Annotated in this window: 62 protein-coding genes and 2 tRNA genes (1 of these 64 only partly in view); 48 read left to right on the top strand and 16 right to left on the bottom strand. The window is 62.4% G+C overall.

The window, feature by feature from the left end; genetic code table 11:
* The 9 genes from ABH15_RS00305 to ABH15_RS00265 form a co-directional block, all read left to right on the top strand.
* Window positions 1-40, top strand: partial view of a phosphopentomutase/phosphoglucosamine mutase gene (locus ABH15_RS00305; RefSeq protein WP_128692379.1) — the 3' portion only. The gene continues 1211 nt to the left of window position 1, outside the view; the window shows 40 of its 1251 coding nt (coding positions 1212-1251); its start codon lies off the left edge, out of view; the stop codon is at window positions 38-40.
* A 22-nt stretch (window positions 41-62) separates the two neighbouring features.
* Window positions 63-1262 (top strand): bifunctional sugar-1-phosphate nucleotidylyltransferase/acetyltransferase, encoded by a 1200-nt coding sequence (gene glmU / locus ABH15_RS00300; protein WP_128692378.1) that lies wholly within the window; start codon window positions 63-65, stop codon window positions 1260-1262.
* 4 nt (window positions 1263-1266) lie between these two features.
* Window positions 1267-2418: a bifunctional sugar-1-phosphate nucleotidylyltransferase/acetyltransferase gene (glmU, locus tag ABH15_RS00295; RefSeq protein ID WP_128692377.1), complete on the top strand. Its 1152-nt coding sequence runs from the start codon at window positions 1267-1269 to the stop codon at window positions 2416-2418.
* Between the two features lie 2 nt (window positions 2419-2420).
* The gene (glmS, locus tag ABH15_RS00290) at window positions 2421-4160 is read left to right on the top strand and encodes a glutamine--fructose-6-phosphate transaminase (isomerizing) (protein WP_128692376.1); all 1740 of its coding nucleotides are present in this window, start codon (window positions 2421-2423) and stop codon (window positions 4158-4160) included.
* On the top strand, window positions 4157-4753 hold the full coding sequence (locus ABH15_RS00285) for an acyltransferase (protein WP_128692375.1): 597 nt from the start codon (window positions 4157-4159) through the stop codon (window positions 4751-4753). Before glmS ends, ABH15_RS00285 begins: the two co-directional genes overlap by 4 nt.
* Window positions 4750-5853 carry a DegT/DnrJ/EryC1/StrS family aminotransferase gene (locus ABH15_RS00280; protein WP_128692374.1) on the top strand — a complete coding sequence of 368 codons (1104 nt, stop codon included), beginning with the start codon at window positions 4750-4752 and terminating at the stop codon, window positions 5851-5853. The genes ABH15_RS00285 and ABH15_RS00280 overlap by 4 nt, the downstream gene beginning before the upstream one ends.
* The gene (locus tag ABH15_RS00275; RefSeq protein ID WP_128692373.1) at window positions 5850-6992 is read left to right on the top strand and encodes a glycosyltransferase; all 1143 of its coding nucleotides are present in this window, start codon (window positions 5850-5852) and stop codon (window positions 6990-6992) included. The genes ABH15_RS00280 and ABH15_RS00275 overlap by 4 nt, the downstream gene beginning before the upstream one ends.
* A 92-nt stretch (window positions 6993-7084) precedes the next feature.
* Entirely contained in the window at window positions 7085-9679 is a 2595-nt protein-coding gene (locus ABH15_RS00270) for an oligosaccharyl transferase, archaeosortase A system-associated (RefSeq protein ID WP_128692372.1), read from the top strand.
* 6 nt (window positions 9680-9685) lie between these two features.
* On the top strand, window positions 9686-10663 hold the full coding sequence (locus ABH15_RS00265; protein ID WP_128692371.1) for a histone deacetylase family protein: 978 nt from the start codon (window positions 9686-9688) through the stop codon (window positions 10661-10663).
* Here the strand turns inward: ABH15_RS00265 and ABH15_RS00260 are convergent.
* Window positions 10657-11838 (bottom strand): YcaO-related McrA-glycine thioamidation protein, encoded by a 1182-nt coding sequence (locus ABH15_RS00260; RefSeq protein ID WP_128692370.1) that lies wholly within the window; start codon window positions 11836-11838, stop codon window positions 10657-10659. The genes ABH15_RS00265 and ABH15_RS00260 overlap by 7 nt on opposite strands.
* 55 nt (window positions 11839-11893) lie before the next feature.
* Between ABH15_RS00260 and ABH15_RS00255 the strand changes: the two genes are divergently transcribed.
* The gene (locus tag ABH15_RS00255) at window positions 11894-12187 is read left to right on the top strand and encodes a DUF2098 domain-containing protein (RefSeq protein ID WP_128692369.1); all 294 of its coding nucleotides are present in this window, start codon (window positions 11894-11896) and stop codon (window positions 12185-12187) included.
* On the opposite strand, the gene nikR is transcribed toward ABH15_RS00255, so the two are convergent.
* Window positions 12184-12606, bottom strand: coding sequence for a nickel-responsive transcriptional regulator NikR (gene nikR, locus ABH15_RS00250; RefSeq protein WP_128692368.1), 423 nt, complete (start codon window positions 12604-12606; stop codon window positions 12184-12186). The genes ABH15_RS00255 and nikR overlap by 4 nt on opposite strands.
* A gap of 210 nt (window positions 12607-12816) precedes the next feature.
* Between nikR and ABH15_RS00245 the strand changes: the two genes are divergently transcribed.
* The 10 genes from ABH15_RS00245 (at window position 12817) to ABH15_RS00200 (ending at window position 18654) form a co-directional block, all read left to right on the top strand.
* The gene (locus tag ABH15_RS00245) at window positions 12817-14052 is read left to right on the top strand and encodes a translation initiation factor IF-2 subunit gamma (protein WP_128692367.1); all 1236 of its coding nucleotides are present in this window, start codon (window positions 12817-12819) and stop codon (window positions 14050-14052) included.
* Complete coding sequence (locus ABH15_RS00240) at window positions 14049-14429, top strand: type II toxin-antitoxin system VapC family toxin (RefSeq protein WP_241647950.1); 381 nt, start codon at window positions 14049-14051, stop codon at window positions 14427-14429. Before ABH15_RS00245 ends, ABH15_RS00240 begins: the two co-directional genes overlap by 4 nt.
* Window positions 14430-14434: 5 nt before the next feature.
* Window positions 14435-15016, top strand: coding sequence for a DNA-directed RNA polymerase (locus ABH15_RS00235; protein ID WP_128692365.1), 582 nt, complete (start codon window positions 14435-14437; stop codon window positions 15014-15016).
* Window positions 15003-15209: a transcription elongation factor subunit Spt4 gene (spt4, locus tag ABH15_RS00230; protein WP_128692364.1), complete on the top strand. Its 207-nt coding sequence runs from the start codon at window positions 15003-15005 to the stop codon at window positions 15207-15209. The genes ABH15_RS00235 and spt4 overlap by 14 nt, the downstream gene beginning before the upstream one ends.
* Entirely contained in the window at window positions 15209-15694 is a 486-nt protein-coding gene (locus ABH15_RS00225) for a GTP-dependent dephospho-CoA kinase family protein (protein WP_128692363.1), read from the top strand. The genes spt4 and ABH15_RS00225 overlap by 1 nt, the downstream gene beginning before the upstream one ends.
* 54 nt (window positions 15695-15748) lie before the next feature.
* Complete coding sequence (locus tag ABH15_RS00220; RefSeq protein WP_128692362.1) at window positions 15749-16042, top strand: 30S ribosomal protein S24e; 294 nt, start codon at window positions 15749-15751, stop codon at window positions 16040-16042.
* Between the two features lie 2 nt (window positions 16043-16044).
* Window positions 16045-16197, top strand: coding sequence for a 30S ribosomal protein S27ae (locus ABH15_RS00215; protein ID WP_128692361.1), 153 nt, complete (start codon window positions 16045-16047; stop codon window positions 16195-16197).
* Between the two features lie 109 nt (window positions 16198-16306).
* Window positions 16307-17890 carry a bifunctional N(6)-L-threonylcarbamoyladenine synthase/serine/threonine protein kinase gene (locus tag ABH15_RS00210; RefSeq protein WP_128692360.1) on the top strand — a complete coding sequence of 528 codons (1584 nt, stop codon included), beginning with the start codon at window positions 16307-16309 and terminating at the stop codon, window positions 17888-17890.
* Window positions 17887-18435, top strand: coding sequence for an RdgB/HAM1 family non-canonical purine NTP pyrophosphatase (rdgB, locus tag ABH15_RS00205; protein ID WP_128692359.1), 549 nt, complete (start codon window positions 17887-17889; stop codon window positions 18433-18435). The genes ABH15_RS00210 and rdgB overlap by 4 nt, the downstream gene beginning before the upstream one ends.
* A 72-nt stretch (window positions 18436-18507) precedes the next feature.
* Window positions 18508-18654, top strand: coding sequence for a 50S ribosomal protein L40e (locus ABH15_RS00200; RefSeq protein ID WP_128692358.1), 147 nt, complete (start codon window positions 18508-18510; stop codon window positions 18652-18654).
* 115 nt (window positions 18655-18769) lie between these two features.
* On the opposite strand, the gene ABH15_RS00195 is transcribed toward ABH15_RS00200, so the two are convergent.
* Both ABH15_RS00195 and ABH15_RS00190 read right to left on the bottom strand, forming a co-directional pair.
* The gene (locus tag ABH15_RS00195; RefSeq protein ID WP_128692357.1) at window positions 18770-19426 is read right to left on the bottom strand and encodes a putative phosphothreonine lyase domain-containing protein; all 657 of its coding nucleotides are present in this window, start codon (window positions 19424-19426) and stop codon (window positions 18770-18772) included.
* Window positions 19427-19438: 12 nt separating this feature from the next.
* Entirely contained in the window at window positions 19439-20203 is a 765-nt protein-coding gene (locus tag ABH15_RS00190) for a sulfide-dependent adenosine diphosphate thiazole synthase (RefSeq protein WP_128692356.1), read from the bottom strand.
* A gap of 150 nt (window positions 20204-20353) precedes the next feature.
* On the opposite strand from ABH15_RS00190, the gene htpX reads away from it, so the two are divergent.
* From htpX to ABH15_RS00160, 7 genes are all read left to right on the top strand, one after another.
* Entirely contained in the window at window positions 20354-21235 is an 882-nt protein-coding gene (gene htpX, locus ABH15_RS00185) for a zinc metalloprotease HtpX (RefSeq protein WP_128692355.1), read from the top strand.
* A 76-nt stretch (window positions 21236-21311) separates the two neighbouring features.
* Window positions 21312-21382: transfer RNA gene (locus ABH15_RS00180), tRNA-Gly, on the top strand.
* 3 nt (window positions 21383-21385) lie between these two features.
* A tRNA-Val gene (locus tag ABH15_RS00175) sits at window positions 21386-21459 on the top strand.
* Window positions 21460-21761: 302 nt separating this feature from the next.
* On the top strand, window positions 21762-22001 hold the full coding sequence (locus ABH15_RS13915; protein ID WP_241647949.1) for an FKBP-type peptidyl-prolyl cis-trans isomerase: 240 nt from the start codon (window positions 21762-21764) through the stop codon (window positions 21999-22001).
* Window positions 21989-22198 carry a hypothetical protein gene (locus tag ABH15_RS13910; RefSeq protein WP_241647948.1) on the top strand — a complete coding sequence of 70 codons (210 nt, stop codon included), beginning with the start codon at window positions 21989-21991 and terminating at the stop codon, window positions 22196-22198. The genes ABH15_RS13915 and ABH15_RS13910 overlap by 13 nt, the downstream gene beginning before the upstream one ends.
* A 270-nt stretch (window positions 22199-22468) precedes the next feature.
* Window positions 22469-22873 (top strand): cupin domain-containing protein, encoded by a 405-nt coding sequence (locus ABH15_RS00165; protein ID WP_128692354.1) that lies wholly within the window; start codon window positions 22469-22471, stop codon window positions 22871-22873.
* An 87-nt stretch (window positions 22874-22960) separates the two neighbouring features.
* On the top strand, window positions 22961-23632 hold the full coding sequence (locus tag ABH15_RS00160) for a hypothetical protein (RefSeq protein WP_128692353.1): 672 nt from the start codon (window positions 22961-22963) through the stop codon (window positions 23630-23632).
* A gap of 120 nt (window positions 23633-23752) precedes the next feature.
* On the opposite strand, the gene ABH15_RS00155 is transcribed toward ABH15_RS00160, so the two are convergent.
* Complete coding sequence (locus tag ABH15_RS00155) at window positions 23753-25225, bottom strand: hypothetical protein (RefSeq protein ID WP_128692352.1); 1473 nt, start codon at window positions 25223-25225, stop codon at window positions 23753-23755.
* A gap of 428 nt (window positions 25226-25653) precedes the next feature.
* Here ABH15_RS00155 and ABH15_RS00150 point away from each other — a divergent pair, with 428 nt between their 5' ends.
* On the top strand, window positions 25654-25926 hold the full coding sequence (locus ABH15_RS00150) for a GYD domain-containing protein (RefSeq protein ID WP_241647947.1): 273 nt from the start codon (window positions 25654-25656) through the stop codon (window positions 25924-25926).
* Window positions 25927-26035: 109 nt separating this feature from the next.
* On the opposite strand, the gene ABH15_RS13540 is transcribed toward ABH15_RS00150, so the two are convergent.
* Complete coding sequence (locus ABH15_RS13540; RefSeq protein WP_164913589.1) at window positions 26036-26200, bottom strand: hypothetical protein; 165 nt, start codon at window positions 26198-26200, stop codon at window positions 26036-26038.
* Between the two features lie 349 nt (window positions 26201-26549).
* Here ABH15_RS13540 and ABH15_RS00145 point away from each other — a divergent pair, with 349 nt between their 5' ends.
* On the top strand, window positions 26550-26852 hold the full coding sequence (locus ABH15_RS00145; RefSeq protein ID WP_128692351.1) for a DUF3303 domain-containing protein: 303 nt from the start codon (window positions 26550-26552) through the stop codon (window positions 26850-26852).
* Window positions 26853-27106: 254 nt separating this feature from the next.
* Here ABH15_RS00145 and ABH15_RS00140 read toward each other — a convergent pair whose 3' ends face one another.
* Complete coding sequence (locus ABH15_RS00140) at window positions 27107-27268, bottom strand: class I SAM-dependent methyltransferase (RefSeq protein ID WP_164913588.1); 162 nt, start codon at window positions 27266-27268, stop codon at window positions 27107-27109.
* On the opposite strand from ABH15_RS00140, the gene ABH15_RS00135 reads away from it, so the two are divergent.
* The gene (locus ABH15_RS00135) at window positions 27267-27593 is read left to right on the top strand and encodes an alpha/beta fold hydrolase (RefSeq protein ID WP_164913587.1); all 327 of its coding nucleotides are present in this window, start codon (window positions 27267-27269) and stop codon (window positions 27591-27593) included. The genes ABH15_RS00140 and ABH15_RS00135 overlap by 2 nt on opposite strands.
* 58 nt (window positions 27594-27651) lie before the next feature.
* Here the strand turns inward: ABH15_RS00135 and ABH15_RS00130 are convergent, their stop codons facing one another.
* The gene (locus tag ABH15_RS00130) at window positions 27652-28140 is read right to left on the bottom strand and encodes an SAM-dependent methyltransferase (protein WP_128692348.1); all 489 of its coding nucleotides are present in this window, start codon (window positions 28138-28140) and stop codon (window positions 27652-27654) included.
* A 264-nt stretch (window positions 28141-28404) separates the two neighbouring features.
* On the opposite strand from ABH15_RS00130, the gene ABH15_RS00125 reads away from it, so the two are divergent.
* From ABH15_RS00125 to ABH15_RS00115, 3 genes are all read left to right on the top strand, one after another.
* On the top strand, window positions 28405-28854 hold the full coding sequence (locus ABH15_RS00125) for a hypothetical protein (RefSeq protein ID WP_128692347.1): 450 nt from the start codon (window positions 28405-28407) through the stop codon (window positions 28852-28854).
* A gap of 620 nt (window positions 28855-29474) precedes the next feature.
* Complete coding sequence (dps, locus tag ABH15_RS00120) at window positions 29475-30026, top strand: DNA protection during starvation protein (RefSeq protein WP_128692346.1); 552 nt, start codon at window positions 29475-29477, stop codon at window positions 30024-30026.
* A gap of 54 nt (window positions 30027-30080) precedes the next feature.
* Window positions 30081-30902, top strand: coding sequence for a ZIP family metal transporter (locus ABH15_RS00115; protein ID WP_128692345.1), 822 nt, complete (start codon window positions 30081-30083; stop codon window positions 30900-30902).
* Window positions 30903-30984: 82 nt separating this feature from the next.
* Here ABH15_RS00115 and ABH15_RS00110 read toward each other — a convergent pair whose 3' ends face one another.
* Window positions 30985-31827, bottom strand: a complete 843-nt coding sequence (locus ABH15_RS00110; RefSeq protein WP_128692344.1) for a class I SAM-dependent methyltransferase — start codon at window positions 31825-31827, stop codon at window positions 30985-30987.
* 299 nt (window positions 31828-32126) lie between these two features.
* Here ABH15_RS00110 and ABH15_RS00105 point away from each other — a divergent pair, with 299 nt between their 5' ends.
* The gene (locus ABH15_RS00105) at window positions 32127-33602 is read left to right on the top strand and encodes a pyridoxal phosphate-dependent decarboxylase family protein (protein ID WP_128692343.1); all 1476 of its coding nucleotides are present in this window, start codon (window positions 32127-32129) and stop codon (window positions 33600-33602) included.
* 27 nt (window positions 33603-33629) lie between these two features.
* Here the strand turns inward: ABH15_RS00105 and ABH15_RS00100 are convergent, their stop codons facing one another.
* Window positions 33630-35579 carry a transporter substrate-binding domain-containing protein gene (locus tag ABH15_RS00100; protein ID WP_128692342.1) on the bottom strand — a complete coding sequence of 650 codons (1950 nt, stop codon included), beginning with the start codon at window positions 35577-35579 and terminating at the stop codon, window positions 33630-33632.
* A gap of 185 nt (window positions 35580-35764) precedes the next feature.
* Between ABH15_RS00100 and ABH15_RS00095 the strand changes: the two genes are divergently transcribed.
* On the top strand, window positions 35765-36208 hold the full coding sequence (locus ABH15_RS00095) for a nucleoside deaminase (RefSeq protein WP_128692341.1): 444 nt from the start codon (window positions 35765-35767) through the stop codon (window positions 36206-36208).
* 104 nt (window positions 36209-36312) lie between these two features.
* Window positions 36313-36555 (top strand): hypothetical protein, encoded by a 243-nt coding sequence (locus ABH15_RS00090; RefSeq protein ID WP_128692340.1) that lies wholly within the window; start codon window positions 36313-36315, stop codon window positions 36553-36555.
* A 1-nt stretch (window position 36556) separates the two neighbouring features.
* On the opposite strand, the gene ABH15_RS00085 is transcribed toward ABH15_RS00090, so the two are convergent.
* A complete protein-coding gene (locus ABH15_RS00085) occupies window positions 36557-37297 on the bottom strand; it encodes a 4Fe-4S binding protein (RefSeq protein WP_128692339.1) in 741 nt (246 codons plus the stop codon).
* A 149-nt stretch (window positions 37298-37446) separates the two neighbouring features.
* Here ABH15_RS00085 and ABH15_RS00080 point away from each other — a divergent pair, with 149 nt between their 5' ends.
* On the top strand, window positions 37447-38193 hold the full coding sequence (locus ABH15_RS00080; RefSeq protein ID WP_128692338.1) for a class I SAM-dependent methyltransferase: 747 nt from the start codon (window positions 37447-37449) through the stop codon (window positions 38191-38193).
* A gap of 100 nt (window positions 38194-38293) precedes the next feature.
* Window positions 38294-38689: a DUF3795 domain-containing protein gene (locus ABH15_RS00075; RefSeq protein WP_128692337.1), complete on the top strand. Its 396-nt coding sequence runs from the start codon at window positions 38294-38296 to the stop codon at window positions 38687-38689.
* A 16-nt stretch (window positions 38690-38705) separates the two neighbouring features.
* On the opposite strand, the gene ABH15_RS00070 is transcribed toward ABH15_RS00075, so the two are convergent.
* Both ABH15_RS00070 and ABH15_RS13535 read right to left on the bottom strand, forming a co-directional pair.
* Window positions 38706-39152, bottom strand: coding sequence for a DUF3887 domain-containing protein (locus ABH15_RS00070; protein ID WP_241647946.1), 447 nt, complete (start codon window positions 39150-39152; stop codon window positions 38706-38708).
* A 355-nt stretch (window positions 39153-39507) separates the two neighbouring features.
* Window positions 39508-39672: a hypothetical protein gene (locus tag ABH15_RS13535; protein WP_164913586.1), complete on the bottom strand. Its 165-nt coding sequence runs from the start codon at window positions 39670-39672 to the stop codon at window positions 39508-39510.
* An 81-nt stretch (window positions 39673-39753) separates the two neighbouring features.
* Between ABH15_RS13535 and ABH15_RS00065 the strand changes: the two genes are divergently transcribed.
* The 3 genes from ABH15_RS00065 to ABH15_RS00055 are packed head-to-tail and all read left to right on the top strand — an operon-like array spanning window position 39754 to window position 43055.
* A complete protein-coding gene (locus ABH15_RS00065) occupies window positions 39754-42144 on the top strand; it encodes a methyl-accepting chemotaxis protein (protein WP_241647945.1) in 2391 nt (796 codons plus the stop codon).
* Window positions 42145-42157: 13 nt separating this feature from the next.
* The gene (locus ABH15_RS00060) at window positions 42158-42637 is read left to right on the top strand and encodes a chemotaxis protein CheW (RefSeq protein ID WP_128692336.1); all 480 of its coding nucleotides are present in this window, start codon (window positions 42158-42160) and stop codon (window positions 42635-42637) included.
* A 13-nt stretch (window positions 42638-42650) separates the two neighbouring features.
* Window positions 42651-43055 (top strand): response regulator, encoded by a 405-nt coding sequence (locus tag ABH15_RS00055; RefSeq protein WP_128692335.1) that lies wholly within the window; start codon window positions 42651-42653, stop codon window positions 43053-43055.
* 32 nt (window positions 43056-43087) lie between these two features.
* Here the strand turns inward: ABH15_RS00055 and ABH15_RS00050 are convergent, their stop codons facing one another.
* Window positions 43088-43333 (bottom strand): hypothetical protein, encoded by a 246-nt coding sequence (locus ABH15_RS00050; protein WP_128692334.1) that lies wholly within the window; start codon window positions 43331-43333, stop codon window positions 43088-43090.
* A gap of 182 nt (window positions 43334-43515) precedes the next feature.
* On the opposite strand from ABH15_RS00050, the gene ABH15_RS00045 reads away from it, so the two are divergent.
* The 5 genes from ABH15_RS00045 to ABH15_RS00025 all read left to right on the top strand — a co-directional run bounded on the left by ABH15_RS00045 (window position 43516) and on the right by ABH15_RS00025 (window position 50414).
* The gene (locus ABH15_RS00045; RefSeq protein WP_128692333.1) at window positions 43516-45777 is read left to right on the top strand and encodes a hypothetical protein; all 2262 of its coding nucleotides are present in this window, start codon (window positions 43516-43518) and stop codon (window positions 45775-45777) included.
* Between the two features lie 118 nt (window positions 45778-45895).
* Complete coding sequence (locus ABH15_RS00040) at window positions 45896-46399, top strand: hypothetical protein (RefSeq protein ID WP_128692332.1); 504 nt, start codon at window positions 45896-45898, stop codon at window positions 46397-46399.
* A 107-nt stretch (window positions 46400-46506) separates the two neighbouring features.
* A complete protein-coding gene (locus tag ABH15_RS00035; protein WP_128692331.1) occupies window positions 46507-46920 on the top strand; it encodes a VOC family protein in 414 nt (137 codons plus the stop codon).
* A 246-nt stretch (window positions 46921-47166) separates the two neighbouring features.
* On the top strand, window positions 47167-48477 hold the full coding sequence (locus ABH15_RS00030) for an STAS domain-containing protein (protein ID WP_128692330.1): 1311 nt from the start codon (window positions 47167-47169) through the stop codon (window positions 48475-48477).
* A gap of 17 nt (window positions 48478-48494) precedes the next feature.
* Complete coding sequence (locus tag ABH15_RS00025; RefSeq protein WP_128692329.1) at window positions 48495-50414, top strand: PP2C family protein-serine/threonine phosphatase; 1920 nt, start codon at window positions 48495-48497, stop codon at window positions 50412-50414.
* Window positions 50415-50509: 95 nt separating this feature from the next.
* Here the strand turns inward: ABH15_RS00025 and ABH15_RS00020 are convergent, their stop codons facing one another.
* Together ABH15_RS00020 and ABH15_RS00015 are read right to left on the bottom strand one after the other, a co-directional pair.
* Entirely contained in the window at window positions 50510-51076 is a 567-nt protein-coding gene (locus tag ABH15_RS00020; protein WP_128692328.1) for a GNAT family N-acetyltransferase, read from the bottom strand.
* Window positions 51077-51123: 47 nt separating this feature from the next.
* Complete coding sequence (locus tag ABH15_RS00015; RefSeq protein ID WP_128692327.1) at window positions 51124-51747, bottom strand: GNAT family N-acetyltransferase; 624 nt, start codon at window positions 51745-51747, stop codon at window positions 51124-51126.
* A gap of 207 nt (window positions 51748-51954) precedes the next feature.
* Here ABH15_RS00015 and ABH15_RS00010 point away from each other — a divergent pair, with 207 nt between their 5' ends.
* Window positions 51955-52437, top strand: a complete 483-nt coding sequence (locus ABH15_RS00010; protein WP_128692326.1) for a hypothetical protein — start codon at window positions 51955-51957, stop codon at window positions 52435-52437.
* Window positions 52438-52495: 58 nt separating this feature from the next.
* Window positions 52496-53332, top strand: a complete 837-nt coding sequence (locus ABH15_RS00005; RefSeq protein ID WP_128692325.1) for a class I SAM-dependent methyltransferase — start codon at window positions 52496-52498, stop codon at window positions 53330-53332.
* Window positions 53333-54198 lie beyond the last annotated feature (866 nt).

Here is a 54198-nt window from a genome sequence, read left to right as displayed (position 1 = left end):
AAAAGGCCGGGAGCTTCTAAACAAAGGAAAACGTTCCTGATGGACGGGGGACTGGTGTTAGGATGCAGTGTGTAGTACTCGCAGCAGGTGAAGGCAAACGGATGCGGCCCCTGACTGCAAAGCGGCCGAAGGTAATGCTGCCGATCGCGAACCGACCGATGATGGAGCACCTTGTTGCGGCGGCACGCGATGCGGGGATAGACGAGTTCGTCTTCGTCGTCGGCTATTGCGAGCGTGAGATCCGGAACCACTTCGGCGAGGGCGAGTCGCTCGGCGTGAAGATCACCTACGTCACCCAGCGCCACCAGCTCGGGACGGCAGATGCCCTGCGGGCGGCGGCGGGTCTGATCAAAGACCGTTTCCTCCTCTTAAACGGGGATATGATCCTGCAGGCGGCCGATATCAGGGAGCTCTGCGGGAAGCCTGCCCCGTGCGTCGGGATCTACCATACCGACCACCCGCAGGATTACGGGGTGGTGACGGTCGAGGACGGCCTCGTGACGGGGCTTGAAGAGAAGTCGGAAGCCCCGAAGAGCAATCTCATCAATGCCGGTGCATACCTCTTCGATACGGAGATCTTCGACATTCTGGCGGGCGTGAAGGTCTCGGGCCGTGGCGAGTTCGAGCTCACCGACGCCCTCGAAGCCTATATCCAGGCCGGCACCCTCCGGGCATACCACCTTGCCGACTGGCTCGACGTCGGGCAGCCCTGGGATCTCCTCGAGGCCAATGAACTCCTGCTCGCCGGGATCCGGCACGAGCGGCACGGCACCGTCGAAGGCGGCGTCACCATGCCCGAGACCGTGACGGTCGGGAAAGGCTCGGTTATCAGAGCGGGCACCTATATTGAGGGAGCCTGTGTGATCGGGGAGAACTGCACGATCGGGCCGCACGCCTATATCCGGGGCTCGACCTCGATCGGCGACGGCTGCCATATAGGCCACGCGGCCGAGGTCAAGAACTCGATCGTCATGGCCGGGACGAAGATACCGCATTTCAACTACGTCGGCGACTCCGTCATCGGCAGGAACTGCAACTTCGGTGCCGGCACCAAGGTCGCGAACCTCCGCCACGACCACGGGCCGGTGAAGGTCTGCGGCAAGAGCACCGGGCGGAAAAAGTTCGGCGCCATCATCGGCGACGGCGTCCAGTTCGGGATCAACTGCTCCGTCAACGTCGGGAGCCGGATAGGGAGCAACGTGCTGATCGCCCCCCATTCAATGGTCGAGGGGTGCATCGAGGACGAAACGGTGGTGCGGTGAGACCATGCAGGCAGTAATTCTCGCAGCAGGGGAGGGGAACCGGCTTCGGCCGCTGACCCGGAGCAGGCCGAAAGCGATGATACCGGTCGCGGACCGCCCGATCATCAAGTACGTCATCGACGCCCTCCTCGAGAACGGTATCCGGGATATCGTCGTCGTCGTGGGGTACCGGAAAGAGCACGTGATCCGCTACTTAAACCGGCTCGACGCTCCGATCCAGGTCGTGGTGCAGGAGCGGCAGCTCGGGACGGCCGACGCTCTCCGGAGCGCCGAAGCGGAGATCTCCGGCGATTTCCTCCTCCTTCCCGGGGATAACTACATCAGCCCCGCGTCCATCGCGAGGATCAGGGGTGAACGGAACGCCATGCTGGTCGCGGAGCACCGGAACCCCTCGAACTTCGGGGTCGTCGTGATCCGGGACGGGTTTGTCCAGGACCTCATCGAGAAGCCCGAGGACGCCCCGACCTTCACCGTCAGCACCGGCGTTTTTTCGTTCACCCGCGAGATCTTCAACCACCTAAAGAGCAACGAGCTTCCCGATGCAATCGGGTCGATGATCGCGAGCGGTGAACGGATACGGGCTCTTCCCGCCGAGGACTGGCAGGATGCCATCTACTCCTGGGATCTCTTAAAGCTCAACGGGAGAATGCTTCGCGGCATTCCGGCCGAACTCGCCGGCACGGTCAGCAGCACCGCCTCGCTCCGAGGGCTCGTCAGGATCGGGAAGGGGACGACAATAGGAGCGAATGCGGTCATTCACGGCCCGGTCACCATCGGGGAGGACTGCACGATCGGGCCGCATACCGTCATCATGCCGGATACCAGTATCGGGTCGCGGGTGGCGATCGAGCCGTTCACGTACGTGAAAGATTCGCTGATCATGGACGACGTGCGTATCGGGTCGCACTCCCGGATCGTGAACGCGGTCTTCGGCGAAGGGTGCGTACTCGGCGACCATACCACCACCTACCCGAGAGAGGCCTTCTTCGAGGTCGGCGGGGGTGTCATGAAGGCCGAGTTCGGAGCGGTGCTTGGAGACGGCGTTAAAGCCGCTCCGTTCACAATCTTTAAGAACTGCGTCGTCGGTAACAATGTCACGGTTGGAGACGGAAGGATCGTCACCGGTCTCATCGAGGACGCTGCCAGGGTGATCTAGAGATGTGCGGAATCGTGGGTTACATAGGAAGGCGGGAAGCGACCCCGCTCCTGATTCAGGGTTTGAAGAGGCTGGAATACCGTGGGTACGACTCGTTCGGCATCGCTACGGTGGGGAGCGACATCGATCTCTTTAAAAAGCGCGGGCGGATCTCGGAGAGCGAGTCGGGCGCCGTTACGCTGCATGGCTCCGTCGGGATCGGGCATACGCGGTGGGCGACGCACGGAGAGCCGAACGACGTCAATGCCCACCCGCATACCGACTGCACGGGGAGGCTCGCGCTCGTCCACAACGGGGTTATCGAGAACTACATCGAGCTCAAGAAGCAGCTCCTCGAACGCGGGCATACTTTCCGCTCCGAGACCGATACCGAGGTGATCGTCCACCTCCTCGAGGAGCAGTACACCGGCGATCTCCTCGAGGCCGTCAGAAAGACGGTGCCGTTCCTGAAGGGCTCCTACGCAATCCTCGCGGTCTCCGCGCACGACGACCGGATCGTCGCCGCCCGCGACGCGAGCCCCCTGGTGCTCGGCATCGGCGACGGCGAGCTCTTCGCCGCGTCGGATATGACGCCGCTCCTCGAGCACACCGAGCGTATCGTCTTCCTCGAAGACGGGGATATCGCCGAGATAACGCCGGAAGGCGTCCAGGTCTACCACGAGGGCGAGAAGGTTGAGCGCGAGATCGAGCTCGTGAACTGGTGCGTCGAGGATGCTAAGAAAGGCGGGTTCGCCCACTTCATGCTCAAAGAGATCTTCGAGCAGCCGCAGGCGTTCTACGAGACGATCCGCGTCGGCGTCGACGATGCGGTGCGGAAGGTGATCCGGAGCGCCGAGGAGATCACGCTCGTCGCCTGCGGGACGTCGTACCACACGGCGCTGATCTTCAAGTACCTGGCAGAGCCGCTCTGCAATATCCCGATCCGCGTCGAACTCGGTTCGGAGTTCAAGTACTACCCGCCGCCGCTCCGCGGCCTCGTCATCGCCGTGACCCAGTCGGGCGAGACCGCGGATACCATGGCCGCCCTCAAGATGGCCAAAGCCCATAACTGCCCGACGTTCGCGATCACCAACGTGCAGGGGAGCACCGTCACCCGGATCGCCGATACAACCCTGATGATGCGGGCGGGACCCGAGATCAGCGTCGCGGCGACGAAGTCTTACATAGCCCAGCTCGCGGCGCTGATGCAGATCGTGAACATCCGGTGCGACGGCGCCTTCGACGATATGCTCGCGCACGCCCACCTCGCGATCGACGAGGTGCTCCTGCAGGATATGGCGGATGCCGTTGCTCTCTGCCGGACGGCGGAGCACGTCTTCTTCGTAGGGCGGGGGCCGTTCTATCCGGTCTCGCTCGAGGGCGCCCTCAAGATGAAGGAGATAAGTTACATCCACGCCGAGGGCTACGCGGCCGGCGAACTGAAGCACGGGCCCTTCGCCCTGCTGACGCCGGAGACCCCGGTGGTCGCGGTCTGCCCGCCGGGTGCCACCTATCCCGTGATGGTCTCGAATATCAAGGAGATGAAGGCACGCCGGGCGCCGATCATCGCCCTTGGGGTGAAGGGCGATTCGGAGCTCGAGGAGATCGTGGATATCTTCATCCCGATCCCCGATACCCACCCGATGGTGCAGGTGCTCACGACCTCGGTCGTCCTGCAGCTCCTCTCGTACCACACTGCCTGCGCCCTGCAGTGCGATATCGACAAGCCCCGGAACCTGGCAAAGAGCGTGACCGTCGAATGACTGACTACGGCAGAAACACCATCGGCCCCGGCGCACGGATATTCGAACCCGTGTCGATAGGGTTCCCGTCGAGGGAGCGTATGGATCAGCAGGATTTCCCCGGAGCGGTGATCGGGAAGAATGCCGTCCTCCGTTCGGGGACGATCATCTACTGCGACGTCACGATCGGCGACGATTTCCAGACCGGTCACAACGTGCTGATCCGCGAGAAGACGACGATCGGGGATCGCGTCGCTATCGGAACGGGCGCGATCATCGAGGGGAGTGCGGTGATCGGCGACGATGTCCGGCTCCAGAGCATGGTCTACATCCCGACCGACACCCGTATCGGCGATCGGGTCTTCATCGGCCCGAACACCGTTCTCACCAACGACCGCTACCCGCCGAGCGGCAAGGTCCCGCTCGAGGGGCCGGTGATCGGCGACGATGCCGTCATCGGGGCGAACGCGACGATCGTCCCCGGCGTCACGATCGGCGAAGGGGCGTTCGTCGCCGCCGGTGCCGTGGTGACGAAGGACGTCCCGCCGCGGACGCTCGCGGTCGGGTCGCCGGCACGGTTCAGAGACCTCCCTCCCGGTGCGGAGCGGCGATGACGTACATCCCCGTCGCAAAACCCTATCTCGGGGAGGAGGAGATCGCCGCGGTCGCGGAGGTGATGCGATCCGGAATGATCGCCTCCGGCCCGAAAGTCACGGAGTTCGAGCGCCGATTCGCCGAATACTCCGATGTCCGGCACGCGGTCGCGACCAGCAACGGCACGACCGCTCTCCACGCCGGGTTCCTCGCGGCCGGTATCGGGGCGGGCGACTCGGTCGTCGTCCCGTCGTTCTCGTTCATCGCGACCGCGACGAGCGTCTCGATGACCGGAGCGGCTCCGGTCTTTGCCGACGTCGACGAGCGGACGTTCACGCTCGACCCCGATGCCGTCCTTGAGGCGCTCCGCCCCGATACGAAGGCGGTTGTCGGTGTCCACCTCTACGGCCAGCCCTTCGACGTCCGACCGCTCCGCGAGATATGCGACGACCACGGCCTCCTCCTGATTGAGGACGCGGCGCAGGCGCACGGCGCCGATTACCGCGGCAAAAGGGTCGGCGGCTTCGCCGACTTCGGGTGTTTCTCGTTCTACCCGACAAAGAACATGACCACCGGTGAAGGCGGCATGGTCACGACGGACGACCCCGCGCTCGCCGAGCGGGTCCGGCTCTACATCAACCACGGCCAGAGCAGAAAGTACCTGCACACCGCCATCGGCTACAACTTCCGCTTGACCGACATGGGCGCCGCCGTCGGCCTCGTCCAGCTTTCGCGGCTCGAAGGCTTCAACGAGCGGCGGATCCATAATGCCGCCGCCCTCGACCGGTGCGTCCGCGAAAGCGGCCTTCTCCCGCCGCACCGCATGGACGGCGTGCGGCACGTCTACCACCAGTACGTGGTCACGGTGCCGGCGTCGTTCCCGCTCTCGCGGGACGACCTGATGCAGCGCCTGCACGAGGAGGGGATCGGGAGCGCCGTCCACTACCCGATCCCGATCCACGCTCAGCCCGTCTACCGGGAGGTGGCGGAAGGCTGCCATTGTCCCGTCTCCGAACGGCTCGCGGCCTCCGTGCTGAGTCTCCCCGTCCACCCGCTGGTGACGGACGACGACCTCGCCCGCATTGCTGCAAGCCTGAAGTCTATCAGTGACAACCCATGAAGATCCTTCTCGTCTCGACCCAGGACTACATCCACCACCCGATCCCCTCCCGGCATCACAATATCTTCGAGGAGCTCGCTATCCGCCACGAGGTGCACGTTCCGCACTTCCACGTCAGCCGCGGCCCTGAACGGGAGACGAGGCTGGTCGTCCACGAGGCGACGAAGTACCCGGTCGAAAGCCCGCTCTTCCACTATACCTTAAACGCTCCCCACCACTACCGGGTGCTCCGCGATATCATCCGGGAGAACGATATCGACGTGGTGGTCGGTGCTCACGTCCTCGCCGGGACGGCGATGATCCACGCCGCGAAGAAGTACGATGTCCCGGTCATCTTCGATCTCAAGGACTGGTTCCCCGACTCCGCGGCGGCCTACTACAAGAACCCCGCGTTGCAGTGGGCGCTCCGGAGCGGCGTGCTCGCGATCACCCGCTACAACCTCGACCGGAGCGATCTCATCACGACGGTCTCCCCCGGGCTCGTTGAGAAACTCCGGCGCTACGGGTATACGGCCGAGCTGATCACGAACGGTGTCAACACCGACCTCTTCCGCCCCATGGACGGCCGGGCGATGCGTTCCTCCCTCGATATCCCCGAAGATGCCTTCGTCCTCGGGTTTGCCGGTGCAATCGAGCGGTGGTATGCTCTCGACGAGGTTATCCGGTCATTCCGGCGGGTTCTCGCCGCCCGGCCGGACGCATACCTCCTGATCGTCGGCGGGTCGCTCTTCACGAACTACTCGGAAGAACTCAAGGAACTCGCACGGGAGCTCGGTATCGCGGACCGGGTCGTCTTCACCGGGGCGGTCGCGTACCGGGATATGGCTGCCTACATCGCACCGATGGATCTCTGCACCGTCCCGCTCTCACCGCCGCAGTGGATCGATATCGCTCTCCCGAACAAGTACTTCGAGTACTCGGCCTGCGGTAAACCCATTCTTTCAACACCGATCCCCGACATGATCCGGATGGGCGGTGAGCATCTCTTCATCTACCGGACGCCGGACGAATTCGCTTCGAAAGTCCTCGAGATTGCAGAAAGGCCTGTCTGCTACGATGCCCTTGTCAGCGAACACAGCTGGCGGAACAAAGCTGCAGCATTTGAGGAGATATTCGAGAGAATTACGGGTTCCGCCTGAATTAAGCCCGATTTCGGTCGCGACACTCCGGCAACAGGCCAACTTTATTAACGGTGTACAGAGAAACAGAAACGTGACAGAAGGAGGGTCTGATGGCTCGAGCAGAACTGACTAAGTACCGGACGTATATCATTATCGCATTACTCATCATCTTCTCCGTGTTCGCGCTCTGGATACGGGTTATCGCCGCGGATCAGATGATCACCGCCGCCGGGGTCGATCTCCTCGGAAACGATCCCTGGTACAATCTCCGGCAGGTCGAGCAGACGATCGCGAACTACCCCGGCTATGCCTGGTTCGACGCGATGACCCACTTCCCGCACGGGGAGACGGTCTACTGGGGTCCGCTCTTCATCTACATCATCTCGACGCTCTCGATCCTCGCAGGTGCTAGCGCCCGCCCCGATATCATGGTCGTGGCCTCCTGGGTCCCGCCGCTGATGGCCGCGGCCATGGTGCCGGTCATGTACGGCCTCGGCGCGAAGATGGCGGACTGGAAGACCGGTCTCCTCTCGGCAGGCCTGATCGCCGTCGTGTCAGGGCAGTACGTCTACCGGTCGCTCTTCGGGTTCGTCGACCACCACATCGCGGAGGTGCTCTTCGCGACGCTCTTCGTCCTGGCGTATATCGTCGCGCTTGGTGCCGTCCGAAGCCCGGAGTTCGATATCCGGAAGTTCGAGACGCTCAAAAAGCCCGCTCTCCTTGCGGCTTTCGCCGGGATCGCCTACCTTCTCGGCCTCTACACGATGCCGACGATGGTGCTCTTCGCCCTGATCGTGGGGCTCTTTACGCTCGTGCAGTTCATCTGGGACTACTACCGCGGCAGGACGGGCGAGTACCTGGCGTTTCTGAACCTGGTGGTCTTCGGCGTCGCTATCCTCGGGATGTTCGTTTTCGGGATGCCGCATCCGGGTTTCAGCCTCTCCCAGTACTCGATGATGCACGTCATCGCCTACCTCCTCGTGATCGTCGGCACGTTCCTCCTGTACGGCCTTGCCGCGTACCTGCAGGGAAAGCAGAAGTTCCTCTACCCCCTCTCCATCGTTGGGATCGCCGTTGTCGGGCTGCTCGCCGTCTTTGCCGCCGCTCCTGACTTCTTTAATATCATCATGGGCAGCATCGGTGCATTCTTCGGTTCGCAGGCGATCACGACGACCGTCCAGGAAGCCCGGGCATGGAGTTTCGACGATGCCTGGCGGACGTTCCACTGGGGCCTCCTGCTGATGGTCGGCGGATTTGCGGCGCTCCTCTACCGGAACCGGCGCGAAGAGCATCCCGCACAGGTCTTCGTCCTCATCTGGTCGGTGATCATCCTCTACTCGACGATCGCCCACATCAGATACGAGTACTACCTCGCCGCAAACATCGCGCTCCTCTCGGCGATCTTCATCGGCTTTGTCGTGGATGCCGGGTGGCCGGAGATCCGCCGTCTCGTCGGTGCCCGAACGGAGCCGTCTCCCCCGGCACCGGACGGTGGGAATACCCCTGCCGAGCCCTCGAAGAAGGGGCAGAAGGGAGCAAAACCGCAGAAACCGAAAGCCGCCGCAAAGCACCAGCCCGACTACCTGAAGGTCGGAGCGGTGGCGGTGGTCGTCGCCGTCGGTCTCCTCTTCGCCGCCTCCTCCACGATGAGCGATATCGCCCTCTCCTCGAGCGCCCACTACGGCAGCATGAACTCGCAGTGGCAGGAGTCGCTCGCCTGGTTCGGGGAGAACACTCCCGAGACCGGCGTCGACTACTACGCGATCGACACGAACTCCTACACCTACCCGGAGGAGGCCTACGGCGTGATCTCCTGGTGGGACTACGGCCACTGGATAACCTTCATCTCGAAACGGATCCCAACCGCCAATCCGTTCCAGCGGGGCGTCGCCGGGCAGTACGGAGCGGCGGCTTACTTCACCGCGACCTCCGAAGAGACCGCGAACGAGATCTCCGATCTGCTCGGTGTCCGCTACGTCATCACCGATATCGAGATGGATACCGGGAAGTTCTGGGCGATGGCCACCTGGGCGAACGCCACGGCGGGCGTAACACCCTTCCAACCGCAGTTCCTGATGCCGTCGGCGCCGGGGTCGACCTCCTACACCGCCGTCGCACCCTTCAACCAGAACTACTACGAGACGATGGTTTCACGGCTGCACAACTTCGACGGTTCGATGGCCGAACCCTCGTCGGTCTTCTATGTCGAGTACCGCGACGCGGGCCTTGCCGGAACCTCTCTTCCCGTGATCACGAGTTCGCAGATGATGGATGCGTCTGCAGCCAGCGCGGCCGTCGAGGCGTTCAATAAGAACGCACCGGCAGGGTCGCACGCGACGGTCGTCAGCACCACTATTAATGCCCCGACCGGACGGGTGAGTGCCCTGCAGCACTATCGGCTCGTCCACGAGTCCCCGCTCGGCCTCTCCGGCTATCCGGCCGGCATCAAGTACGTCAAGATCTTCGAGTACGTCCCGGGTGCGACGATCGCGGGCGAGGGCACGATCGAGGTTCCGATCGTCACCAACACCGGCAGAACCTTCACCTACCGGCAGGAGAGCGTCAACGGTACGTTTGTCGTTCCGTATGCCACGACCGGCGGGCAGGGCGAGGTGAAGGCGACCGGACCGTACCGGATCGCCGGGACAACGCTCACGTTCGACGTCACCGAAGATGCTATCCTGCAGGGGAGCTCTATCAACTGACGTGCGATGAGGTGCTCGGTAGTTTACGGTGATGTGTTTGCCCGCCACGACATGGAGCACCACACCGAGTCCGGCGCCCGTCTCCGGACGGTGCTCTCCGGCGTCCCGGACGGGTTGAAGTGGCGCGACCCGGTCAGGGCGTCGGTTGCCGACCTCGAGCGGGTTCACCGCCCCCAGCACGTCCGGTGGATCCGTGAGTTTACGAGCGGAACCTACTACCTCGACGCGAACACCTACGTCACCGGCCAGTCCTTCGACGTGGCTTCCTACGCCGCCGGTTCGGCCTCGCTCGCGGTAGACCGGTCGCTCGATGGAGAACACTGTTTTGCCCTGGTGCGCCCGCCCGGCCACCACGCCGAGGCCGATCGGGCGATGGGGTTCTGCATCTTCAACAACGCCGCGGTGGCGGCGGCACGGGCGCTTGAATCCGTCGACCGCGTCGCGATCCTCGACTGGGACCTGCACCACGGGAACGGCACCCAGGCAATCTTTTACGGCAGCGACCGGGTGCTGTACTGCTCCGTCCACGAGGCGGACAGTTTTCCGAAGACCGGATGGGTGGACGAGGTCGGCGCCGGCCGGGGGCGGGGGTATACGCTCAACGCCCCGCTCCTGCCGGGTTCGACCATCGCCGACTACCTGGCCGTCTTCCGGGACGTCTTCATTCCCGCGATCAACCGCTTCAGACCCGACGTTCTGATCGTCTCGGCAGGCCAGGATCCCCTCTTCGACGACGAGCACGGCCGGATGCTGCTCGTTCCTTCGGACTTTCAGGTACTGACCGGCCTTTTGATCGACGAAATTGATATGCCCCTCTCCCTCGTCCTCGAAGGGGGATACGGGCCCAGCCATGGCGAAGCGATCCGGAACATCTTCGGTGCCCTGCAGGGGAGGCGTACCGACCTTGCGGGGGCGGAGACGGAGCCCGTCCGGCATGCGACGGATGAGATCGTCTCCATCCTGAAAAAAGTGCAGTTTTATTGATTTCGGGGAGCTTGCCGGCGCCGATCCTTATCGATATGCGAGACCTCGAACCCGGGGATGACGACCCTGACGACCGGCACCGGTGTCCGGGAGAGATCGCAGACGCAGACGCGGTCCGCGTGCTCGCCGACTTCCTGCAGGGTCCGCCTGATATCTTCGTCGAAGTACGGGGTGCTGTAATCGTGCAGATCCGCGATATCGACGGATTCTGCCTCGCAGAACCACATTTTGTTGATCCGCTTGAACCGGTCGTAGCCGACCTTCTGCATGAAGAGTTCGCGCTGCGGATCCGAACGGCCGCCCTGCAGGTAGCTCGCCCGGCTCTGCGCCACCTCGGTGACCGCACGGAGCGCGGCGATCTCGGGGCAGGTGTGCGTCCCCGAGCCCATGACGAGCATGGCGGGGTCGCGGGTGACGGTATCGTCCGCCGCCGCGGCAACCGTCGGGATCCCTGTCTTCCCCGCAAGCAGCCAGAGGTGCATCTCGATGCCGTTCTCCTCGAACCGGTCGATAACCTCCCGCGCCGGGCAGTCGTGCCCGATGACGAGGCGCCGACCGAGCGAGCGGCGCTCTTCGGCGATGCTTAAGTCAGCCCGTTCGATCACCTCGAGCATGCCGTGGAGGATCGCCTCTTCGAGGACGTTCCCGGAGGCAAGCCCGTTCGTATCGCTCCGGAAGATCGGCGTCGTCATGCCGAGGGTGTCGTAGGGGTGGAAGACGGCGTTGCTCGGGAGGTAGACCTCTTCGTCGTTCAGGATGTCCCACCCGGGAGTCCAGTGGATCTTCTCATGCTGCCCGATCCGGCGCGGGATGAGGAGGTCTTCGGGGTCGACCGCCCGGTGAATGCCCATCTCCCCGTAGGTCGCGTAATCCATGCGGTCGCCGCGGTACTCGCCACAGTAGCGTTCGAGCGCCTCCATCATGGCGGAGACCTCCGCGTGGATAGGCTCCTTCCCTTTCCCTGCATGCACCCTGACCGATCCCGGAGCGGCATTCGGCCGGGAGGCGGAGTAGACCGGGATGCCGAGCCGGTCGAGGTGGGTGATATCGACGACCTCGGTGACCCCTGCCTGATCCATCAGCGGGGCGATATCGGCGTATGTCTCCTCGGGGGATTTGAACCGGTGCGTACCGTCGAAGTAGCGCTTCTGAACCTGCCGGATGGTGCACTTCATTGGTACAGATCAGGCAAGGGGATCATTTATAGTTTAGCAGATTAGATCCTACCGTATGAAGGTTGACGAGGTTGCAGTCGGTATTCCGGTGCGGTATCCCCGGACGGGGACGTCGGGTACCGTCCTCGCGCTCGCGGAGATAGACGGCAGACAGTACGCCGAGCTCGACAGCACCCATCTCTTCTACCTGGTGGACGAGCTCGTTGTCATCGGGCAGGCGGGTCCCGTCGAGCGGAGACACGAAGAAGAGCGGAATATCGATACGTTCGTCGAGCAGGAAAAAGAGTTTGCGGAGAGGCTCAAAGAGGCCTGGGTGACCACCGACCAGAGCTGCGAAGGAGGCGGTTAATCGGCGATCGGAATCGTCGTCAGCTTGACCGATTCCACTCCTTTCTGCGACATCAGTTTCTCGGCGATATTTTTGAGTTCCGTTCCGTCGCCCCGGATCAGGATGACTTCCAGGCATTTGTTATGCGTCACGTGCGAGTGGAGCGAAGCCTGGATGATCCCCGCGTAGTCGTGCTGGATCTCGGTGAGCGTCTGCAGGAGTCCCCGCTGGTCGTGGTCGTAGACCATGGTGATGACGCCCTGGCGTTCGCCCTTGACATCGGAGATCCACTGGTAGTGCGTGATATAACTCCGAATTGAATCCCGTATCCCCTCCGAACGGGACGAATATCCCCGAAGGGTCAGAATTTCATCGAATTTGTCAAGCAGGTTCTTCGGAAGCGAGATCCCGATTCGTGATAGTTCTGCATCACCTGTCATACTCGTGTTCACTGTTGTATTACTCGTACGCAATGTTTAAACTTTCCCTCGTTTCGGCAAGATTTTTCATACGAAGTATGTTTCCTCTCGCGTTGTTGTATGGAGTAGATCAGGAAAACGTGTAATTCATAAAAGGGAGCGATTCGATAACCATCACTGATTATGTATAAGTAGTGTCACCATATATAGAGTAAGGAGGTTCGAGTACTTTTGCGTGATGTACACATTCCGGGTGTCAATATTGGGCTTGTAGGTCATGTCGATCACGGCAAGACCACGCTTGTCAGTTCATTGACGGGAGTCTGGACGGACAGGCATAGTGAAGAGATCAAGCGAGGTATCTCCATCCGACTCGGGTATGCCGACGCCACATTTTACCGGTGCGAGGGGTGCGAGGGCTTTGATGCCTATGTGAGCACCCCGGAGTGCCCGAAGTGCGGGTCGAAGGTAGAGGCGTTCCGGACAGTCTCTTTCGTGGATGCACCCGGCCACGAGACGCTGATGGCGACGATGCTCTCCGGTTCGGCACTCATGGACGGAGCGATGCTCGTTATCGCCGCTAACGAGGCCTGTCCCCAGCCCCAGACGAAAGAGCACCTGATGGCGCTTGAACTGATCGGGATACAGAATATCGTCATCGTCCAGAATAAGATCGATGTCGTCTCCCAGACCGAGGCGGTGGCGCACTACCAGCAGATAAAAGAGTTCGTGAGGGGCACCATCGCGGAGAACGCTCCGATCATCCCGGTCTCGGCACAGAAGGGGATCAATATCGGCGCCCTGATCCAGGCTCTCGACGAGACGATCCCCGAACCCGAGCGGAACCCCGATGACGAACCGATCATGCTCATCGCACGGTCGTTCGATATCAACAAACCCGGCTGCAGCTGGCGGGATGTGAAGGGCGGCGTTATCGGCGGGTCGCTGACCCGGGGTATTCTCAAAGAGGGCGACGATATCGAGATCCGGCCCGGCCGGCAGCTCCAGGTCGAGAACCGGACGAAGTGGGAACCGATAACGACGAAGGTCACCTCCATCAACGCCGGTTCTATCAAGGTCACCGAGGCGACGCCGGGCGGGTTGCTTGGTCTCGCGACGAAACTCGATCCGTCTCTCACGAAGAGCGACACGCTTGCGGGACAGGTGGCCGGGCACGTCGATAAACTGCCTCCCGTCTGGGAGAGGATGAAGTTCGAGGTGACGCTGATGGACCGCGTCGTCGGTTCCGACAGCGAGCAGCTCATCGAACCGCTGAAGCATAAAGAACCGCTCATGCTCTCCGTCGGCACGGCGGTGACCGTCGGTGTCGTGGTGAACACGAAGAAAGACACGATCGAGGTTCTGCTCAAGCGGCCGGTCTGTGCGGAGATCGGTGCACGCATTGCCATCAGCCGGCAGGTAGGGGGACGATGGCGGTTGATCGGCATGGGAGTCCTGACCGAGTGAAAGTACTGCTGGACGCCAACGCCCTGATGATGCCGGGACAGTTTGGCATCGACATCTATGACGAGCTCCGCATGCTTGTCGGAGATTATGACGCGGTTACGCTCGAAGATGTGGTCGCCGAGCTCTCGGGCCTCGCCCGGGGCCGCGGGAAAGACGCTGCCGCCGCACGTATCGGCCTTGCCATGGCAGGCCGTTCGACGATCGTCCCGAGCATGAGCGACCGCCGGTACGTCGACGAACGGATGGTCGAGTATGCCGAGCGGGAAGGTTGCATCGTTGTCACCAACGACAGAAATCTCAGAAAGACCCTGCTCCGCCTGGGTATCGCCGTCGTTACGATGAGAAAACAGAAGACGCTGGAATTGATCCGGGGATAGATAACATGTATTTCAAAATGACGCTGGAGGATAAGGTTCGGGTTCCCCCGAGCCGCCTCGGTGAGGATCTTGAGAAAGTTATCCTGAATGTGCTGCAGGAGCAGCTCGAAGGAAGCATTACAAAAGAGATCGGCATCTACATTGCCGTCACGAAGATACTGAACGTCGGCCAGGGAGAACTGATCCCCGGGGACGGGGCGGTATACTACGACGTCCGGTTCGAAGCGCTGGTGCTCCGCCTCGCCCTGCAGGAGGTCATCGAGGGGCAGGTCGTCGAGACGACCAGTTTCGGTGCGTTCGTGAGCCTCGGGCCTATCGACGCGATGCTGCACGTGAGCCAGATCTCCGACGACTACATCAGTTACGACGAGAAGAACGCCCGCCTGATCTGCCAGGAGTCGAAACGCTACATCGCGGTCGGCGACGGTGTCCGGGCACGTATCGTGGCACTTTCGCTGAACGAGCGGGAGCCCCGGGAGAGCAAGATCGGCCTCACCATGCGGCAGTCCGGGCTTGGCACCGAGAAGTGGCTGGAAGAGGAGCTCGAGCGGGAGAAGGAGCGGAGTGGTGCCCATGGCGGTGCGTAAGGCCAAAAAGCAGCTGCGGGTCTGCAGGGAGTGTCACCGGGTCGTCGACGGCGAGGCCTGCGTGATCTGCGGAACGTCCAATTTAAGCGAAGACTGGGCTGGTTACCTGGTGATCATCGATCCCGAGCACTCGGAGATCGCAAAGAAGATGAAGATCACCATGGCCGGACGGTACGCCCTGAAGGTCCGCTGATGTACAGGCTTCCGGACGAGCATCGGGATTGTTTCAAAAAGCCCTTCGGTGTCCTCTATCCCGACATCGCAGGCCTTCTCCCCGCGCTTGAAGGCCGGAAGATCTACGTCGTCGGGGATGTCGTCACGCAGAACCTCGTGAAACTGGGCATCACCCCCGACGTTGCCGTTATCGACGGGTTTACGATGCGGACACCCGTCACCCGGTCGCCTCTCCTCCGGAGCCGGAGGGTGGGCGCCTGGAACCCTGCAGGGATGATAACCGGCGAGCTCATTACGGCGATCGAGGAAGCGGTCGCCGATCCGCCACGGCTCATTGTCGTCGACGGCGAGGAAGACCTCGGGGTGATCCCGATGGTGATCGCGGCTCCGATCGGTTCGGCCGTTCTCTACGGCCAGCCCGGAGAGGGCGTCGTCCTGCGCATCGTCGATGCGAAGGCGAAAGAAGAGGCGGCATCCCTGCTCCGCCTCTTCGTCACCGGATGAGCCGGTGAGCCCTATGTTTTAAATAAATATGTCTACAATATTTGAGGGATACCGATGGAGTTTGAATTCACACGTGATGCGAGGAACGAACTGTTAAACCGGCGGGAGCTTGCGTTTACCCTTACCTACGAAGGCGCAACCCCGTCCCGGAAGATTATCCTCGAGAAGATTGCCGCGCTCCAGAACAAGAACGAGAACCTGGTCGTGATCGATTCGTTAAAGACCCGTTTCGGGAAGATGGAAGCGACCGGCGTTGCCCGGATCTACGACTCCGAAGAGAGCAAGCTGCAGACCGAACGCGAGTACCTGCTCAAGCGGGGAGCCGCCGCCGGCGAGAGTGAGGCCTGAATATGGCGAAGCGTTCAGCGTGCTACACGGTCGAGGGCGACCGCGCAGTCCTGCAGAAGCGGCACTGCCCCCGGTGCGGCCCCGGCGTTCTGATGGCGGCGCACCCTGACCGCAGCGCCTGCGGCAAGTGCGGCTATACCGAATTTAACAAGTAGATACCAGAGAGGCTCGGTCTCCAGGAACAACGTGTGAACCTTTTCACCGGGTCTGGCGATTGAATAACCAGTCTTTCATAAGTAATCCATAGGAGCAATCGGCCGTTTCATGCCTGAATTAAAGCCGCCGGTCGGCGAGGTGCTGGGACTTGAAGGCACAGCATGGAACCTCAGCGCCGCTGTTTTTGGAGACGACCTCGTCGCGCTCCACTCGTCACCGTACGCTCCTCCCACCGGAGGGATTCATCCCCGCGAGGCGGCGCAGCACCATGCCTCCGTGATGCGGGAGGTGATCGCCCGCGTCCTGCCTGCCGCTGAAAACCTGCAGGCGATAGCGTTCTCGCAGGGGCCGGGGCTCGGGCCGTGCCTGCGCACCGTTGCGACCGCGGCCCGGGCGCTTTCGCTCGCCCTCGACCTGCCGCTCGTCGGCGTGAACCACTGCGTGGCGCACGTCGAGATCGGGCGGTGGGCGACCGGGTTTGACGACCCGATCGTCCTCTACGCGAGCGGGGCGAATACCCAGGTGCTCGGGTACCTGAACGGCAGGTACCGGATCTTCGGCGAGACGCTCGATATCGGGATCGGGAACGCCCTCGATAAGTTCGCCCGGAGCCACGGCCTTCCGCACCCCGGCGGGCCGGTGGTCGAACGGTTCGCCCGGGACGGGAACTATATCGAACTCCCGTATACGGTCAAAGGGATGGACCTCGCGTTCTCCGGTCTCATCAGTGCGGCGCAGGAGAGCAAGGCGCCGATCGAGGACGTCTGCCACGGGCTGCAGGAGACGGGGTTCGCGATGTGCGTCGAGGTGACGGAGCGGGCGCTCGCCCACGCCGGGAAGGACGAGGTGCTCCTCGTCGGCGGGGTCGGTGCGAATAGCCGTCTCCAGGAGATGCTGCGCGAGATGTGCGAAGACCGCGGTGCCCGCTTCGCGGTGCCTGAGCGGACGTACCTCGGCGATAACGGGGCGATGATCGCCTATACCGGCAGGGTGATGCTCGAGCACGGCGCCCTGCTCCCGATCGAGGAGTCGCAGGTCCGGCCCGGCTACCGCGCCGACGAGGTGCCGGTCGTCTGGCGTTCCGAGCCCGGCGAGGCCGTCCGGGGGCTCACGCTCGAAGGCGGCCCCCTCCGCGGGGCTGAGGCGGTCGTCGAGGTGCAGGGCGGCGACGTCGCCAAGCGCCGGGTCAGCAAGCGCTACCGGAACGAGCTCCTCGATCGAAGGCTGATTACCGAACGGACGCGTGCCGAGGCGCGGCTTATTGCGGCAGCCCGGCGGGCGGGGGTGCGGACGCCAGTCATCCGGGATGTCACCGCCGATACCATCGTGATGGAGCGGGTCGAGGGCGACGTGCTGAAGTACGCGATGAGCGAAGAGACGCTCCGGCTCGCCGGGGTCGCCGTCGGCAGGCTTCACGGCGCCGGGATCATCCACGGCGATCTCACGACGAGCAATATGATTTTCGAAGATAACCGGTGCGTGCTGATCGATTTCGGGCTCGCCCACGTCTCGGCCGAGCTTGAGAGCCGCGGCGTCGATCTGCACGTCCTCTTCCAGACGCTCGAGAGCACGACCGACGAGCACGAGGAACTGAAAGCGGCCTTCGCTCGGGGGTATGCAGGAGTCTTTCCTGGTGCCGGCGAGGTGCTCGCCCGCGAGCGCGAGGTGGAGCTCCGGGGGCGGTACCTCTGAAGCTTGCGGTGGTGACGAGCAACCCGCACAAGGCACGCGAGGTCGCCGCGTCCTTTGCAGGGCTGCTTGAGGCCGAGCACGTCCCGCTCGAGTGCCCGGAGTACCGCGCCGACGATGTCGGGGAGATCGCCCGCGAGAAGGCGCGGTATGCCTTCGAGGTTCTGCGCCGCCCGCTGATCGTCGACGATACGGCATTCTGTGTCGACGCTCTCCGGGGGTTCCCTGGGCCGTATGCCGCCTACGTCGCCGGCACTATCGGCAATGCCGGGATTCTGAAGCTGATGGCGGGCGAAGCCGACCGGAACGCGCACTTCGAGACGGCGATCGCGTATGCGGACGAGCGGGGGATCCGGATCTTCCGCGGGGTGCTCCCGGGCACCATCGTCGAGCCGCGCGGGGATGCGGGGTTCGGCTACGATCCTATCTTCGAGTACGAAGGCCGGACGCTCGCCGAGATCCCGCTCGCCGAGAAGAGCCGGATCTCGCACCGGGCGCGGGCGCTCGCTCTGTTCAGCGAGTGGCTGGCAGGCACGCTCGCCGGATAGGCCGGCATACCGACAGAACTGTTAAAAGTTCAGAGAACGAATAGTAGTAAACTGACAAGTGGTGTTTGATTCATGGCACGATTCGCTGAAGCAGAAGCACGGTTACTCAATGTAAAGATCTGCATGAAATGCAATGCACGGAACGCAATCCGCGCAACCCGTTGCCGCAAGTGCGGATACGAGAACCTCCGGGCAAAGTCGAAAGAGCGGAAGGCATAATCCCTGACGCCCGGTAGACGCCGGAGAGCCGGAACGATACGGAAAATAAGGACAGGCCTCCCCGGATTCTTCTCCGTGGATCAGCCACTCTCTTTTTCGAGCCTTTGCGGGAGCGTCACGCACTGTAGAACGTGACTTTCTTCCCTTTCTCGCTGTACTCGCCCTGGTAGGTCTCGATGTTGCGCTTGTAGCCGAGCCGGTCGACAAACCCGAGTTCGCGCAGCCGCTCGCGCACCCGCATGACGTCCGCCTCGTCCCGCCAGTCGGCGGTGTAGACGTAGATGACCGTCCGGTTGTCGCGGGCGTCGGGGTTCTCTTTTGCGGTGCTGACCCGCGCCGAGGTGCCGAGCCGTCCGGCGGCGGTCTCGTTCCGGACGCGCCGCCACGCCTCGTCCGCGTCGGCCGGTTCGGCGAAGATGAGCCATTTGCCGCCGAGTTCGTCGTCGACAGGGCTGCATCCGGCGTTCGGGGCGTCCTCGACGATCCAGTACATCTGCGTGGTCTTGGAGGGCGTGACGCCTTCCCCGGCGAGGAGGAGCTCGTATATGGCTTCGGTCGAACCGAACCGGCTCGTCAGTGCACCGGCGAGCTCGGGGTAGTCCTCGGCGAACCCGGCGAAGATCGCCTCGAGGTCGGCGCGGAACTCCTGCCCGCTCTCGACCCGTTCGAAGAGCGGTGCTCCCGCGTGAGAGAGCTCGCGGTTGAGGACGATCTCGAAGATCCCGTAGGCCAGGTCGGCGAAGGTTGCCGCTTCATCAGTCCCGGTGGTCATGGTAGCCTCCGGTTATCTCCCGAGCCGTTCTGCGACGAGCCCGGCGGCGAACTCTCCCGAGAGCAGCATGCCGCCGAAGATCGGCCCCATCCGGTTCTCGCCGGCGACGGCGTTCGCGGCCATGCCGGTGACGACGAGACCCGGGTAGATCTCGCGGGTGTGCCGGATGATGTTGGTTTCGGCTCTGCCCGCCCACATGAACCCCTCGCCCTTCACCGCGAGGTCGGTGCCTTTCGCCTCGACGAGACGGGCGACGACCGCGTCGTGGCCGGTGGCGTCGATCGTATACGAGCAGGCGAGCGTGAAGGGGTCGACGTGCAGTCCCGCCATCTCGACGGGCGTCCAGTTGATGACAAGGCCGCTCACCCGCCCGTCGCCCTTGACCATGACGTCCTCGACGGTGGTGAGGTTGAAGAACTCGACGCCGGCGCTGCAGGCCGCGGCGGTCAGTTTCGAGACGGCTTCGACGGAGCTCGCGACGTAGTAGCCGGGGGCGTGCTCGCGGTAGGCGATGCCGAACCGGTCGAGCAGCCGCCGGGCCTCTTCCTGGACGACGATCCGGGGGAACATCATGCCCCCGCCCCACATCCCGCCGCCGATACTGAGTTTCTTCTCGATGAGCGCACACTTGATGCCCCGCTCACCGAGGAGTGCGGCGCAGGCAAGGCCGGAAGGGCCGCCGCCGACGATTGCAACGTCCATCTCCATGTACTCGAGGAGCACCCTGCTCTGCTCCTGTACGATGGCTCTGCTGATTGTCACTTCATCAAGGTCCATCCGGATTTCCTCGCTTATCTGTTGACGCTGTCTCCTAATAATGCCAGTGGCGCGGATACGCCCCGGCGGCTCTCGGGGTGAGCATTTCCGTCCGTTTCCGGATTCATGGGCGGATGTATTAATATGCCTCCCGTCTAACAGTAGCTCGATATGAAATGGACCCGTGACTTTGGGCTGACCGCACGAATGGCGCTGACGTCGTTCCTGCTGCTCATCGTCTATCTGATCTTCCTGGGCGTCTTATCCGCTCTAGGATTCAGCTTCGAGTTCCTCCTGATCGTCGCGGCCGGGATGGCGTTTGCCCAGTACTTCTTCTCCGACAAGCTCGTGCTCTGGAGTACGGGCACCCGCATCGTCGAGGAGGACGAGTACCCCGACCTCCACCGGTCGGTGCGGCGTCTCGCGACCGAGGCGGGCCTGCCGATGCCGAAGATCGGGATTATGGCATCCCCCGTCCCGAACGCGTTCGCGACCGGGCGGAACTACAACAACGCCGTGGTTGCGGTGACGGACTCGATCATGCGCATCCTCTCGAAAGAGGAGCTCGAGGCCGTGCTCGCCCACGAACTCTCCCACGTCAAGAACCGGGATATGCTGACCCTGACGCTCGCGAGTTTCATCTCGATGCTTGCGTTCCTGGTGATGCGCAACTGGTTCTTCATCGGGCTCTTCGGCCGGCGCGACAACAACGCCGGGGCGCTGATCGTCGTCTTCATCGCGTCGATCCTGGTCTGGGTTATGAGCACGCTCCTTATACGGGCGCTCTCCCGCTACCGGGAGTTCGCGGCCGACCGGGGCAGCGCCTACATGACCGGGAACCCGCGGGCGCTGATCTCGGCGCTCCAGAAGATAAGCGGCAGGATGGACTACGTCCCCGCCGAGAAGAAGCAGGAGGTGGAGGGTGCGAACGCGTTCTTCATCATCCCCGCTCTCTCGGGGAACACCCTGATGGAGCTCTTCTCCACCCACCCGTCGCTCGAGAAGCGCGTTGCCGCCCTCGAGGCGCTCGAGTCGGAGGTCCGGGGGTACTAATCCACCCCGGAACCCTTCCGATAATCTCAACCTTTATTATCCGGCACCGACAAACTACGTAGGCACGTTGTGCAGCGCATCGATGGTCTAGTGGTATGACTTTGGCCTTCCAAGCCAATAGCCCGGGTTCAATTCCCGGTCGATGCATCAGGGCTCGTGGTCTAGCTGGTCATGACGTCGCCTTCACACGGCGAAGATCCTGAGTTCGAATCTCAGCGAGCCCATGGGTTTTTGCGTTCTTTTTGCGATTACGTTCCGATTTTCCGTTTTCGGGTAGTAACCCTATCAGTACAATCGGCACTGGAGTCGGGAGCAGCCTGAAACAGCGAGCGGCCAGGTTGAAGTCGGCCATATTTGCTACGCTGGCATGCACAATGAGAACCGCGAGTGATAGGATGCGTGGTGGAACAAGCCCTCCTCCGCCGTGGAAACTCCGTTTGCCTGGAAGCCTTCCGGGAGAGACGGCAAAGCCGCTCCGTACTCCCGGTGCATTAAAGTACCCCCCGACAAACCGATCAGGTAGCATATGGCACCCGTAACGGACGGCGACACCCTGCTCCTGCACTTCACCAGCACCCGCCCCGACGGCGAGATCTTCGAGGATACGCGGTCGGGCGAGCCGGTCCGGGTTACCCTCGGAGCGAAGCAGATCAATCCCCTCTTTGAGGAGGCGCTGATCGGCAGAGAGCCGGGCGAGACGGTGGCCGTGGTGCTGCCCCGGAGAAGGCCTACGGGAAGTTCCGGCGGAAATTCGTGGTCACGATAAAACGCAGAAAGCTTAAACTCGACCACGAACCGGTTCCCGGCGAGTTCATCACCGTTGAGGTGCTGGGAAAACCCTGCCGGGTAACCGTACTCGACGTGGACGACAAAAGCGTCACCGTTGATGGAAATCACCCCCTTGCGGGAGAGACGGTTACCTACGCGATCACGATCGAGGGGATCCTCTCCCGTATCGACTAGATCCCGGGCCTGCGCCTGATCGCACCTGCGGGGGAACCGTTTTAGAGGATTGAAAGCGGCGTGAATATCGGCGTCTTCGGATCGACCGGCCGGGGCTTTGCAGAGGTCAGAGCGACAAGAACCAACTCCCGAAGGTTCCCCTCTCGATGAACCCGGCAGTCTATCCCTCCTCCCACCCGACCGCCCCGTCGCAACCTTTATCCCTCCCCCGGCAGTCTGTAATCCTGTCGGGAAGCATATCCCGACCCGCAGATCGCACCGGGGGAAACCATGACGAAGATATTCTCCTTCAATCCGGGCCAGGTGACGTACCACCGCATCTCTACAGACGAGCAGGGCGACTCGCACTTCGACAGCGTGACGGTAAAGCAGCGTCTTGTGCAGGCAGCGCCGCCCGCTGCCCCGTTCTATGTCTCCGAGGATAAGCCCGCGTCGAAGTACCGCTTCTACACCTTCGAGCCCGGCTGGGTCGGCGAACTGCACCCGGCTCCCGCCCGGCAGTTCCTCGCCCTCCTCTCGGGCGAGGTGGAGATGGAGACGACGGACGGCGAGGTCAGGCGGTTCGTGCCCGGCGACCTCGTCCTCCTCGAGGACACCTCGGGCAGGGGTCACGTGACGAGGAACATCGGCGACGGCTACGCCACGTACCTCGTCGTCCCCGCCCCTCCGGCCTGAGATCGCACCGGGGATAACCGTCTCCCCATCCCCCTTTCTTATGTTGTAGCCGGTCGATCGGTACTGCGGTGATAAACGGAGCCAGGCATGGTGCAGGAAGGTTTCACGAGAACCCATCGGATGGCAGGACGAGCTGCGGCTCTGGGTGTCTCCTTCCTCCTGATCGCATACCTGATTACGCTGATTCTCGGTTTTCTCTCGCTCGCGTCGCCGCAGGATCCGATCGGCGATCCGTACTTCTCTATCCTGGAATCGCTCATCGTCGTCATCGCGCCACTGATGGTCGTTGTCATGGTCGCCGTGCATGCGTATGCGTCCCCTGAGGCCGGGATGTATAGCCTCACGGCGCTGGCGTTCATGATCCTCATGGCGGGTATCACCTCCAGCGTCCACTTCGTTATCCTCACGGTAAGCCACCTGATCGAGTCCGCAGGATTCCCGTGGGGTTCGCTCTTCTTCTCGTTTACGTGGCCGTCAGTAGCCTATGCACTGGACATCCTTGCGTGGGACATCTTCTTTGCCCTCGCCATGCTCTTTGCCGCGCCTGTCTTCAAGAGAGGTCGATTGGAGAGGACGGTCCGGGTGCTTATGATCGTCAGCGGCGTACTGAGCCTCGCGGGACTTGTCGGTGTCCCCCTTGCCGACATGAATCTCCGTAATATTGGCATCATCGGCTACGCCGGTGTCTCCATAGTCGTGTTTCTCCTGCTGGGAGTAGTCTTCGGGCGTGCCCGCCGGGTGCCGGGAGAACAGCGGTGATGGGAACCATACCCTACCCCTCCTCTGCGACCTCATGGAAACAACCGGGCATGGTGTGATTCCCGCCGTCAAAAATGAAGAGATGGGGTTTTCGCTCTCCCCATCCCGGTTCCGCTCACCCTAACTCTCCGGGCCGAACTTTATCGCCCGGTCGTACACGACCTCCGCGTAGGACGGCCCGGTCGCTGTGGCATTCTCCAGGTACAGCCTCCACGCGATAAAGATCGGCTGATCCGGCTCGATGCCGTAACCTCCGACGCCTGATGGAACCGCGAAGCAGTTCTGCTCTCCCTCGCAGTTCCTCGCTATCTTGTAGACGTAGAGGTACTGTGCGTTCGGGTTGTCCGGGAGGTACTCTTCAGCCGTTCCGGTGAAGTCCACGTCGGTGATCGATCCAACGCCGTTCCAGATGTCCGCACCGTAGAGGGCGAAGTTCGCGTACGTCGCCTTCCCGGTGGCTACGTGGTTGACTCCGTAGACGATGATGAACTCGTCCGTGCCGTTCCCGAGGGTGATCGGGGGCTGCTGCAGGAAGTCATAGTACTGCGTGGTGTCGAAGAACGGCGGCGTCGGCACATCGGCAGTCTGGTTTGCGGACCATAAGTACACTGCATCGTTGGTCGGGCCGACGGCGTCGACCCCCCGCTGGATAGCATCGCTCCCTATCGGGACTCCCCGAGCCGTCGGCAGCTCCGTAGCGCTCAGGTTGCCGTATCGCTCGAGGATAGCGTCCCTGAGGTCGTCGAGGTCGTCCGTGAGGTCGAACTCCGTCTCCCCGGTTCCGCGGACCCGGAGAGTCGGATACGGATACGGGTCGGGCTCCGTCGTGTTCTTCGGCGTCACGCGGAAGACGGTCGCCGGGGTGTCATTGGTGTACCCGGCGCCGGCCTGCTGATCCGCAAAGAGAGCCGGACGGATGTATACGGCGAAGGTATCGGAGTCGTTCTCAACGCCGAGATTCAGCACGGATGCGGGGAACACCTGCGTGTTCATCATGCCGTCCGGGTATCCCGCCGATCTCGCGGCGGTGCGGATACGCTCGTCGATTCCCCGATCGGCCGTAGAGACGATCATCGTCGTCCGGTTGTACGGGTCCCCCTGCGGGCCGTCCGTGTTGATGACCAGGTTGTTCAGCGTATCGGCGATGTTGGCAAAGATCCACCGCTGCTCGCCGTCATACGTCCTGCCTATGAGATAGTGATCGTAGCTGAAGTACCGGCACTCCGGCGGTGTTTTTCCGACGAAGACGACGGCCTCGTCGGGACCGAGGTTCCAGAAGGACGATGCGTTCCCGCTCATACCGAGCGCCCGTGCAATAGTTGCTATCCGTTCGTCCATCGCACGGCCCGGGGCCGGCGGAACGAAATAGATCAGGTACTTCGTGGCGGGATTGTTGCCGTACGCGGACGGCAGCACGCCCGCCTCATAGAGCTTAATGAAATCAAAGGATCCGACCTCGCCTTCCTGTACGGTGAAGCCGTCCTGTTCCAGCGCCTGCCGGAACGCATCCACGTCGCCCGGTGTTTCGTTCTGCGCAAGGGCAGGGCTTACGAACACGGCTACTATCAGTGCGAGTATTATATAACGTCTCAAATACTTCCCCTCCTTTGCGATTGCAATACCCTTTGCACGAGAAAAACCTTTGCCTGGATACTTCCGCCTGCCCTGCGAGTGCATCGTATCCTCAATGTTTACAGTGATCCTTCTCTTGTTCCGGGTTGAATCCGATCGTCACGGAGGAGAGCAGATGCACGGTTACCGATGCCCGGGTTTCGTCCGGTGTCACCTCCGGTCTATCGGTAACAGCCGGAACACGTCCGTCACCCGGGGACGGAGGGGAGAAGGGGAAACCCCGCATCTGTGAGAGCGTCGGAATTCGCTTCTGCCACGCTGCCGTAGAGAATCTCCCTCCTCCTTCGTCATTATCGCTTTTAACTCCCTTTAAGGGTGCAGATCCAGTACACTACCTTTATCTGGTTCGCTCTCGCATGCTGGAATGCCCAAACGCGGGGAAGAGGTGAATGATGCTCTTTATTGCACTGGCGAAGTTCAAACAGAAGCTGACCGACGAGATTGTTGCCGAGAACCTGAAGGATATTGAGACCGATACGGAAGGAGGGGTTCGCTACCTCGGCATCTACTGGACGCTCGGGAGGTACGATACCGTCGTGCTCTTCGAAGCCCCGGACGAGAAAGCAGCGATGGAGATGGCTCTCCGGCGGCTCGACCGGATGGAGATCGAGACGCTCGTCGCCCTACCGGCGGACGCAGCGAGCCCGAAAGGGCCGGCGTGATCCGGGTGGGTGACGAGGTCTTACATGCACTTCCAGGGAATGCCCCGGAACGCGGGGGAGGATAGAGGCGGGATGGCTGCCATGCCTGTCCCCGAACACTCCTCCGGCATCATTCCCGATCTTTGAAAAGATACGTAAACCAGTAAAAGAACGCAAAAAACCCCATAAGGCCAAGATACGCGGCATCCCCCGTGATGGTGAAGGCGATGATGCCAAAGATACCGATGAACCCTACGAATCCCAGGTAGCCCAGGTTCCTGTCTGGTCGTTCCACGTAGTTGGGGTTGGTTGTAACCGTATATAATTCCGGGGCTCTCGCACGCTCCCGCGAGGTGCGGATGAACATGAACTGTTGCAGTATGCCGGTTTCCACGGTTGCATGAAAGAATGCGCAGAAGTAGGATTCTCGAAACAAAAATCCTGCCTGCTTCCCGGGGCTGTACCGTACGGCTACGATGATAAAACTGCATGCACTCCGCACCTCCGATAGTATTATGGTAGCCCAATCGTATCGGGCACGCACTCTGAAAGGGTAGCAGGGATTGTTCGGGAGAATGATTTCCCCTATTTTTTATTGCGACAGGAATCCGCAGAGTAGACGGTCGTAACGGAGGGTGAGACGAATGGCCCGGTTTTACATGAGGTGGCATCTGAATCCGCTGGCAGCGCCTACCGATCAGGAGGAGCTGGCGAAGCTCTGGATGCGGATGCTTGAGATGGTAAAGGCAGACCTGAAAGAAGGTAGATTAACCGACTGGGGCTCGTGCAGTGACGCGAGCGCAGGCTACGCGTTTGCTGAGACAGATGAAAAATCTCTGTACGCTGCAGTACTAAAATGGATACCCTACGTCGTCTTCGATATCAAGCCGGTACTGACCGTTGACGAGTGTATTGAATGTATCCAACGGGCGGCGCCGGGGAAGTAACTCTGTTTCTTCACCCTTTTTTCTGTCGTTCAGACGTTCACCCAGAGAGGCGTTGCCCTTCAGAACGAACCCGGACTCCGAGGGACGTACAGGCGGGATGGTTGCCGGCTCACCCCGCCGCCGGAAGGTTTTCAGGCCGTAAATCCTGAAATGCGGGCAGCCATCCCTCTCTTCGACCGGCAGACGACCCCCGGGTTTCAGCGCTCCGAAGAGATCCTGGAGTGTTGCTTCCCGGGCCGGGATCTCGCCGAGCCCTATGCGGAGAACCGGACATTCGTGAGGCCTGCTCTGCGTGCCTGCCGCTCCGCCTCGTGCAGCATCGCTTCCTGCATATCGATCGCCGTCACCTCACCGCCGGAGCCGCACCCCGCATCCAGCACCGTCATGCCGGGGCAGATCTGATACGGAGGACGCATGGAGAACGTGGTTATAGACGGTATCACGCTTGAGTACGAGGTAACGGGCAGCGGTGAGCCCGCGCTCTTCATTCACGGTGCTCTCATCGCGGATTCTTTCCGACCGCTGTTGTCCGAGCCGGTTCTCGCCGTCCTCGGGAGCGAAAGCAACGCCCTCTGGGAACGTTTCGGGGAGACGCACCGGCTGCTTCTGGAGTGGTTCCCGGATGTCCGGGTTTTTATCCTCCCGGGCGCTGCGCACGGGATGCAGATGCAGAACGTCGGCGGCATGGCCGGGGCGCTCGCCGACTTCTGGGTACGCCACCCGGTTCGGCCCGGAGCGTAAGCGAAATGTCCTGAACCGGGACCATGCTCTTCCCGTGCGGGACGTGATCCGGATACGTTCAGTCCTCGAAGGTGAACTCCGCCGCCCAGTCGAATCCCCAATTGTCTTCGTACCACTGCGGCCAGTGAGCGGACCAGGCAGGCACTCTCACCTCCCGGATACGCTCGGTTGCCGGTAAGTAGGGCTTGATGTCCAGCACCGGCGTCCCGTCGTCGGCATCGATGAACGGAACTTCGATGATCCCGGCGGCGGTATCGATCCCGAGAACCGGAACCGTTGATAGGGCAATCGGGTTCGGCCGGACCGGCGACCGGGTGGCGAAGATCCCGATCGTATCCGGGCCTTTTGTGTACGGCTTTCTGCATACGGTCTCGCTCCGGAGCTCTTCGGTGGCAACCTGATCGGCCCACCAGAGCACGAGTATATGGCCAAACCCGTCGAGGCCGGCGAGGGCAGGCCGGAACGGTTCGGCGATCTCGATCGAGTACGATTCCCCGCCGGCGTGGACGACGCCTACCGGTTTTACGCAGAATTCTCGTGTATCCATATCGGTACTCCTCCTCTCTTGCACGCCGGCGGGTGAAAAGCAGATTCGCCCTTCTGATATGCCGTCGCCGCGATCGGATCAATGGTGGGCGTCGCAGGAGAAAAAGGCCATGAGTCTGCCCCGGGGCAGGGATGCGGCAGGTACCCGATCCCTGTGCACCCCGCTCTTCGATACGGGACGCTGGAGAGAGCGTCGATCCCGAAGGTTGGCAGCGGCCGCCCGAAAAGATCAGGTTTATCTCGTATCGGGCTTCACCCAACCAGTATGAACGGAAAAATCGTCCTCTGTGCACTTATTCTCCTCATCGCGGTGCTGATCTCCGGCTGCACGACCACCACCTCCCAGGCGAACACTGTTGCTGCCGCTGCCGGGACGCCGGACCTCATCGGGAACTGGACCGGCACCATGGTAGGCTACGAGTATGGAATGGGCTACACCGACTTCTCCGGGTATACCATCACGATGAGCGTCACCGAACAGAACGACCGGATCTTCTCGGGAGAGATCTTCTTCACGAACGAGACCGGTTCCCCGGTCTGGGAGACCGCTCCCTGCGCCGGAGTGATCGGCCGCGACGGTAAGACGATCCGGTTGATCGAATACGGCGGCGGGTCTTCTTCGGGCACCCTCATCGCTCCCGACGAGATGGAACTCGTCTACTCGGACGGATCCGATCCCTTCAGCATCGCCATCAACGTGCTGAAACGGAGTTGAGGCCGACCTTTCCCCTTTTCTTGTAAACAACCGCTCCGGCCGGAGATGCTCCGGATAGGGCAGAGCGTGACGAAGGCGTCCCTCCGGGATTTCAGCCCCGATGAGGCCGCGTCCGCAATGGCCTCCTTCAGGACGATCTCGTTGAACGCCGCCGCGCTCTGAAAGGGGGCAATCCCTCTCTCCCGTTCTGCATCCTCCACCGGTTCTCTTTTCCGATAGCGTTTGCATTACCTCTGAAGATATCCCGGGCGAATCGGGAGAGAACGGAATTGCCTCGCGTGCAATCCAGTCACCGGGCGCTCTGTGTGTGGGACGGGGCATGGATTGTAGTGTCACCCTTGCAGGGCAAAGGTGGCGCCCCTCCCCGATGGGGGGGCTCGACCAGCCGGTAACGGTCGGACCTCAGGATCACGGAAGTGCCGCGGGGAAACCGGGATGAGCATCTGTCGGTTCCGTTCCCTGTCTTGGCGGAGGCGCGATCCCACCGGCCGCACGGTCATGTTGTCGCCGGGACAGAACTGTTTCCCCGGGCAATGGTGTGCCCATTCTCGTCTCAAGAGTTATATACCGGAAGAGGGATCTGTTGCCTGATCCGGTCGCGATCCTACCGAGGTGGAATAATGGCGAAAGTTGCACGTGAAATGGTGGAGAAAGCAGGCGTCGACGTCGAGAAACTCCTCGAGCTGCTCGTAAAGAATGCATCGGCCGAACTGACCACGTACTACTACTATACGATTCTCCGTTTCAACCTGATCGGGCTTGAAGGAGAGGGGGTAAAAGAGATCGCCGAGACGGCACGCATCGAAGATCGCAACCACTTCGAGGCGCTTGTTCCCCGCATTTATGAACTGGACGGCAAACTCCCCGAGAATATGGTGGAGTTCCACGACATCTCCGCCTGCAAGCCTGCGCGGTTACCGGAGAACCCGCGAGACGTTATGGCGATACTTACGGTGCTGGTGAACGCGGAGCGGTGTGCCGTGCGGGGGTATACGGAGATCTGCAACCTGACCGCCGGCAAAGACCACCGCACCTACGACCTTTCGCTCGCTATTCTCAACGAGGAGATCGAGCACGAGTCCTGGTTCTCGGAGTTTCTCGGAGAAGGGCCTTCAGGTCATTTCCTGCGGAGAGGAGAGACGTCGCCTTTTGTCTCGAAGTTCCTTCGCTAAGAGGAGGGCGGGCGTTCCCTCTTCTTTTCCGGCCGACCGCCCCGGAGTGCCACAATGCTCGCCTATTTTGCCGGGTTACATCCGGTTCTCCAGGCGCTTCTTGCCGGGCTTTTCACCTGGAGCATGACCGCTCTCGGTGCCGGGGGCGTCTTCCTCTCGCGGGAGATGAACCGCCGGAGGCTGGACGGCATGCTGGGGTTTGCCGCCGGCGTTATGATCGCCGCCAGTTTCTGGTCGCTCCTGCTGCCCGCGGTCGAGCTCTCCGGCTCGACCGGTCTTGCGGCCTGTACTCCGGCAGCGGTCGGGTTCATCGCCGGCGGGGTGTTTCTGCGAGGCCTCGATACCCTCCTCCCGCACCTCCACCCGGGCTATCCCCTCCAGGAGGCGGAAGGGCCGCGTTCGTCCCTGCACCGGGCGACGCTCCTCGTGATCGCCATCACGATGCACAATATTCCGGAGGGGCTTGCGATCGGGGTGGCCTTCGGCGCCGTCGGCGCAGCCGCCGGAGGTCTCCCCTACGAGACCCTGGGAGCAGCGCTTGCTCTTACCGTCGGCATCGGGCTGCAGAACTTCCCGGAAGGGTTCGCCGTATCGGCTCCGCTCGCCGGGGAGGGCTACTCCCGGGTCGGGAGTTTCTGGTATGGCCAGCTCTCCGCGGTGGTGGAACCGGTTGCCGCCGTCTTCGGGGCAGCCCTGGTCCTTATTGTCCAGCCGCTGCTCCCGTACGCCCTCGCATTTGCTGCCGGTGCGATGATCTTCGTCGTCGGGGAAGAGGTGATCCCCGAGTCGCAGCGGCACGGGCATACGGATCTCGCCACGATGAGCCTGCTCGTCGGTTTTGTAACGATGATGGTGCTGGACGTCACGTTCAGCTAGGTCGTGCGGTCTGCGTGCATCCCGGAATCCGCCGTTGTTCTGCAGCAGCCTGAAAAATGGGGGGCTGTTTCGATCCCGGCCATTACATTCTTCGTGCTGCAACGAACGTGACCATCTCGCTCGCTCCGTCGCCGCCGTCCGGGAACGGGCTTTCGTAGAAAGCAACCTCTGAAAACCCCTGTCCTTCAAGGATGGACGTCAGCGTCTCCGGACCGTAGTAATGCGTCCAGAACCGGTATACGGCCTCTCCGTCCGCTTCCGAGCAGACGACGTGCTGCTGAAGAATCACGTTCGCCTCGTCGTAGTGGAACGTCTCCGAGAGGGCCAGGTACGGCTCGTCTTTCCAGAATCCGCTTTCGGCAGTCTCCCAGGATCTGCCGGGAACCTTCATCCTCTCCGGCGCTTTCGCGTTGAGGGTATCGAAGATAAACAGCCCTCCCGGTCTGAGAGCCCGGTAGATGTTCTGCAAGAGCCGGTCCCGATCCTCGGGGATCAGCACGTCGAAGTCGCAGTAGATCATCATCGCGAGATCGAACCGGTCTTCGAAGGCAAGGTCGAGATAGTTCTGGTGGAGATACTCGATAGCAAGCTCCTTCCGTGCGGCCTCCTGCCGCGCATAGGCAATGGATCGCTCTGAAAAATCCACGCCGGTTACCCAGTGGCCGGCTTCTGCCAGCATTTCGCAGTACAGCCCAGGGCCGCACCCGAGGTCGAGAATGCGCCTTTCTCCTCCGTGCAGGTGCGATTCTATCCATTGCACGGTCTTCCTGATTGCAGTTCCTCTCCTGCTTGCGGCATCGATCTCCGGATGGAGATGCATCTTTAGGAGGTGCCCGGATATGTGGTCGTCCTCCCACATACTTGCCGTGCCTTTTTCGTAGAGCCGGGGAGCTTTCGTCGTCTCCGGCAATCTGCTTATGTGCATATAACGTTCCGTATTGTATGGTTTTTTTCGAAGGTCAACCTGTTTGCGGCCCCTAACGTCCCCGGAATATTCGCGGTATCTGTTCTCCCCGGGGATTAGCCCGTCGGGCGGCCGTGATATCTTCAGGAAGTATTTTTCCTGCTTATTCTGCGTTCAACAGGTTCAAATTGTCTCTGATCGATGATATACCCTCTGTGTCGGATCAGAACGAAAAACCCCGTTCTCCTCCGTCGCTCCCGCTGTCCCCCGCATAGAACAGTATTATATGCTCATCCGAAGACTGTGAAACGAGGAACGTCATGAACCAAGCGACCGAAGCACGCTCCGAAGAAACCCTGGACCCGCAAGACTGGGAGGCCATGCGGGCTCTCGGGCACCGGATCCTCGACGACGCCATGGACTATCTCGAGACGCTGCGCGACCGTCCCGTCTGGGAGCATGCGCCGCCGCAGGTGAAAGCCCACTTCGCCGGGCCGCCGCCGCCCGGCCCCGAATCGCCCGACGAGGTCTACCGGGAGTACCTCGAGTGCATCCTCCCCTACCAGCTCGGCAACAGCCACCCGCGGTTCTGGGGCTGGGTCGCCGGGTCCGGGACGGTGATGGGCATGTTCGCCGAACTGCTGGCGGCTTCGACCGATGCTGTCAGCGGAGCCTTTTCCTACGTCAGCAACAACTACGTCGAGTTTCAGATCGTCGACTGGTGCAAGACCCTCCTTCGGTATCCTCCCACCGCCACCGGCCTTCTGACCAGCGGCTGCTCCGCCTCGAACCTGATCGCCCTGGCCGTCGCCCGGAACGCCCTGGCCGGGTTCGACGTGCGGAGCAGGGGAATGACGAATGCGCCGCAGCAGATGACCCTCTACTGCTCGGAGGAAGCCCACTCCTCGATCCAGAAGGCCGTCGAACTGCTCGGCTTCGGGGACGATGCGCTGCGCCGGATCCCGGTGAACGAGTCCATGCAGATCGATCTTGCGGCCCTAAAAGCGGCCATCAAAAGCGACCGTGCGGACGGTTTCCGCCCCGTCTGCATCGTCGGGTGCGCCGGGACGACCAGCACGGCCGCCATCGACGACCTCAACGCGCTCGCGGACATCTGCGCCGAAGAGGGGTGCTGGTTCCACGTCGACGGTGCGTGCGGCGCCTGGACGGCCATCGCTCCGAAGTACAACCACCTCGTCGCCGGTATGGAGCGGGCCGACTCCCTGGCGTTCGACCTGCACAAGTGGATGTACCTGCAGTACCCTATCGGCTGCGTCCTCGTCAGGAACGCCGACGAGCACCGCCGGGCGTTCTCGCTGACCCCGACGTACCTCGCCCACGGGGAAGGAGAACACGGGTTGACCGGAATCGACGTCCCCTGGCTCTCCGATTACGGTTTCGAACTCTCCAGGGGCTTTCACGCGCTTAAGGCCTGGATGACGATCAAGGAGCACGGCACCGAGCGGTACGGGCGGATCATCGAGCAGAATATCGACCAGGCGCACTACCTGGCAGGACTGGTCACGGCCGCTCCGGAGCTCGAGCTGGCGCTGCCGGTCTCGCTGAACATCGTCAACTTCCGCTACGTCAGGCCCGGCATGAGCGACGCCGCACTCGACAGGCTGAACAAGCGGATCGAGACCGAACTCCAGGAGCAGGGGACGGTCGTCGTCTCGACCGTCACCCTCCGGGGCAGGAACTACCTGCACGCCGGGATCGCCAACCATCGCAGCCGCCGGGACGACTTCGACCTCCTCGTCCGGGAAGTCATCCGGATCGGGGACGGGCTGGCCTGATCCGGGAGGGTTTCCTCCCCCGCCCGCTCACTCCTCGCAGCCCTTGAACCTGCCGCTGCAGACAATGTAGGTCCTATTGTCGCTCCCTTCGGTCAGGCGGTAGTAGGTGGTCTTGTAGTACAGGTTCGTCTCGGCCGGGTTGCTGTAGACGTACTCCACCCACCCGGTGCCGTTCTCCTGCGCACCGGCGACGATCTCGTCACGGAACGGCTTGCCCGTCACGTCGGTCTTGCCCCGGTAGTTGATGCCGACCTGCTGGATGTTGTCTGCGTTGGCAACCATCGTCACGTTCTCGTCGTAGACGAAGACGTAGAGAGCCGGATTCTCCGGGTCCTGGTAGGGAGCCTTCCCCGCGTTGATCGCCCGGAGCGTCCCGGTGGCGTTCTTCTCGATGTCGGTAGCGGTTCTGTTCACGAGCGTCGTCACCTCGGCATCGGTAAACGTCTGCCGGGCGCACCCCACTCCCAGGTAGCGGTACAGGATCCGCTCGTACTCGCTGACCCCTGTGGCATCCTTCTGGTTCCGTACGTTCTCGAGCGACTGTTCAAAGGCGCTGACCAGCAGATCCGGGACGTCCTTACTGAAGAGATAGTAGAGGTCGTTCTCGCTTAAGGTGTAGACGATCTCGTAGGCGTCCGGGTTCTCCGCCGTCTGCAGCATCTGGTGCCGTCCGGCGAGATCGCCCGTCGCCCAGAGGTCGATCTCTCCTGATTCAAGCATCCGCAAGAGATCCTCGGGGGCTTTGCCGTTGACGATCCGGGATGTGTTCACCCCCCGGTCGGCGAGGAGATCGTTCTCGACGGAGGCCTGGACGGCGCCGATCTGGTACCGGTTCAGATCCTCGTCGGAGGCGATCGTGATATCTCTCTCCATCGGTGCATAGATCACGACTCTCCCACTGGTGAACGGCCCCGCCCACTCGTACAGCGGCTCGCGTTCCGGTGTGCGAACGACGGAGAAGAGCACGGTGCTGCCGTTCTGCGCCGCCTGCAACCCCTCGGCAAACGGAACGATGCGGATGTCTTCCCGGGATGCGTTCACCCCGATATCTTTGAAAACCGCCTCCAGGATCTCGACCGCGATACCGCTTGCCGTCCCGTTCTCCTCGAAGTTATAGGGTGCCAGTTCCTCGGTCAGGTACTGCAGCTGAGCCAGGCCGATCACGGGGGCGTACCGCCCCAGAACCCTCTCGTAGGTGCTGATCCCCGTCGCATCCTTCTCGGCTTTCAAGGAATCCAGCGCCTGCTGGAAAGACCGGATGGTTGCATCGGGAACGTCCCTGCTGAACGCGTAGTAGCCTTCCAGGGCCGGCAGGGCAGAGACGATCCTGAAAGCGTACGCGTTCCCGGTCGCCTGCCAGGTGAAGTATCGGCCTGATTCCTTCGGGTAGGCCCAGAGGTCGATCTCGCCGTTCTCGAGTTTATCGATGACTGCGAACAGATCGGTTTCGTAGACGAGCTGGCTCTCGTTCACTCCCGCATCCAGCAGCTGCTGGACGGCCGCATCATCGACGATCACCCCGATCCGATACTCCTTAAGGTCACCCGGTTCGTCGATCACGATCCCGCTCTCCGGGCGGGCAAAGAGGACATTCGTGTAGGTATAGATCGGCCCGACCCATTTGAAGGACTGCTCCCGCTCGGGTAGCCGGGCCGTAGTGAAGAGCACGGTCTTATTCTGGGTCAGTGCCGCCTGGTAGCCTTCTGTCCAGGGTACCAGACGCACCGCCTCGCGGGAGACGTTTTCGCCCATCTTCGCGGTGATCAACTCCAGGAGCTCGACGGAGATCCCCTGCAGTGTCCCGTTCTCCTCGAAGTTGTAGGGCGGATTCTGCTCGGTATAGTAGGTCAGATCCGTTGTGGACGGTGTGCTGGTTATGGCAGTAACCTGCCGGTCGGAGAGGCATCCGGACACGAGGAGCGTTCCCGGCAGTATCAGGAGACACAAAAGTAGTGCATAGCGTTTCGGTAGTGCCATGGGTGCGAATAGTATGATCGGTATAATAAACATTGTGACCTTCCGACCCGGCATTCCTGCCGGATGCCCGGATTACCCGTGATGATCACCTGTACCATCTCACGCTTCGATGCTGATGCGTCCCGAGTCAGAGATCGCAATATTCAATGTCTCACCGGCCATCTCTACCCGGGGGTGTTACAGCAATGGATGCATTCATGCAGGCCGCTATCGAAGAGGCCAGAAAGGGATTGATAGAAGGGGGGATTCCCATCGGCTCGGTGCTGGTGATCGACGGCACCATCGTCGGCCGGGGGCATAACCGGAGAGTGCAGAAGGGCAGCGCCGTCCTGCACGCCGAGATGGACTGCCTGGAGAATGCGGGCAGGCTCAAGCCCGGGGATTACCGCCGGGCGGTGCTGTACTCGACGCTCTCCCCGTGCGACATGTGCAGCGGCGCAGTCCTGCTCTACAAAATACCCCGGGTCGTGATCGGTGAACACCGGACTTTCCAGGGGCCTGAAGAGTATCTCCGCTCGCGGGGCGTGGAACTGGTAGTCCTGGACGATCCGGAGTGCCTGCGGCTGATGCAGGAGTTCATTGCCGCGAATCCCGCGTTGTGGTATGAGGATATCGGGGAAGAAGAGTAGGGACGATCGCTCTTCACCGTCCCGGCATCGTATCATGCTCTTTTTTTACTTTCAACCCGCGCCCGCCGCGATTTTATATGACTCCGTCTCCTGAACGCTTACCTATGAGGCAGAAAGAAACCCTGCGCCACGACCAGACGCTCTTCCGCGACCGCAAGGTTTTCGAGTTCACCTACGCCCGATCAGCTCAACCACCGCGACGACCAGCTCCGCGAGCTTGCCTTCCTCGCACGGCCGGTTCTCCACGGCGGCAGCCCGGAGAGCGCCGTCCTCCGCGGCCCGCCCGGCACACGGTCTGCGATGCCGGAAAAGCCGTCTACCGCTCCCGCGAGGCGGGGGTGCGGTGACTTATCCCTTCCCCTCGTCTCCCGCAAACCGCGGGCATTCGGTGACGCAGCGGCTGCACCGGATCGTCGCGGTCTTCGCAATCCACGGTGCAAGCGGGGCGAGGCTCCCGACGAGCGCCTGCCGCCGGAGCAGCCACGTCACGGCCGGGACGACCGGGGGCGGCACCCAGGCACGGACGGTCCGGCACCGGAATGCGTCGACACCGTCCGGCCCTATCGCTCCTTCCGGGCAGGCCCGGATGCAGTCTCCGCACCCGGTGCAGAGCGGCGCAGCAGCGGTTGTTCTGGACTCCGGAGCCGGCTCTGCGGTCACGACGCCGGCGAGGAGCAGCCGCGGGCCGAAGCGGTGCGTGAGGAGAACGGTGTTCCTGCCGATCTCCCCGACTCCGGCGGCCGCTGCGATCGACTTGAGCCGGACGACGCCCTGCACCCTCCCGCCGGCGAACCGTACGGGCAGGTAGAGCGGAACGGGGCGGGCCGGGATATCGTCGGCCTTCAGGCGGTCGGCGAGCCGCACGGCGGTTTCGTCGAGTCCCTCTGCAATCCGGAGCATCTCCCTGGTCTTCTCTTTCTGCCCCATCCGGTAGACCGCGACCGGGACTTCCTTCCCGAAGATGATCACGGACCGGGCTGCCGGGAGGAACTGCAGAACCGCCGCCCTGTCCGCGTCGGCGAGGTCGTCGATCCCGACCCTGGCGAAGACGTCGACTTCTGCGTCTTCAAAGAACGTTGCAAGGTCCATTCCGGTACTTCCCGGAGAGAGTATGGGCGGGGTGGTGCTATGAGGGTGTCGGTGGAAGGTACTGCGGGCGCTTCGGTCTGGTCTGCATGGCCGGCTTATTCCGGCCTGTCGCCTGCTCCTTTATCGGATCAGACGGCGCATGAATGGTAATGGATATGTCATTCCTCTTCACCATGCACGAGGGACTGCCCCGCCAGGGGCCGGGTAGCAACGCGTGCACGCAAAAAGCGTTTTCGATGCTGAAAAATCTCCCGGACCAGCCGGAGATCCTGGATATCGGGTGTGGGGCGGGGATGCAGACGATCGAGCTCGGCCGTATATGCCCGAACTGTCATATCACCGCCGTCGACATCCACCAGCCGTACCTGGACGATCTCGCCCGGAAGGCGGCAGCGGCCGGGGTGGGGGACAGGATCACGACGGTGAGAGAGTCCATGGACGATCTGCCGTTTGAGGATGCAGCCTTCGACGTCCTCTGGGCGGAGAGTTCTATCTTCATCGTGGGGTTTGAGAAAGGACTCCGGTTGTGGAAGCGGCTTCTCCGGCCGAGCGGCTACTTCTGCCTCAGCGAAGCGGTCTGGTTCACCGATCAGCCCTCGCCGGAGGCGGCGGCGTTCTGGAACGACTGCTACCCGGCGATAACAACGGTTCCGGAGACCTGTGCGATCGCTGAAAAGGCCGGCTACGAGGTCGTCGCGACCTTCCCACTTCCCGGGTCCGTCTGGTGGGATCACTACTATACGCCGCTCATAGAGCGGCTGCCCGACCTGAAGAAGGTGGCCGCCGGCAATCCCGACGCGGAAGCGTTCGTCGCGTTCTCGGAGCGGGAGATCGCGGTGCACCGGGAGCACGGAGACGAGTACGGCTACGAGTTCTTCATTCTGAGGAGCCGCTGAACCGTCTTCTTCACCCCCTCTCCATGGCTGCCGTGCAATTGCAGGTGACCGCCCGCTCCCGAAAGAGACTTCTTGCCCTGCGGCGAGCATACGAGAAGCAATGACCCGCCTCTCTCCTGCCCTGATCGCTCCCTGCGGTATGAACTGTGGGCTCTGCATCGGCTACCTGCGGGAGAAGAACCGATGTCCCGGCTGTCGGACGGAGGATGCCGCCGGACTGCGCCCGTCCTGCGCCAGGTGCCGCATCCGGCAGTGCGAAGACCGGACGGGAGACTACTGCTACGACTGCGCCGAATACCCCTGTGCACGGTTGAAACGGCTCGACAAACGGTACGTGAAATACTGGATGAGCATGCTCGACAATCTGCACGCAATACGGGAGCGGGGGATCGACGAATTCATCGAACAGGAGAAGACCCGGTGGACCTGCCCGCACTGTGGAGCTATCCTCTGCGTCCACCGGAACCGCTGCCTGCGGTGCGGAGAGGCGTGGTGAGGCGGCAGGCGGTGTATCACCGTTGCAGCGCCGGTGAATTGAACCAGAGCCCGTAGAGCAGGTGCGACGGATCGCCCTTTCTGAAGACAAGCCGGACGTTCACGCCGTCCTCCCGCTCGAACGTCGCCGGATAGTTGACGGCGATATACTCGCCCTGCTCCGTAACGATCGGGTCGCCCCGGGACTCGTAGAGCCCTATTCTGGACGTGACGAACTTGCGGTTCTGCAGAAATACCGCCTCGGTAAGGCTCCTTTTCATCTCAACGCCGAAATCCCGTGAGTAGATCGTGTAATTGCCCTCGTTGAACCCCTGCAGGAGGTTCTCGGCGATCGGATCGGCGTACGCGACTATGATCGCTCGCTCCTCGCCGGAGACCACGGTATCCTGCCCCGTGCAGCCCGAGACGCATGTCCCGGCAAGGAGAAGCAGAGCGGCAAGCAGGTGCATCGGAGACTGGTGCATTATGATACGTCGAATCACAGCAGCATTAATCTGTAGGTCGCCTCCGGACGCGGGCGGCGGGACCTCCCTGCGCGGAGCGGGTCGCCCGCCGTCACCCGCGTCGCCGACCCGTGCCGGGCTGCCGGGGACGGGTATACGATCGCGGTGGCGGCGCTCCGGCGGGTTCCACCTGAACGAGGCGTAAAATAACCGCGGTGTCGTCTTCGGCCTCCCCCTCTCGTAAACAAAGGTTTTATATGGTCTTGATCCTAAAATCCTTCCTGCTTTTCTGAGATAAAGTATTAAAATCCTCGGATTTTGGCAAAAAAGTATCGAAACCTTTATAATTTACGATTAACTACCGGGACAAAGGCAATCAGATCTGCTTAGCATTCGGCAGATCTGCCAGGCAATCAGCAGGGCACTGCACGACACGGCCCGTCCTCTCGTAGCCGGCACGGGACAATCCGGAACCGCTGTCATTCTCTTCGAATGCTGCCTTCGGAACGCCCGGGTTCGTCGTCTGCTCTCTCTGTTTCATACGAGGGCTAAAAACCCCGGTGCGGTGCTCGCCGCCCTTTGGAACCATCCGCCGTTTTACAATCAGACAAGGTGACAAGCATTGGATACAGCAGCATTGAAAGAAGCACTTGACCAGCTCATCGCCGGGAACTATGCCGCCCGGATTGATGCAGCTGCCGTTGGAGATGACCTCCAGCCGCTCGCACACCAGCTCAACGCCGCACTGGCCGCACTCGGGGAGCGCGATCAGTCGTATCAGGAGGAACTCCGCGAAGCGAACGCCCAAAAGAGACGGTTCCGGCAGATGATCCGGGATAACCCCCTCGCGATCGCCGTCCTCCGGGCGGACAAGAGCCGTCTTGACATCAACGACGAGTATGCCCGGATGTGGCGGGGCACCCGCGAAGAGACGATGCGGAAGAAACTCTACGACTACGACATCACGGTCATCGGCGGCGACGATTTCTACGCCTGCTACGAGACGAAGAAGCGGGCGCGGACGGATGTGCTCGCGAAGTGGCCCGACGGCGTCCGGAAATACCTGACCCTGAACGCCATCCCCATCCTCGATGAGAAGGGCGAGATCGAGATAGCCTTCTACGTCTGGAACGACTGGACGGAGCTCCACGAGAAGATGGAGGAGGTCGAGAAGGTACAGCAGCGGAACGACACGATGATTAAGGACAACCCCCTCGCGATCGCCGTTCTCCGGGCGGACAAGAGCCGTCTTGACATCAACGATGAGTATGCCCGGATGTGGCGGGGCACCCGCGAAGAGACGATGCGGAAGAAACTCTACGACTACGACATCACGGTCATCGGCGGCGACGATTTCTACGCCTGCTACGAGACGAAGAAGCGGGCGCGGACGGACGTACTCGCGAAGTGGCCGGACGGAGTGCAGAAGTACCTGACCCTGAATGCCATCCCGATCCTCGATCCGAACGGGACGGTCGAGATGGCGTTTTACGTCTGGAACGACTGGACGGAACAGCAGCAAAAAGTCGAGGAGGTTCAGCAGCTGCAGCAGCAGTCCGACGCCATCGTCCGGCAGAACCCCGTTCCGATGCTGCTCGTCGACACGACGATGCAGATCCTCGAGACGAACGATGCATTCATCGACCTCTCCGGGTACAGCCGTGAGCAGGTCCTCAAGATGAACGTCAGGAACTTCGATATCCGTGACGTGCAGGGAGAAGGGCTTGCCGGCGCCCTCAAAAACAAGCAGCGTGTCTTCGGGGAAGTGACGGTGCAGATGCCGGCGGGTCTCTTCATCCTCCAGGAATGGGCGATCCCCCTGCTCGACGAAAAAGGCGACGTCAGGCAGATACTCGCCGTCTTCGTGGACATCACCGAACAGCGGGAGAAGGAGCGGCAGGTGCAGGCTCTGATGGATGAGGCGCAGGGGAAGGCCGATGCCCTCGACCGGAGCGTTCAGGAGCTTGCTGCGGGTCTTGCCGCGGTCGCGAAGGGCGACCTGACGTGCGCGGTGGCGATCGGCAGGGCCGACCCGCTCGAGCTGGTGAAAACCGATTTCAACAACGCCATGGGTGCAATTGGAACCGCCATCAGGGAGATCAACCTGGCCATCGGGCAGGTCGAGGCAGGCACCGCCGAGACGAGCAAGGGGTCGGAGGAGATTGCAAAGGCTGCGGAGCAGGTTGCGAATACCAGCCAGAAGTGCGCCGACCTCTCCAAACAGGTGCTCCTGCAGATCGAGCAGATAGACCGGCAGATTGCCGATCTTTCCGCGTCGAACGAGGAGATCGCAAGCACGACGCAGGAAGTCCTCGGACGCGCCCGGAACGCCGCACAACAGGGTATGAATGCTCAGACGCTGGGTGACGGGGCGAACCGGAAGATGGCGGTGGTCGAGCAGATCGCGCAGCAGAGCGTCGAGGAGATCGAGGGGCTCAACGCCCAGATGCGGGAGATCAACAACATTGTCAGGCTCATCACCGATATCGCGAATCAGGTCAACCTGCTGGCGCTGAACGCTGCGATCGAGGCCGCCCGGGCAGGAGAGCACGGCCGCGGGTTTGCCGTCGTCGCCGGGGAGGTGCGGAACCTCGCCGGGGAAGCGAAAAGCGCGACGCAGCATATCGAGAAGGTGATCGCCGGTATCCAGACGAGCAGCGAGAAGACCGCGACCGCCATAAAGTCGGCCCATACCGAGATCGGGGCAGGGGTTGCGAGCGTTACCCAGACCATCGAGGCGCTCAACACGATCATCAGCGAGGCCGAGGTCGTGACGCACGGGCTCGGCGAGATCGCCCGGGCGACCGAAGACCAGGCCAACGCGACGAACAGCGTCGTCCAGGGTATGGCGGAAGGAACCCGCCTGACCAAGGGAACCCAGAGCCAGATGGAAGACCTTGCGGCTCTCGCCGAGGAGGCCAGCGCCTCGACTGAGGAGATCGGCAGCGCCGCCCACGAGATCAACCAGATGGCCGGAGACCTGCGGGCGAAGATGAATCGGTTCCGCGTCTGACCGGAGGGACGACATGGTTCAATGCGTCGACGTTGTGGAGTTTCAGCTCGGAAAAGAGCACTATGCCCTGGATATCCAGCTCGCCCGGGAGATCGTGGAGATGATGCCGATCACCTCCCTTCCCCGCTCGCCCCCGTACATTGCAGGGATCATCAACCTGCGGGGAGAGATTACGAATATCATCAATGTAAACGTCCTCCTCGGGCTGCCGGACGGCGAGGCGGCTGAGAACCGGAAGATCATCGTCCTCGTCCGGGAGGCTGCGGGAGGTTCGAACGTCGGGATCATCGTAGACGACGTCAGCAGTGTCCGCCAGGTGGCCGAAGGAGACATCGAGGAGATGGACGATGCGGCCTCGAGCACCGCTTACGTCAAAGGTATCATCAAGCTCGGCGCCGAGGAGGAGACCGACGGCAGAGATGCCGATCAGACCAATCTCATCATCTGGCTCGACGTCCGGCGGCTCCTGCAGGAGCAGGTGACGGGCGCCTGACCGCCGTGCCGTTATGGTTTCTGTCCTCCTCATCGACGACGAACCGGCGCTCCTGGAGATCGGGACGATCTTCCTCGAGCGGTCGGGCGACTTCTCGGTCACGACCGCCGGGTCGCCCGGTGATGCGGTGGCACGGCTCGAAGAGAAGCGGTTCGATGCAATCGTTACGGATTATACCATGCCGGATGTCGAGGGGGCGGGTTTCATCAGGGAGATCCGGAGCCGGTGGCATGAAATACCGATCATCGTGCTCTCCGGGCGCTCCCGGGATGAGATAGCCGCTGACTGTCTCGGTGCCGGGGCCGATGCCGTGCTCCGGAAGGACGGCGTTCCGGCGGTTCTGTACGGGAGCCTCGCGCAGGTGATCGCCGGAGCGATCCGGGAGCACAGGTCGCGAGCGGGCGTGCCGGAGTGCTGAACCCGGGTGCCTTCGGGTCTGATCCGGGACGCTCACCCGAACCCGAGCAGCCGCACCAGCATCGCCACGATTCCACCGACGAGGCCGCCGGCACCGGCGCCGATCCGGCAGGCTCGCTGCTCCTCGCCGATCTTCCGCTCGCGCCAGCCCTCGAGGTCTCGCAGGCGTTCCTCGTGGTCGCCGGCCTGCTCCTCCATCCGCTGCAGCGTCCGGCAGATCCACTTGACGTCGCGGCTCGTTTCATACATCAGCTCCCGGGTGGTCTTCTCCTCCGGCATTCCTCCCTCCGATGGAGGAGGGGTTGGTGCTCCCGGGGGATAATTATTACTTGAGGTAATATGCGTCGGGGTAACTCGAACCAGATCGGGACCATCACATATTCCTGTTTGGCTATAGGGCGATCCCGGTGTGGCTAAACGGCAAAAAGCTCTATTACCGAAGAGTACAGATCCCTTCTCCTATGACACCCCGCCGCCGCATCCTCCGTACGCTGATCGTATGCCTGCTCTTTTCCATCGTCATCGAGGGAGCGGCGGCACTTGCAGTAACCATCTCCCCGGACAGCATCGGAAGCGGGGGCACCGTCACCGTCGATATCTCCGATCTCCCCGCCGGGAGCTCGTTTACGCTCCGGACGGAGCCTGAAATAACCCCCGATGGCCTGAATAGTTTCGTTTTTGATATGACCGGTGTGACCATGCCTTTCACGCTTACCGACCCCGATATCCGCGTCCGTGCGGAACCGGTCGAACGCGCAGGAGTCCGGGTACAGACCGGCAGCACCGCTAAGAGCCTCGAAGCATTGGGGCAGAACGGGATCGTGGATCTTGCTGTAGGGTACAATGCTATCAGTGCTCCTCTCGATCTGGTTCGCGTCTCCGGCGAGGCGATGGCAGAGGTTGAAACGGTCGATCTGACCGCCGAGATCAGCGGCGAGGCGTCAGGGGTCGGGAATGGGGCGATCACCTTCGGCATTGCGGGCATCGGTGAGGGGAGCGTTCAGGTCAGCGTCCTCGTCGACGGCAGCGAGGTCGCAACACAGAATATCGTCGTCGGGAGCACGGCGCCGCCGACCATCGAAGCGAACAAGGAGAGCGTCGTCTACGACAACAACTTCGTCGTGACCATGGTCGGCGAGCCGGCTACGGTGTATTCTCTGTACGTCAACGACGCCGGTCTTGCGAGCGAGGAGCAGTATCCCCTGATCGCGCCCGGCCAGCCCGGTGTTCTGCCCGGCACCGGCGTTTTGGCAGATGAAGCCGCAGACTTCCCCTATACGAAGGCGAACCTGACCACCAACGCCGCCGGAACCCGTACGGTGCAGTTCAACACCTCGTTCACCACCGAGATCCGGAGCTTCACGATCACCGTCGTCGACCCTGCCGACCCGAGCGTTTCCGACGCCGTTTCGGTGGCGGTGACGCGGGGAGATGTCAGCGTGACCGCGTCGGGTACCGGTGTTTATTACATCGGCGAGGAGTTCACGCTCTCCGGCACCAACACTGATAATGCGACCACCTACCTCTTCCTCACCGGCCCTGACCTCCCGGAGAACGGTGTCAAACTCGACGATATCACGGTGCCCGTCGTCGACGGCGAGGGCAGTACCTTCGCCCAGGCTGGCGTCGAGAGCGATGCCACCTGGGAGTACAGATGGAACACCTCCGCCGTGCGTCAGGTCGTGGACGTGGATTCCAGCGCGTACACGATCTACGCCGTTTCTGCCCCGCGGGACAAGGCACACGTCGGAGAGGTGAAGTACGCCACCACCTCGGTCGTCGTGAAGAGGGACTCCATCACCGTGACGCTGAGTGCGGACTTCGTTGCCAGGGGTGACAGCCTGACGATCTCCGGAACCATATCCGCTTTCCCGGAGAACGTCTCGGTCTGGCTCTTCGGCGAGGGGTATCGCAGTTTTGCACGGCCGGCCGGCGGTGCGGATAACGGCTCCTTTGCGAACGTCATTACCGGCAGCGAGACGCTGAACATGACACCCGGATGGTGCTCTGTCGTGATCCAGCATCCGGGGACGGACGGGATACCGGATGTCGTCCCCGTCAACGAGACCTGGATCCGCGACGCCGCGGGGAGCGAGATCGATCTCGGCGCGATGGAACGCATGGAAGCCTCTGTCGCTTTTCTGAACGCCATCCACAGGTCACGATCCGACGCGTATGTTTGCTCGTCCTTCCTCGTGGTGGAGTCCCTGACCGATCCCCGGGCGACGCCCACCCTCATCCCGACCGATACCGACGGTTTCGCAGGAGCGGGTGAGACGGCCGTGCTCTCCGTGACAGGCGGTGCGGCTGTCGCATCCGTGACGGTAAACCTCTCCGGGCTCGGCGGATCTGTGGCGGCGCCGATGACCGGCCTCGGGAACGGCACCTGGACGGCGAACGTCACGGCAATCGCCCCGTCACCATTCGTGGACGGCGCCTACATCCCGGTGCTCCTCGCCGTGAACGCGACCGATGCAAATGGGATCGGCAACACCTCCGTCTCGATCCCGCTCACGGTCGTGAAGAACGGGGATGCGAACCTGGATAACCGGGTTACGCTCTACGACGCGGTCTACACCGCCCGGCACGTCCTCGGGATCGAGGGCTACCCGATGACCGAGAGCGTCGGGATGGTCGCGGCCGGCGAGACGCTCACCCTCGCCGACGCGATGTACCTCGCCCGGCACGTCCTCGGGATGCCGGGGTACGAGGTTCTGCACTGACCATGCAATCCCTGTTTTCATCCGCACGAACCCGCCGGTCAAGGCAGGCATATATTACCTCGGGTAATATCTTGTGATTGTCTGTCATCCCGGGACTCGGCAGGCAGGAGCAAAACCAATGGCAGACTTTGTCGAGAAGAGCAACACCAAAACGGCGGTCCGGGAGCTTTCCCTGCCGATCGCCGACATCGGCACCTTCGACGCTATCGTCGGAAGCGTGCTCGCAGACAACCCCTTCGGGTGCGTGGACTACATCGAGAGCGGCGTCACGTATGACGGCGTGACCCGGAACCGCGAGTCCTACACCGCGAAGGTGAACTACGAGGACAACGACGGCAAGCGGGTCGGAGCGATCTCCGCACGGGCGCCGACGGTCGTCGCATTCGGCAGCGTCGCTACCGAGATCATGGGCGATGCGACCCTCGCGGCCGCGATGGGCGGCGAGGCCGTCCGTGACGCCGAGCACGATTCCTACTCGTGCCAGCTGAAGTGCCACGACCCGTCCGGCGAGATCTACTACGTCACGTTCAGCAGGAACGCGGTCCGGATCACGAGCTACCAGGACGACGCGATCCGCACCACGGTCGAGACCTGGGCGGACGGCGTACCGGCGCTCGGGTGAGAGGGAATACCCCTCTCTCATCCCCTCGCGGCGGGCAGCCGGAACCCCCGGCAAAACCTTATGGCGAGGTGGGGGGGATCATAGCGTATGTCAGGAGGAACAATCCAATGAACCGGGTAATCCATTTTGAGATACACGCAGGCGACCCGGAGCGGGCGGCGCGGTTTTACGGCGATGTATTCGGCTGGAAGATCGAGGAGTATCGCCTGCCCGGTGTGGAGATGGAAGATGAGAACCGGTACTGGACGGTCATGACCGGGCCTGAAGGAGAGCCCGGAATCAACGGCGGGCTCATGTTCCGCCGGGGTCGTCCGGCGCCTGCCGGGGGGCAGGCCGTGAACGCCTACATCTGCACGCTCGGCGTTGCTGACCTTGACGCCTCCCTCGCCAGAGTGCAGAAAGCCGGCGGAAAGATCGCCGTCCCCAGGATGGCGGTCTCGGGCATCGGCTGGCTCGCGTACTGCACCGATACCGAGGGCAACACCTTCGGGATGATGCAGGAGGACGAGAGCGCCCGATAACCGTCCGGCAGCATGTCAAAAGATACCTGATGGTTTGACACCGGCATAGGGCTCTGGCGATGCCGGGATATGGGGTTCTGCATTGAGCCCGGAGCACTTTTTAATCGGCACGAACGCCGACGGTCAGGGCAGATAACCGCTATGTCCCGTAGTTTCCCGCTCCCGCCGGAGACCTGCCCCGATATCCACAAACTGCTACACGATCCCGCCGGAAGAGAATAATAATCCTTTTCTTACGTCCGGTTGATGCATCATTGTGATTTCATGGACTGCACGGTGACGCGAGAGGGAAATGTCATAGTACTGTCGGCGTTCGGGAGGCTGGACGGGTTCGGAGCAGAGAAAGCGGACGATCTTCTCCGCTCTTCCCTGCACGAGGGCGATCGGGCGGTTGTCATCGACATGAGCGGCGTGGACTTCATGAGCTCGGCGGGGCTGCGGTTCTTCCAGTCGCTCTACATCACCATGAAGGAGCGGAACGGGCGGGTCGCCGTCGCCGGTGTCGGCGAGTACGTCCACAAGATCTTCGCGATGGGCGGATTCCTGCGGGTCATCGAGGAGTACCCCGATCTCGCTGCTGCACTCGCGGATCTCCAGCCGACCGGGGCCGGTGCGGAGGAGGCAAGCGGCGTCTTCACCGACCTCGGCGGCGCGGGTGCGATCCTGCGCTACGCGGGCAGCCTCCGGGCGGTCTATGCCGGACCGTTCTCCGAGCAGGAGATCACCGCCGTCCCGGTGCCCGTCGGGGGCTATATGGTCGGCGTCGGAGCGGCCGCACCGGATATGGAAGCGGCTGCCCCGCTCGTCGGGGAGATGCTCTGCATCGGTGGCACCGCCTACACCATGCCGGCGGACGGAAACCTCACGCCCGACTATATCCTGCCCGAACACCTCGAGGCCGGGCATATCACACTGGCGAGCGCGTTCCGTGCCGGTATCGACGGCCGTTTCTCCGCACAGCTCACCCTCGCGGCGGACGGACCCGATGGGATCGCGCTGCAGGAGATCGCCGAAAAGATCGCCGGTCACCTGAGCGAGACCGACCCGGGTTACACCGGCATCTTTTCATTCCTGCTCCGGGGCGCCGCCCGGGGTGTCTGCAGTGCGGATATCAGATCCTCGCTGCTGGAGGCGCACCGTGCCTCGGGAGATGCAGGGAAAGCACAGCCGCACTCGATGTACTTCGGGATGCGGCCCGGCGCTCTCGCAGCCGAAAGGGTCATCGCCACCGATATCGAGCCGCGGTACGACGGCGAGACGCTTATCGCGTTCGGCTACGTCATCGACCGGGCACGGGCGGAATCGGTGTTCGATCCCGCCGTGCTCGAAGCGCTCTTCTACACCCGTCCCGGTGCTCCGGCTTCATCCCTCTTCATCTACGCGAGCGGAGCGGTGTATACCCGTGTTCCCTTCGTGGAACCGGGCGTTCTTGAAGAAGGGGTCGTGACAGCGCTCAAGGAGGGGGAGTTTTCGGCACTCCATCACCTCCTCCCGATCACGAAGCTCCGGAGCGCCACGGTCGGGATTGCGCCGGTCACCCGGATCGAGCGGGTGTAGGCACCCGCTGAGGAGCGATGGGATCTGCAAGCCGCCGGAGCGGAGAGGGGGAGACGCCCGCTCGCTCGATCCGAACCGTTCTTGCAGTCTTCGTTGCCCTCATCGTCGTCGTCGTCGTCGGCCTGGTGCTGGCGGTCTCCTACCTGCAGGCGAGCGGCGACGCCTTCCGGCAGTACGACGCCCTCCGGGAGTACACCGAGCAGAATGGGATCGGATCCGTCTGTCTCGTCGATAAGGGTCTCAGTCTCGTCGACGACGACCTTAATCCCCGCATGGAGGAGGGGCTCGAGGAGTTCTCCGGTGCCTACGATGCGGCGGGCGACGATCCGTCCGCGATCGATCTCGTCGCCCTGAGAGATCGCCTCGCCCCCGGATTCCCGGGCGACCTCGACCTCTATATCATCGACGCCGACGGGGTCATCCGTTTCTCGACCGTCCCGGACGTTCTGGGAGTCGATTTCCGCCAGTTTCCCGCATTCTACACCCGCCTGACCGCCATCCGTGAGGGAGACGCCTTCGCCGCCGATCGCGTCGTTCGCTCGATCGAGAACCGAAACGACCTGAACGTCTCCGGGCGACTGCGGAAGTTCGCCTACCTCCCTACCAGCGACCACCGCTACGTCCTTGAACTCGGGATTGACACGACCGAGTTCGGGCTCGTCCGGTCGCGCCTCTCGTATGCCGATACCGTCCGGATCCTGCTTGAGAACAACCCCGATCTCGCCGCCGTCAGGATCATCGATGTCTACGGCAACGTCGTCGCCGGCGACACCGCTGGGAAAGTTGCGGGTGCCGATGTCATGGACGTTCTTGCAAACCGCACCTCGGCAACGATCGAGGATCCCGCCGGCCGGACGACGACCCGTCTGGTCTTCGTCGACCTCCGCGACCCGGCCACGGTGACCGACGGCAGCGTGGTGCTGGAACTGATCTTCGACCGTTCCCGGGTCGATGCCGTCGGCGAGCACCTGCTGATCGTGTACCTGGCGATCGGACTTGCCGCCGCCCTGCTCGGACTCGGTCTCGCCGCATGGCTCTCCCGATCCGTCGGTGCCGCCGTTGGGGCGGTCATCGATGATGCCGACCGTATCGCCGGCGGTGACCTCGACCACACCGTCCGGGGGCTGAACACGACCGAGTTCGTACGGCTCGGAGGGAGCATCAACCGGATGGTGCAGCGGATAAGGGAGTACAGCGAGGAGATAGAGCGGAAAGAGTCGGAGATCCGGATTGCCGCCGGCATTCAGACTGCGTTTCTGCCCCGCGGCATCCCGCAGCCCCGGGGGTGCGACATAGCCGCGTTCACTCTCCCGGCCAGGGAGGTCGGGGGAGACTTCTACGACTTCTTCGGCCAGGGTGACGGAAGGTATGCCGTCGCCATCGCCGATGTGGCCGGGAAGGGCGTGCCGGCCGCGCTCTACATGGCGCTCTCCCGGACGGCCGTCCGCACCGTCGCCCGCTGGTGCCGGATGCCTGCGGAGACCATCCGCCGGGCGAACGATACCGTCATCGAGGATGCGGGCTCCGTCAGCTTCGTCACCCTCTTCTACGCGGTCGTCGACGAGCAGGCACGCACCCTCACCTACGTCAACGCCGGCCACAATCCGCCGCTCCTCCGGCGGGCGGACGGTACGGTCGAGTGTCTCGAGCCGACCGGGCCGGTGATCGGGTTCCTCGAAGGTATGGAGTACGGCGAGGTCACGATCCCGTTGCTGCCCGGCGATCTGCTCGTCCTCTACACCGACGGCGTGACTGAGGCGGAGAGCGGGAGCGGCGGTATGTTCGGCGAAGAGCGGCTCCGCGCCGTTGTTGAGGATGCTGCCGCCCTTCCTGCCGGTGCAGTCGCGGACGCGATCCGGGACGCCGTCGCGGCGTTCGCCGGGGACGATCTGCAGTCGGACGATATCACGGTCGTTGTCCTGCGGGTGACTGGGTGATGCCCGGACAAAAGGGAAGAATAGATCCGGGCTGCTCATTTCCGTTATTCTGCCAGAAGGATCTTTGAAGCCGGATGGAATGGCGCAGTATGCCTTTAGAGAAGCGTGTCGGTGCTCGTGTGGGGAGACCTGCCCCCGGACCCGGTGCCATCTCTGAAATGCACGTACACCACCTCGTCGAGGACGACGCCGTGCTTCGTGATGGCTTTTTTGTGAACTGCCTCACGGGTAAAGCCGCACTTTTCGAGGACGCGCATCGATGCGGGTTTGTTCGAGAAGATGCCCGCCTCAAGCCGGACGATAGCGAACCGTTCGAAAGCGACCGGCACGAGCGAGCGCACCGCGTCGGTGACGATGCCCCGCCCCCAGTACTGTTCGGCGAGCCAGTAGCCGAGTTCGGCCGTCCGGTGCCTGATATCGTCCCCGGGCTGGATGCCGATGCCACCCACCGCCTCGCCGCCGACCTCGATCGCAAGGAACAGGCGGGAAGAGGTGTCCATAGCCTTACGGATGAAAAGGCGTGCATCCGCCGGCGTATAGGGGAACGGGAATCCGTCGCGCATCATAGCCGCGATCCGGGGATTGTTCGCGTGCCGCACCAGCGACCCGGTGTCTCCGGGCGTCCAGGTGCGGAGCACGGAACTCGGGGTGATGAGCTGCATGGTCAGGTATACTCAGATCCGCTCCGGTGCTATAAGAGTGAGGCGGGTTACTGCCCCGCCTTGCGGAGCATCTCGACGTGCCCGACGTCGCACCCGGGAATGGTGCTGCGACTGATCACGCCAAAGCCGTAGTGCTCGTACAGGGGCACGTTCTGCTCGTTCTGCGTGACGAGGTAGCAGGAGACCCCTTCCCGGTCGAACCGTGCGAGCATCGGCCGGATGAGGCGGCTTGCTATCCCCTTTCCCTGGTGGTCAGGATCCACCCCGATAAAGAAGAGATACCAGTGCGCGTCCGGCAGGTGCTCCCGGTGGAGCGCGTCGATGTACTCCGAGAATGCGAGGATCCGTTTCATGACGTCTCCGCCGACGTGCCGGCGAAGGGAGAGCGCACCGGCACGGACCGCCCTCCAGAACGAGATCTCGGCCTTCTTCGAGGGGAGCCAGACAGCCACGCCCTCCATCGCGGGCGATGGTGCGTAGACCTCCCCGTACAGAATCCCGTACGCAAGCTCGAACCTGAGAATCTGGCGTGTAAGTGCACGATGATCTCCGGTATCGGACGTGAAGTACTCCATTTTGGGGTCCCGCTCGAACGCACGGGCGAGCACCTCGGTCGCAGGGCCGATATCGGCCTTTTTCAGGCGGATCAGGCCGGCCGGTTCTTCTGCCATGGCACCTCCCTCAGACGGGGAAGGTGATCGCCAGGGATATAATCGTTGGCACGGGTGGTGCGGAGAGGGCGGAAGTATACGTTACGCGTCTTCGTATGACGCCTTCCGGCCTGTTTCCCTGATCGGAATCCTCCTGTTCGTTCTCCGGTATGGTATCCATGACTTAATAGTGCAGAAGGGTCACGAAGGGAGAATGGGGGAGATCAAATGCCGACAATACGTGAACTGTATCCAATTCCGGCAGAGATTGAGCGGCTGTGGGTCTTTCTTGGTGACTGGCACGGTGAAGGAGTGCTGAAGGCTGGCGGCGATACGATGAAGGTCGCCGGACGGTGGCGTTTTGTCACGGCCGCGGGAGGATGGGGAGTGCGGGTATCGATGGAGTCGGTCATCGAGGGGTTCGGCGACTACGCGCTCGACAGCCTCTTCGGCATCGACACCGAGACCGGTACGCTGCATATCTACAGCCTCACCAATATGGCGGAGACGCACGATCATACCGCCTGCTGGTCCGATGAAACAACCCTGCACGGGAGGTATGACGGACTGAAGGGCGGTAAGCCGTTTCGGGAAGATTTTACCATCCGTGTGGTGCGTCCCGGTGCGATGACCCTTGAGTACGTAGAGCGGATCGACGGCCTGCTCGACTCGACGATGACGATACACCTGACGAAGCAGCTGCCCGGGTAGAGGCTGTCGGGCATCCCGTTTGCAAGCGCTTATCCTTCTTCGGGGAGAGGAGAGGTACATGCACCGGATTATCGACTGGAACGAGCTCTGGAAAGCGATCCACGCAAGTTCGCCGGGGCGGGCCGAGAAAGACCGCGACCCCGCCGCCGTCTGGGATAAACGCGCCGCCGCCTACCACCGCGCCACCCGCGACGAAAAGGACGCGACGGAGCAGGAACTCAGGTTCATCGATCTCGCGGCGGGCGACACCGTGCTTGACGTGGGGGCGGGGACGGGGAGGCTTGCTGTCCCGATCGCGCATACCGCCGCGCACGTGACCGCACTCGACCCGTCGGGTGGGATGCTCGCTCTCCTTGAAGAGCGGATGGCGGCGGCGAAGCGCACCAACTACTCCTGCGTCCGGATGCGCTTCGAGGATACCGTGGTAGGCCGGGATATCGAACCGCACGATGTGGTTATCGCGGCGTTCTCGCTCGGGTTCTACGATCTCGCCGCCGCTCTCGGGAAACTCGACGCCGCCGCTACCCGTTCGGTCTACCTCTTCTGGCATGCGGGGGAGTGGCGGAGCCGTGACGAGATGGTGCTGTACCGGGCGGTCTTCGGGGAAGAGGTCTCCCTGCAGAAGGGGTATCCGGACTATATCTATCCCGTCAACATCCTCCACGACGCCGGGATTTACCCGAACGTCCGGATCTACCATGCCGCCTGGGATGCGGTCTACGACTCGGTCGACGAGGCCGTCCAGAACTGGGTGACGATGCATAGCCCCGACCTGGAAGACCCTTCGCCGGTCGTCGAGTACTTCACCCGGGTGCTCCGCAGGGACGCTTCGGGCAGGTACGTCGAACGGTCGGTCCGGCCGACCGCGGCGGTCTGGTGGACAAAGGAAGGGTGACCGGGGGGACGGGTCTCTCCGGTGACCCGTGCGGGGGTGCGCACCTCCCCCGTATCGCCGTCGTATGGGGGGTTCGCTCTCCGGCATCGTGCGCGCCCCCGGTCGTGCGGAGGGTGAAATCCGGGTTTTTCGATCGATCGCTGTGCGCGTTCTGTGCGTGACGGTTCCGGGGATGCCGTCTGGATGCGGGCATCGCGACCTCTCCGTCTCTCCTGCGGCAGGATACCGGGACTTTTTGCATCCATCTGCGCGCACAGGGGTGTGTCCCTGTATGGGGAAAAGTGTCCCCTGCGCCGTACTCCGGAACATTTTTGCAGGGGTTGCTGCGTGAACGGAGCCCTGGAAGGGGTATCCATCCTGTTCGGAGTATATATGCCTTGCCTGGGTTGTGGAGATTCTGCGTGCATTGCCTCATCGTGGTGAGGTGATGTATTGTTCCTGGATACCGGTTGTTCCGGTCGAATCAGAAGCGTATACCGGCGCTCATTGCTGTTTTGAGGCTATGGGGCGCCTTAATCCTCCACCGGGGCATATCAGCGCCGGCAGCGTCTGATCTGCCATCAGGCGGAAGGTTTAAGTCCTGTTAGTGATAACATATGGAGGCTGCGTTGGTATGGCGCCCGGTCGTGCAGCCCTTCGGGGTGGTCTGTCCGGTGTGCCGCCAGGTGCGCAACTATGAGGGTGCGAGCCCGGTGTGCTCGGATCTGATGCGGGAACAAGGTTTATATGCTGGAAAAGCCAACATAGTTTCCTGCACAAGTTCTCGTTGTGCCGACGAATCTCCGTGATTCGTGCAGCACGGCGGGAATGCAGTCAGGGGCGGTTGGTTTCGTTGCCGCATGCGAGGGTGCGCAGGACGCAACCCT

Origin of the sequence: Methanoculleus taiwanensis (assembly GCF_004102725.1) — an archaeon.
Taxonomy (GTDB): domain Archaea; phylum Halobacteriota; class Methanomicrobia; order Methanomicrobiales; family Methanoculleaceae; genus Methanoculleus_A; species Methanoculleus_A taiwanensis.
Note: the sequence above shows the minus strand (reverse complement) of the source record. Positions and strands in the feature narration are given on the sequence as shown.

Excerpts from the sequence above, each read along its gene's own strand:
- glmU (WP_128692378.1), top strand. The coding sequence starts at position 63 with ATGCAGTGTGTAGTACTCGCAGCAGGTGAAGGCAAACGGATGCGGCCC.
- glmU (WP_128692377.1), top strand. The coding sequence starts at position 1,267 with ATGCAGGCAGTAATTCTCGCAGCAGGGGAGGGGAACCGGCTTCGGCCG.
- glmS (WP_128692376.1), top strand. The coding sequence starts at position 2,421 with ATGTGCGGAATCGTGGGTTACATAGGAAGGCGGGAAGCGACCCCGCTC.
- ABH15_RS00285 (WP_128692375.1), top strand. The coding sequence starts at position 4,157 with ATGACTGACTACGGCAGAAACACCATCGGCCCCGGCGCACGGATATTC.
- ABH15_RS00280 (WP_128692374.1), top strand. The coding sequence starts at position 4,750 with ATGACGTACATCCCCGTCGCAAAACCCTATCTCGGGGAGGAGGAGATC.
- ABH15_RS00275 (WP_128692373.1), top strand. The coding sequence starts at position 5,850 with ATGAAGATCCTTCTCGTCTCGACCCAGGACTACATCCACCACCCGATC.
- ABH15_RS00270 (WP_128692372.1), top strand. The coding sequence starts at position 7,085 with ATGGCTCGAGCAGAACTGACTAAGTACCGGACGTATATCATTATCGCA.
- ABH15_RS00265 (WP_128692371.1), top strand. The coding sequence starts at position 9,686 with ATGAGGTGCTCGGTAGTTTACGGTGATGTGTTTGCCCGCCACGACATG.
- ABH15_RS00260 (WP_128692370.1), bottom strand. The coding sequence starts at position 11,838 with ATGAAGTGCACCATCCGGCAGGTTCAGAAGCGCTACTTCGACGGTACG.
- ABH15_RS00255 (WP_128692369.1), top strand. The coding sequence starts at position 11,894 with ATGAAGGTTGACGAGGTTGCAGTCGGTATTCCGGTGCGGTATCCCCGG.
- nikR (WP_128692368.1), bottom strand. The coding sequence starts at position 12,606 with ATGACAGGTGATGCAGAACTATCACGAATCGGGATCTCGCTTCCGAAG.
- ABH15_RS00235 (WP_128692365.1), top strand. The coding sequence starts at position 14,435 with ATGTATTTCAAAATGACGCTGGAGGATAAGGTTCGGGTTCCCCCGAGC.
- spt4 (WP_128692364.1), top strand. The coding sequence starts at position 15,003 with ATGGCGGTGCGTAAGGCCAAAAAGCAGCTGCGGGTCTGCAGGGAGTGT.
- ABH15_RS00225 (WP_128692363.1), top strand. The coding sequence starts at position 15,209 with ATGTACAGGCTTCCGGACGAGCATCGGGATTGTTTCAAAAAGCCCTTC.
- ABH15_RS00220 (WP_128692362.1), top strand. The coding sequence starts at position 15,749 with ATGGAGTTTGAATTCACACGTGATGCGAGGAACGAACTGTTAAACCGG.
- ABH15_RS00215 (WP_128692361.1), top strand. The coding sequence starts at position 16,045 with ATGGCGAAGCGTTCAGCGTGCTACACGGTCGAGGGCGACCGCGCAGTC.
- ABH15_RS00210 (WP_128692360.1), top strand. The coding sequence starts at position 16,307 with ATGCCTGAATTAAAGCCGCCGGTCGGCGAGGTGCTGGGACTTGAAGGC.
- ABH15_RS00200 (WP_128692358.1), top strand. The coding sequence starts at position 18,508 with ATGGCACGATTCGCTGAAGCAGAAGCACGGTTACTCAATGTAAAGATC.
- ABH15_RS00195 (WP_128692357.1), bottom strand. The coding sequence starts at position 19,426 with ATGACCACCGGGACTGATGAAGCGGCAACCTTCGCCGACCTGGCCTAC.
- ABH15_RS00190 (WP_128692356.1), bottom strand. The coding sequence starts at position 20,203 with ATGGACCTTGATGAAGTGACAATCAGCAGAGCCATCGTACAGGAGCAG.
- htpX (WP_128692355.1), top strand. The coding sequence starts at position 20,354 with ATGAAATGGACCCGTGACTTTGGGCTGACCGCACGAATGGCGCTGACG.
- ABH15_RS13915 (WP_241647949.1), top strand. The coding sequence starts at position 21,762 with ATGGCACCCGTAACGGACGGCGACACCCTGCTCCTGCACTTCACCAGC.
- ABH15_RS00165 (WP_128692354.1), top strand. The coding sequence starts at position 22,469 with ATGACGAAGATATTCTCCTTCAATCCGGGCCAGGTGACGTACCACCGC.
- ABH15_RS00160 (WP_128692353.1), top strand. The coding sequence starts at position 22,961 with ATGGTGCAGGAAGGTTTCACGAGAACCCATCGGATGGCAGGACGAGCT.
- ABH15_RS00150 (WP_241647947.1), top strand. The coding sequence starts at position 25,654 with ATGATGCTCTTTATTGCACTGGCGAAGTTCAAACAGAAGCTGACCGAC.
- ABH15_RS00145 (WP_128692351.1), top strand. The coding sequence starts at position 26,550 with ATGGCCCGGTTTTACATGAGGTGGCATCTGAATCCGCTGGCAGCGCCT.
- ABH15_RS00135 (WP_164913587.1), top strand. The coding sequence starts at position 27,267 with ATGGAGAACGTGGTTATAGACGGTATCACGCTTGAGTACGAGGTAACG.
- ABH15_RS00140 (WP_164913588.1), bottom strand. The coding sequence starts at position 27,268 with ATGCGTCCTCCGTATCAGATCTGCCCCGGCATGACGGTGCTGGATGCG.
- ABH15_RS00130 (WP_128692348.1), bottom strand. The coding sequence starts at position 28,140 with ATGGATACACGAGAATTCTGCGTAAAACCGGTAGGCGTCGTCCACGCC.
- ABH15_RS00125 (WP_128692347.1), top strand. The coding sequence starts at position 28,405 with ATGAACGGAAAAATCGTCCTCTGTGCACTTATTCTCCTCATCGCGGTG.
- dps (WP_128692346.1), top strand. The coding sequence starts at position 29,475 with ATGGCGAAAGTTGCACGTGAAATGGTGGAGAAAGCAGGCGTCGACGTC.
- ABH15_RS00115 (WP_128692345.1), top strand. The coding sequence starts at position 30,081 with ATGCTCGCCTATTTTGCCGGGTTACATCCGGTTCTCCAGGCGCTTCTT.
- ABH15_RS00110 (WP_128692344.1), bottom strand. The coding sequence starts at position 31,827 with ATGCACATAAGCAGATTGCCGGAGACGACGAAAGCTCCCCGGCTCTAC.
- ABH15_RS00105 (WP_128692343.1), top strand. The coding sequence starts at position 32,127 with ATGAACCAAGCGACCGAAGCACGCTCCGAAGAAACCCTGGACCCGCAA.
- ABH15_RS00100 (WP_128692342.1), bottom strand. The coding sequence starts at position 35,579 with ATGGCACTACCGAAACGCTATGCACTACTTTTGTGTCTCCTGATACTG.
- ABH15_RS00095 (WP_128692341.1), top strand. The coding sequence starts at position 35,765 with ATGGATGCATTCATGCAGGCCGCTATCGAAGAGGCCAGAAAGGGATTG.
- ABH15_RS00090 (WP_128692340.1), top strand. The coding sequence starts at position 36,313 with ATGAGGCAGAAAGAAACCCTGCGCCACGACCAGACGCTCTTCCGCGAC.
- ABH15_RS00085 (WP_128692339.1), bottom strand. The coding sequence starts at position 37,297 with ATGGACCTTGCAACGTTCTTTGAAGACGCAGAAGTCGACGTCTTCGCC.
- ABH15_RS00080 (WP_128692338.1), top strand. The coding sequence starts at position 37,447 with ATGGATATGTCATTCCTCTTCACCATGCACGAGGGACTGCCCCGCCAG.
- ABH15_RS00075 (WP_128692337.1), top strand. The coding sequence starts at position 38,294 with ATGACCCGCCTCTCTCCTGCCCTGATCGCTCCCTGCGGTATGAACTGT.
- ABH15_RS00070 (WP_241647946.1), bottom strand. The coding sequence starts at position 39,152 with ATGCACCAGTCTCCGATGCACCTGCTTGCCGCTCTGCTTCTCCTTGCC.
- ABH15_RS13535 (WP_164913586.1), bottom strand. The coding sequence starts at position 39,672 with ATGAAACAGAGAGAGCAGACGACGAACCCGGGCGTTCCGAAGGCAGCA.
- ABH15_RS00060 (WP_128692336.1), top strand. The coding sequence starts at position 42,158 with ATGGTTCAATGCGTCGACGTTGTGGAGTTTCAGCTCGGAAAAGAGCAC.
- ABH15_RS00055 (WP_128692335.1), top strand. The coding sequence starts at position 42,651 with ATGGTTTCTGTCCTCCTCATCGACGACGAACCGGCGCTCCTGGAGATC.
- ABH15_RS00050 (WP_128692334.1), bottom strand. The coding sequence starts at position 43,333 with ATGCCGGAGGAGAAGACCACCCGGGAGCTGATGTATGAAACGAGCCGC.
- ABH15_RS00045 (WP_128692333.1), top strand. The coding sequence starts at position 43,516 with ATGACACCCCGCCGCCGCATCCTCCGTACGCTGATCGTATGCCTGCTC.
- ABH15_RS00040 (WP_128692332.1), top strand. The coding sequence starts at position 45,896 with ATGGCAGACTTTGTCGAGAAGAGCAACACCAAAACGGCGGTCCGGGAG.
- ABH15_RS00035 (WP_128692331.1), top strand. The coding sequence starts at position 46,507 with ATGAACCGGGTAATCCATTTTGAGATACACGCAGGCGACCCGGAGCGG.
- ABH15_RS00030 (WP_128692330.1), top strand. The coding sequence starts at position 47,167 with ATGCATCATTGTGATTTCATGGACTGCACGGTGACGCGAGAGGGAAAT.
- ABH15_RS00025 (WP_128692329.1), top strand. The coding sequence starts at position 48,495 with ATGGGATCTGCAAGCCGCCGGAGCGGAGAGGGGGAGACGCCCGCTCGC.
- ABH15_RS00020 (WP_128692328.1), bottom strand. The coding sequence starts at position 51,076 with ATGCAGCTCATCACCCCGAGTTCCGTGCTCCGCACCTGGACGCCCGGA.
- ABH15_RS00015 (WP_128692327.1), bottom strand. The coding sequence starts at position 51,747 with ATGGCAGAAGAACCGGCCGGCCTGATCCGCCTGAAAAAGGCCGATATC.
- ABH15_RS00010 (WP_128692326.1), top strand. The coding sequence starts at position 51,955 with ATGCCGACAATACGTGAACTGTATCCAATTCCGGCAGAGATTGAGCGG.
- ABH15_RS00005 (WP_128692325.1), top strand. The coding sequence starts at position 52,496 with ATGCACCGGATTATCGACTGGAACGAGCTCTGGAAAGCGATCCACGCA.